Origin of the sequence: Pseudomonas nabeulensis (assembly GCF_004682045.1) — a bacterium.
Taxonomy (GTDB): Bacteria; Pseudomonadota; Gammaproteobacteria; order Pseudomonadales; family Pseudomonadaceae; genus Aquipseudomonas; species Aquipseudomonas nabeulensis.
Genome location: NZ_QUZT01000055.1, coordinates 1 through 48,944, shown reverse-complemented (window position 1 = coordinate 48,944; position 48,944 = coordinate 1). Strand labels below are relative to the sequence as shown.

39 protein-coding genes and 1 pseudogene are annotated in these 48,944 nt (G+C 61.9%); 16 read left to right on the top strand and 24 right to left on the bottom strand.

Annotated elements, in window-relative coordinates; genetic code table 11:
• Window positions 1-72: 72 nt before the first annotated feature.
• The 12 genes and pseudogenes from DYL61_RS23750 to DYL61_RS23690 all read right to left on the bottom strand — a co-directional run bounded on the left by DYL61_RS23750 (window position 73) and on the right by DYL61_RS23690 (window position 16,322).
• Entirely contained in the window at window positions 73-2,853 is a 2,781-nt protein-coding gene (locus tag DYL61_RS23750; protein ID WP_135310348.1) for a hybrid sensor histidine kinase/response regulator, read from the bottom strand.
• A gap of 114 nt (window positions 2,854-2,967) precedes the next feature.
• Entirely contained in the window at window positions 2,968-4,260 is a 1,293-nt protein-coding gene (gene purD, locus DYL61_RS23745; protein ID WP_135310347.1) for a phosphoribosylamine--glycine ligase, read from the bottom strand.
• A 164-nt stretch (window positions 4,261-4,424) separates the two neighbouring features.
• Window positions 4,425-6,032 carry a bifunctional phosphoribosylaminoimidazolecarboxamide formyltransferase/IMP cyclohydrolase gene (purH, locus tag DYL61_RS23740; protein ID WP_135310346.1) on the bottom strand — a complete coding sequence of 536 codons (1,608 nt, stop codon included), beginning with the start codon at window positions 6,030-6,032 and terminating at the stop codon, window positions 4,425-4,427.
• Between the two features lie 81 nt (window positions 6,033-6,113).
• Complete coding sequence (gene fis, locus DYL61_RS23735) at window positions 6,114-6,434, bottom strand: DNA-binding transcriptional regulator Fis (protein ID WP_002555375.1); 321 nt, start codon at window positions 6,432-6,434, stop codon at window positions 6,114-6,116.
• A complete protein-coding gene (gene dusB / locus DYL61_RS23730) occupies window positions 6,431-7,444 on the bottom strand; it encodes a tRNA dihydrouridine synthase DusB (RefSeq protein WP_135310345.1) in 1,014 nt (337 codons plus the stop codon). The genes fis and dusB overlap by 4 nt, the downstream gene beginning before the upstream one ends.
• Before the next feature lie 185 nt (window positions 7,445-7,629).
• Entirely contained in the window at window positions 7,630-8,838 is a 1,209-nt protein-coding gene (locus tag DYL61_RS23720; protein WP_135310344.1) for a DUF3426 domain-containing protein, read from the bottom strand.
• A gap of 30 nt (window positions 8,839-8,868) precedes the next feature.
• A complete protein-coding gene (gene prmA / locus DYL61_RS23715) occupies window positions 8,869-9,747 on the bottom strand; it encodes a 50S ribosomal protein L11 methyltransferase (protein ID WP_135310343.1) in 879 nt (292 codons plus the stop codon).
• Between the two features lie 261 nt (window positions 9,748-10,008).
• Window positions 10,009-11,370 (bottom strand): acetyl-CoA carboxylase biotin carboxylase subunit, encoded by a 1,362-nt coding sequence (gene accC, locus DYL61_RS23710; protein WP_135310342.1) that lies wholly within the window; start codon window positions 11,368-11,370, stop codon window positions 10,009-10,011.
• A gap of 17 nt (window positions 11,371-11,387) precedes the next feature.
• Window positions 11,388-11,849 (bottom strand): acetyl-CoA carboxylase biotin carboxyl carrier protein, encoded by a 462-nt coding sequence (gene accB, locus DYL61_RS23705; RefSeq protein WP_135310341.1) that lies wholly within the window; start codon window positions 11,847-11,849, stop codon window positions 11,388-11,390.
• A 24-nt stretch (window positions 11,850-11,873) separates the two neighbouring features.
• On the bottom strand, window positions 11,874-12,329 hold the full coding sequence (aroQ, locus tag DYL61_RS23700) for a type II 3-dehydroquinate dehydratase (RefSeq protein ID WP_056860456.1): 456 nt from the start codon (window positions 12,327-12,329) through the stop codon (window positions 11,874-11,876).
• 307 nt (window positions 12,330-12,636) lie between these two features.
• Window positions 12,637-13,152 (bottom strand): annotated as a pseudogene (locus DYL61_RS32080) (methyl-accepting chemotaxis protein); the annotation flags it as partial.
• A gap of 1,499 nt (window positions 13,153-14,651) precedes the next feature.
• On the bottom strand, window positions 14,652-16,322 hold the full coding sequence (locus DYL61_RS23690) for a GGDEF domain-containing response regulator (protein ID WP_135310339.1): 1,671 nt from the start codon (window positions 16,320-16,322) through the stop codon (window positions 14,652-14,654).
• A 248-nt stretch (window positions 16,323-16,570) separates the two neighbouring features.
• On the opposite strand from DYL61_RS23690, the gene DYL61_RS23685 reads away from it, so the two are divergent.
• The 5 genes from DYL61_RS23685 (at window position 16,571) to DYL61_RS23665 (ending at window position 21,838) form a co-directional block, all read left to right on the top strand.
• The gene (locus DYL61_RS23685; protein ID WP_135310338.1) at window positions 16,571-17,638 is read left to right on the top strand and encodes a DUF2333 family protein; all 1,068 of its coding nucleotides are present in this window, start codon (window positions 16,571-16,573) and stop codon (window positions 17,636-17,638) included.
• Between the two features lie 2 nt (window positions 17,639-17,640).
• Window positions 17,641-18,177, top strand: coding sequence for an NUDIX hydrolase (locus tag DYL61_RS23680; RefSeq protein WP_135310337.1), 537 nt, complete (start codon window positions 17,641-17,643; stop codon window positions 18,175-18,177).
• Between the two features lie 182 nt (window positions 18,178-18,359).
• Complete coding sequence (locus DYL61_RS23675) at window positions 18,360-18,731, top strand: translation initiation factor Sui1 (RefSeq protein WP_032893757.1); 372 nt, start codon at window positions 18,360-18,362, stop codon at window positions 18,729-18,731.
• A 143-nt stretch (window positions 18,732-18,874) separates the two neighbouring features.
• Window positions 18,875-20,788 (top strand): arginine decarboxylase, encoded by a 1,914-nt coding sequence (gene speA, locus DYL61_RS23670; protein ID WP_135310336.1) that lies wholly within the window; start codon window positions 18,875-18,877, stop codon window positions 20,786-20,788.
• 156 nt (window positions 20,789-20,944) lie between these two features.
• Window positions 20,945-21,838 carry an alpha/beta hydrolase gene (locus DYL61_RS23665; protein ID WP_135310335.1) on the top strand — a complete coding sequence of 298 codons (894 nt, stop codon included), beginning with the start codon at window positions 20,945-20,947 and terminating at the stop codon, window positions 21,836-21,838.
• Here the strand turns inward: DYL61_RS23665 and DYL61_RS23660 are convergent.
• Complete coding sequence (locus DYL61_RS23660) at window positions 21,783-23,120, bottom strand: MATE family efflux transporter (RefSeq protein WP_135310334.1); 1,338 nt, start codon at window positions 23,118-23,120, stop codon at window positions 21,783-21,785. The genes DYL61_RS23665 and DYL61_RS23660 overlap by 56 nt on opposite strands.
• 317 nt (window positions 23,121-23,437) lie before the next feature.
• Here DYL61_RS23660 and DYL61_RS23655 point away from each other — a divergent pair, with 317 nt between their 5' ends.
• Complete coding sequence (locus DYL61_RS23655) at window positions 23,438-28,327, top strand: alpha-2-macroglobulin (protein WP_135310333.1); 4,890 nt, start codon at window positions 23,438-23,440, stop codon at window positions 28,325-28,327.
• A 59-nt stretch (window positions 28,328-28,386) separates the two neighbouring features.
• On the opposite strand, the gene DYL61_RS23650 is transcribed toward DYL61_RS23655, so the two are convergent.
• Window positions 28,387-28,680, bottom strand: coding sequence for a hypothetical protein (locus DYL61_RS23650; RefSeq protein WP_135310332.1), 294 nt, complete (start codon window positions 28,678-28,680; stop codon window positions 28,387-28,389).
• A gap of 230 nt (window positions 28,681-28,910) precedes the next feature.
• Between DYL61_RS23650 and pbpC the strand changes: the two genes are divergently transcribed.
• The 6 genes from pbpC to DYL61_RS23620 all read left to right on the top strand — a co-directional run bounded on the left by pbpC (window position 28,911) and on the right by DYL61_RS23620 (window position 35,764).
• The gene (gene pbpC / locus DYL61_RS23645; RefSeq protein WP_135310331.1) at window positions 28,911-31,223 is read left to right on the top strand and encodes a peptidoglycan glycosyltransferase PbpC; all 2,313 of its coding nucleotides are present in this window, start codon (window positions 28,911-28,913) and stop codon (window positions 31,221-31,223) included.
• 119 nt (window positions 31,224-31,342) lie between these two features.
• Window positions 31,343-31,651, top strand: a complete 309-nt coding sequence (locus DYL61_RS23640; protein WP_135310330.1) for a MazG-like family protein — start codon at window positions 31,343-31,345, stop codon at window positions 31,649-31,651.
• The gene (locus DYL61_RS23635; protein WP_135310329.1) at window positions 31,644-32,393 is read left to right on the top strand and encodes a methyltransferase; all 750 of its coding nucleotides are present in this window, start codon (window positions 31,644-31,646) and stop codon (window positions 32,391-32,393) included. The genes DYL61_RS23640 and DYL61_RS23635 overlap by 8 nt, the downstream gene beginning before the upstream one ends.
• Window positions 32,394-32,417: 24 nt before the next feature.
• Complete coding sequence (locus DYL61_RS23630) at window positions 32,418-33,020, top strand: DUF4136 domain-containing protein (RefSeq protein WP_135310328.1); 603 nt, start codon at window positions 32,418-32,420, stop codon at window positions 33,018-33,020.
• A gap of 45 nt (window positions 33,021-33,065) precedes the next feature.
• Window positions 33,066-33,623: a DUF4136 domain-containing protein gene (locus tag DYL61_RS23625; RefSeq protein WP_135310327.1), complete on the top strand. Its 558-nt coding sequence runs from the start codon at window positions 33,066-33,068 to the stop codon at window positions 33,621-33,623.
• Between the two features lie 200 nt (window positions 33,624-33,823).
• The gene (locus DYL61_RS23620) at window positions 33,824-35,764 is read left to right on the top strand and encodes a pilus assembly protein TadG-related protein (RefSeq protein ID WP_135310326.1); all 1,941 of its coding nucleotides are present in this window, start codon (window positions 33,824-33,826) and stop codon (window positions 35,762-35,764) included.
• On the opposite strand, the gene DYL61_RS23615 is transcribed toward DYL61_RS23620, so the two are convergent.
• Together DYL61_RS23615 and DYL61_RS23610 are read right to left on the bottom strand one after the other, a co-directional pair.
• Window positions 35,761-38,493 (bottom strand): PAS domain-containing sensor histidine kinase, encoded by a 2,733-nt coding sequence (locus DYL61_RS23615; RefSeq protein ID WP_135310325.1) that lies wholly within the window; start codon window positions 38,491-38,493, stop codon window positions 35,761-35,763. The genes DYL61_RS23620 and DYL61_RS23615 overlap by 4 nt on opposite strands.
• A complete protein-coding gene (locus DYL61_RS23610; protein WP_135310324.1) occupies window positions 38,490-38,933 on the bottom strand; it encodes a TadE/TadG family type IV pilus assembly protein in 444 nt (147 codons plus the stop codon). The genes DYL61_RS23615 and DYL61_RS23610 overlap by 4 nt, the downstream gene beginning before the upstream one ends.
• Before the next feature lie 72 nt (window positions 38,934-39,005).
• On the opposite strand from DYL61_RS23610, the gene DYL61_RS23605 reads away from it, so the two are divergent.
• Both DYL61_RS23605 and DYL61_RS23600 read left to right on the top strand, forming a co-directional pair.
• On the top strand, window positions 39,006-39,455 hold the full coding sequence (locus DYL61_RS23605; RefSeq protein ID WP_135310323.1) for a prepilin peptidase: 450 nt from the start codon (window positions 39,006-39,008) through the stop codon (window positions 39,453-39,455).
• A 126-nt stretch (window positions 39,456-39,581) separates the two neighbouring features.
• Window positions 39,582-40,370, top strand: a complete 789-nt coding sequence (locus tag DYL61_RS23600; RefSeq protein ID WP_105695259.1) for a response regulator transcription factor — start codon at window positions 39,582-39,584, stop codon at window positions 40,368-40,370.
• Between the two features lie 15 nt (window positions 40,371-40,385).
• On the opposite strand, the gene DYL61_RS23595 is transcribed toward DYL61_RS23600, so the two are convergent.
• The 8 genes from DYL61_RS23595 to cpaB are packed head-to-tail and all read right to left on the bottom strand — an operon-like array spanning window position 40,386 to window position 47,798.
• On the bottom strand, window positions 40,386-40,652 hold the full coding sequence (locus DYL61_RS23595; RefSeq protein ID WP_135310322.1) for a DUF3613 domain-containing protein: 267 nt from the start codon (window positions 40,650-40,652) through the stop codon (window positions 40,386-40,388).
• Window positions 40,653-40,662: 10 nt separating this feature from the next.
• Window positions 40,663-41,370: a tetratricopeptide repeat protein gene (locus DYL61_RS23590; RefSeq protein ID WP_135310321.1), complete on the bottom strand. Its 708-nt coding sequence runs from the start codon at window positions 41,368-41,370 to the stop codon at window positions 40,663-40,665.
• A gap of 10 nt (window positions 41,371-41,380) precedes the next feature.
• Window positions 41,381-42,268 (bottom strand): type II secretion system F family protein, encoded by an 888-nt coding sequence (locus tag DYL61_RS23585; protein WP_135310320.1) that lies wholly within the window; start codon window positions 42,266-42,268, stop codon window positions 41,381-41,383.
• Between the two features lies 1 nt (window position 42,269).
• On the bottom strand, window positions 42,270-43,151 hold the full coding sequence (locus DYL61_RS23580; protein WP_135310319.1) for a type II secretion system F family protein: 882 nt from the start codon (window positions 43,149-43,151) through the stop codon (window positions 42,270-42,272).
• Between the two features lie 10 nt (window positions 43,152-43,161).
• A complete protein-coding gene (locus DYL61_RS23575; protein WP_135310318.1) occupies window positions 43,162-44,436 on the bottom strand; it encodes a TadA family conjugal transfer-associated ATPase in 1,275 nt (424 codons plus the stop codon).
• Window positions 44,433-45,626, bottom strand: a complete 1,194-nt coding sequence (locus tag DYL61_RS23570) for a CpaE/TadZ family protein (RefSeq protein ID WP_135310317.1) — start codon at window positions 45,624-45,626, stop codon at window positions 44,433-44,435. The genes DYL61_RS23575 and DYL61_RS23570 overlap by 4 nt, the downstream gene beginning before the upstream one ends.
• Window positions 45,623-46,840: a type II and III secretion system protein family protein gene (locus DYL61_RS23565; RefSeq protein ID WP_135310316.1), complete on the bottom strand. Its 1,218-nt coding sequence runs from the start codon at window positions 46,838-46,840 to the stop codon at window positions 45,623-45,625. The genes DYL61_RS23570 and DYL61_RS23565 overlap by 4 nt, the downstream gene beginning before the upstream one ends.
• A gap of 19 nt (window positions 46,841-46,859) precedes the next feature.
• On the bottom strand, window positions 46,860-47,798 hold the full coding sequence (cpaB, locus tag DYL61_RS23560; protein ID WP_135310315.1) for a Flp pilus assembly protein CpaB: 939 nt from the start codon (window positions 47,796-47,798) through the stop codon (window positions 46,860-46,862).
• Window positions 47,799-48,126: 328 nt separating this feature from the next.
• Here cpaB and DYL61_RS23555 point away from each other — a divergent pair, with 328 nt between their 5' ends.
• Both DYL61_RS23555 and DYL61_RS23550 read left to right on the top strand, forming a co-directional pair.
• Window positions 48,127-48,324: a Flp family type IVb pilin gene (locus tag DYL61_RS23555; protein ID WP_135310314.1), complete on the top strand. Its 198-nt coding sequence runs from the start codon at window positions 48,127-48,129 to the stop codon at window positions 48,322-48,324.
• Window positions 48,325-48,378: 54 nt separating this feature from the next.
• The gene (locus DYL61_RS23550) at window positions 48,379-48,783 is read left to right on the top strand and encodes a response regulator (protein WP_135310313.1); all 405 of its coding nucleotides are present in this window, start codon (window positions 48,379-48,381) and stop codon (window positions 48,781-48,783) included.
• Window positions 48,784-48,944 lie beyond the last annotated feature (161 nt).

The window sequence follows — 48,944 nt, the reverse complement described above, 5'->3', positions numbered from 1 at the left end:
CCGCTCATCTGCTGTTTCCTTAACTGACAGGCATTAGGGCAAGCCCCCTCCCACACTTATTTGCATTTCAAGTCAGGAGACGGTGCTGTGTTCCTGCTGTTGCTGGCGCTGCGCCACCCAGTATTCCACCAGCTCCCGCAACTGCGACAACTCCACCGGCTTGGCCATATGCCCATCCATCCCGGCCTGGCGCGCACGCTCTTTATGCTCCGACAGGATATGCGCCGTCAGTGCCACGATGGGTGTACGAATCCGCTGGTGGCTGACTTCCCACGCCCGCAGTTGCTGGGTCGCCGAGAAACCATCGAGGATCGGCATTTCACAGTCCATCAGCACCAGGTCGTAACGCTGGGCTTTCATCGCCTCCAGCGCTTCCTCGCCGTTGCTGGCGGTGTCCGGGTTGAGGTTGAGCTTGCCGAGCATGCCGCGAATCACTTTGGTGGAGATGCTGTTGTCTTCGGCCACCAGGATGCGGAAATCTGTCGGCACCGTCACTGCGGCGGGGGCGGGGGCATTCAGGGCCGGGCGCGACGGTAATCCACCCTTGTTGCGCTGGGCCAACTCGTCGGCCAGGGTGGTCTTGAGCGTATACCCGGCCACCGGTTTGGCGAGGATGCGCTTGATCCCGCAGTTGCGCGCGATGATCTTGCTCGGCGCATTGCTGATGCCGGTGAGCATGATCAACAGGATGTCGTGGTTCAGGCTCGGGTCTTCCTTGATCTTCGCCGCCAGTTGCATGCCGGTCATGCCGGGCATGTTCTGGTCCAGCAACACCACGTCGAAGTAGTCACGCAAGTGCGCCTTGGTGCGCAGCAGCGCCAGCGCCTCTTTACCCGACGGCACGGCGCTGACGTTGAGGCCCCAGGCCGAGCATTGCTGCACCAGCACTTTGCGGCAGGTGTCGTTGTCGTCCACCACCAGCACGCGGGCGTCCTTGAGCGGGCCGTCGAGGTCGGAGGTAGGATGCTCCAGGCGTTCCGGGTCCAGCGGCAGGGTCAGCCACAACGTGCTGCCCTGGTGGCTGCCGCTCTTGATGCCGAACTCGCCGTTCATCAACAGGATCAGCTGGCGGGCGATGACCAGGCCCAGGTGGCCGCTCAAGCGGGTGGCCGAGAGGAAATTCTTGCTGTGCAGTTCGCTGTGCAGCAGCGCGTCACGCTCGGCCGCTTCCATCGGCAGGCCGCTGTCTTGCACGGCGATGCGCAGGCGCGGCTTGGTGCTGCGGTCGTCCAGGGCCACCACGATCAGCACTTCGCCTTCATCGGTTTTGTGCAGGGCGTTTTCCAGCAGGCTCAGCAGTGCCTGGCGCAGGCGGGTCGGGTCGCCACTGATGACGCGTGGCACCTGGGGCTGGATAAAGCTGATCAGCTCGACGTTTTGCTGTTCGGCCTTGGCGCGGAAGATACTCAGGCAGTCTTCGAGCAGCGCATTGAGGTCGAACTGCACGTCGTCCAGTTCGATCTGCCCAGATTCGAGCTTGGAGATGTCGAGGATTTCGTTGATCAACGTAAGCAGTTCGTTGCCGGCGCTGTGGATGGTCTGCACGTAGTCGCGTTGTTTCACCGACAGCGGCGTGCCCAGCAACAGTTCGGTCATGCCCAGCACACCGTTCATGGGGGTGCGGATTTCGTGGCTGATCTTCGCCAAAAACTCGGCCTTGGCCGCGATCTCGGCATTGCTGGCGGCCAGGTCGCGGCTCAGGTTGAAACGTGCCTCGACAATCGCGCGCTGGCGCTCACCCAAGGCCAGGCTCATCAACAGGCCGCTGAGGCAGATAAAGCCCAACAGGGTCATGATCAGGCCTTGCGGCGCCAGCAGCGTGAGGCCGAGCAGGGCGGGCAGGATGATCAGCGTGCCGATGTTGAACACCACCATCCCCGCCACGAACAAACGCGCCGGGCGGTAGCCTTTTTGCCAGTGATAGCCCGAGACGAACAGCATGCTCAAGCCCGCCAGCGCCACCAACACATAGGTGATGATGTTCAGCGGCAAGGTGTTGACGAACAACAACAGCAGGCCGCACAGCACGGTCACCAGGATGTCGGCCATCAGCAGCTTGTTCAGCGGGTGCGGGCCCAGGGGCATAAAGAAGCGGTAGGCAAACATCAGCCCGCATGGTGCGGTCAGCAGCAGCGCCAGGTAGGCGCCTGGGGTCTGGATGCCATGCCAATTCGGCAGCCATGGGCCCACCAGGTTGAGCAACAGCGCCAGGCTCAGCATCAGCAGCAACTCGCAGGCTGCCAGCCACAGGCTGCTGCGCGAGCGGTGGTAAGCGAAGCGCGAGAGGTTGTGCATGATCAGCATCAACAGGCAGCCGAACAGCAGGCCGTAGATCAGCGTCTGGGTCTGGTTGGCGGCGGCCAGTACGGCAGGCTCCAGGGTGATGTACGGGCGTAGTTCGTGTTCCGAGACCAGGCGCAGATAGATATCTAACGGTTTCTGGCTCTGGGGCAGCGGCAGCATGAAGTCGCTGCTGGGCAACGGGCGCTCAGCCTGGGGCTGGCGCGTGCCGGTGTTCTGTTGTTCCACCAGGGTGTCGCCATCCAGCACGTAGAGGCTCAGGTGGGACAGGTCCGGGGCGAATACCCGCAGCACTTGCTCGTGCTTGCCGGGTTGCAGCTTGAAACGTACCCACAGCGCACCGTCCGGCTGCGCGGCAGTGATCCGGTCGAGTTCGATGGGGCTGAATTGATTGGTGTAGCGCGAAGAGCGGATGTCGCTCAGTTGCAGGTCGGCCTGTTCATCAAGCAAGACTGCCCAGCCGCTGCCTTGCGCGGCGGCCTGGGCCGGGAACAAGCAGAGCAGCGTCAGCAGACTGACAGTGAAACCTATGGCGATCCTGAGCCAGCGCACGGCGAAATCCCTTCGTAGGTTGATGCACGGGGTAACTATGCGCGGCGAAGCGTGTATACGGCAAGGGCCTGGGGCCCTTGCCTAGCCGAACGGATAGCTACGGACGCCGGCTGCTTACTGGTTCTCGCCCCGTTCACGGGCGATGGCGCGGTAGCCGATGTCCTTGCGGTAGAAACAGCCGTTCCAGTCGATTTTCGCCGCCAGCTTGTACGCTTGTTGTTGCGCAGCGTCGACACTGGCACCCATGGCGGTGGCACACAGCACACGGCCACCGGCGGTCACGACCTTGCCATCCTTGAGCGCGGTGCCCGCATGGAACACCTTGCCTTCCAGCGTAGCAGCCGCGTCCAGGCCTTCAATCACGTCGCCCTTGGCGTAGTCGGCCGGGTAACCACCGGCTGCCAGCACCACGCCGACGCTTGGGCGTGGGTCCCACTGCGCTTCAACCTTGTCCAGGGCCTGGGCCAAGGCGGCTTCCACCAGCAGTACCAGGCTCGACTGCAGGCGCAGCATCACTGGTTGGGTTTCCGGGTCGCCGAAACGGCAGTTGAACTCGATGACTTTCGGGTTGCCCGCTTTATCGATCATCAGGCCGGCATACAGGAAACCGGTGTACACATTGCCTTCGTCGGCCATGCCACGCACGGTCGGCCAGATCACCAGGTCCATCACGCGCTTGTGCACATCGGCGGTCACGACGGGGGCAGGGGAGTAGGCACCCATGCCGCCGGTGTTCGGGCCACTGTCGCCATCGCCGACGCGTTTGTGGTCCTGGCTGGTGGCCATCGGCAGCACGTTCTTGCCGTCAACCATCACGATAAAGCTGGCTTCTTCGCCGTCGAGGAACTCCTCGATCACAACACGCGAACCAGCGTCACCAAAGGCGTTGCCGGCGAGCATGTCGCGCACGGCGTCTTCGGCTTCTTGCAGGGTCATCGCCACGATCACGCCTTTACCGGCGGCCAGGCCATCGGCCTTGATCACGATGGGTGCACCTTTTTCGCGCAGGTACGCCAGGGCCGGCTCGATCTCGGTGAAGTTCTGGTAGTCGGCGGTCGGGATCTTGTGACGTGCCAGGAAGTCCTTGGTAAACGCCTTGGAGCCTTCCAGCTGGGCAGCGCCGGCGGTTGGGCCGAAGCAATCCAGGCCACGGCTACGGAACAGGTCTACGACGCCAGCCACCAATGGCACTTCCGGGCCGACGATGGTCAGGGAGACGTTCTTTTCCGCAAAATCCGCAAGTTGCTCAAGGGCCAGCACGTCGATGGCGAGGTTCTCGCACTTGGCTTCAATGGCGGTGCCGGCGTTGCCGGGGGCGACGAAAACCTTTTGGACGCGTGGGTCCTGGGCAACTTTCCAGGCCAGGGCGTGTTCACGGCCACCGCTGCCAATGATCAAAACATTCATTTCAAAAACCTCAAATTCTGTAGGGCGCCGCAGGAAGGCTTTATGTGGGAGGGGGCTTGCCCCCGATGGCGGTGTTTCAGTCAATTAATGTGCTACTGAACCACCGCTATCGGGGGCAAGCCCCCTCCCACACAAGCTCGCTCTCACATCTCTATCGAGTTGGATCAGTGGCGGAAGTGGCGCATGCCGGTGAAGACCATCGCGATGCCAGCTTCGTCAGCGGCGGCGATGACTTCAGCGTCGCGCATCGAGCCACCTGGCTGGATCACGGCGGTAACGCCCGCTTTGGCGGCATTGTCCAAACCATCACGGAACGGGAAGAATGCATCGGAAGCCATCACCGAACCCACGACCTGCAAGCCTGCGTGCTCTGCCTTGATCGCGGCGATACGCGCCGAGTTCACGCGGCTCATCTGGCCGGCGCCGACACCGATGGTCTGGCGGTTCTTGGCGTAGACGATGGCGTTGGACTTCACGTACTTGGCGACTTTCCAGGCGAAGATCAAATCGTTGATCTCTTGCTCGGTCGGCGCGCGCTTGGTCACAACCTTGAGGTCTTCGCTGCCAATCATGCCGATGTCGCGGCTCTGTACCAGCAAGCCGCCGTTGACGCGCTTGTAGTCCCAGGCCGCAGCGCGGTCGGCCGACCACTCGCCGCAGGCCAGCAGGCGTACGTTGGCTTTGGCAGCCACGATGGCGCGGGCTTCTTCGCTCACGCTTGGGGCGATGATCACTTCAACGAACTGACGCTCGACGATCGCCTTGGCGGTCTCGGCATCCAGTTCACGGTTGAAGGCGATGATGCCGCCGAACGCCGACTCGGTGTCGGTGGCGTAGGCCAGTTCGTACGCCTGGCGAATACCGCCTTCTGCGTCCGGGCTGACGGCCACGCCGCACGGGTTGGCGTGCTTGACGATCACGCAGGCCGGCTTGACGAAGCTCTTCACGCATTCCAGCGCGGCGTCGGTATCGGCCACGTTGTTATAGGACAGTTCTTTGCCTTGCAGCTGGGTCGCGGTGGCGATGCCGACTTCGGCAGGCTTGGCCTCAACGTAGAACGCCGCGCTCTGGTGCGGGTTCTCGCCGTAGCGCATTTCCTGGGCCTTGATGAACTGGCTGTTGAAGGTGCGCGGGAACTGGCTGCGGCCTTCGGTCGACAGGGTTTCAGCAGCCTGGTTAACCGTGCCCATGTAGTTGGCGATCATGCCGTCGTAGGCGGCAGTGTGTTCGAACGCCTTGAGCATCAGGTCGAAACGCTGGGCGTAGGTCAGGCCACCGGCTTTCAGGCTTTCCAGCACGTTGGCGTAGTCGCTGGCGTTCACCACGATGGCCACGTCTTTGTGGTTCTTGGCAGCGGAGCGAACCATGGTCGGGCCGCCGATATCGATGTTTTCGATGGCGGTCGGCAGGTCGCAGCCTGGCTTGTTGATGGTGGCTTCGAACGGGTAGAGGTTGACGGCCACCAGGTCGATTGGCTTGATGCCATGCTCGGCCATGATCGCGTCGTCGGTGCCGCGACGGCCAAGGATGCCGCCGTGGATTTTCGGGTGCAGGGTCTTGACACGACCGTCCATCATTTCTGCGAAACCGGTGTAGTCCGCCACTTCCACTGCGGCCACGCCGTTGTCCTGCAGCAGTTTGAAGGTCCCGCCCGTGGAGAGGATTTCCACGCCCAGGGCTTCCAGCTCCTGGGCAAATTCGAGGATGCCGGTCTTGTCGGAGACGCTGATCAAGGCGCGGCGGATCGGCAGGCGGGTAGTCTGGTCGGTCATTTCAATTTCCATCAAAAGCAAAGGAGTCAGCAAAAAAGGCGACCGGTTTTACGCGGGCGCCTTTCTGGTTGGATTGAATGCTTACAGCAAATCGTATTGCTTGAGCTTTTTGCGCAAGGTGCCACGGTTGAGGCCCAGCAGCTCACTGGCTTTGGTCTGGTTGCCCTTCACGTAGTTCATCACGCTTTCGAGCAACGGTGCTTCGACTTCGGAGAGCACCAGGTTGTACACATCCGTGACGGAGGCGCCCTCCAGGTGGGCGAAATAATTGTGCAGCGCCTTCTCGACACTCCCGCGAAGGGTCTGGCCTTCTTCGCTCGGCGTGTTGAGGTGCTGTTTCAAATTGACGTTGTCGCTCACGGGTGTTGTTCCACTCACTAAAGTCTCGGTCATCATCGTCATGCGGCCACCCCCTCTCCGTCCCCTGTCCCCAGGCTCTTGTAACGCTCGCTGAAGAACTCACGAACGTTGGCGCACTGTGCTTCCGTATCATCCAAACGATTGAAGTGGGCGCGAAACTCCCTGGCGCCCGGCAGGGTTGCGAGATACCAGCCGACATGCTTGCGAGCAATGCGTACTCCCATCACGTCTCCGTAGAAGGCGTGCAGGGCGGCCAGATGCTCTAGCAGAATACGTTCCACCTCGATCAGCTCCGGAGCCGGCAACACGTCGCCGGTGCGCAGGAAGTGGTCGATCTCACGGAAAATCCACGGCCGCCCCTGGGCAGCCCGGCCAATCAACAAGCCATCGGCACCGGTTGCGTGCAGCACGCGCCGGGCTTTCTCGGCTGAATCGATATCGCCATTGGCAAAGACGGGCATCGACACCGCCTGCTTGATCGCGGCAATGGTGTCGTACTCGGCTTCACCGGTGTAAAGGTCGGCGCGGGTGCGGCCATGCACTGCCAGCGCTGTAATTCCTGCCTGTTCGGCGATCTTCGCCACCGTCAGGCCGTTCTTGTTGTCCCGGTCCCAACCGGTACGGATCTTCAGGGTGACCGGCACATCGACTGCGGCGACAACGGCCTGCAGGATCTCGGCAACCAACTGCTCATCTTTCAACAGGGCGGAACCGGCGGCCTTGTTGCAGACCTTCTTGGCCGGGCAGCCCATGTTGATGTCGATGATCTGCGCCCCCAACTCCACGTTGGCCCGGGCCGCATCCGCCAGCATCTGTGCATCACCCCCGGCGATCTGCACCGAGCGGGGCTCGGGATCACCTTCGTGGATCATGCGCATCCGCGACTTGCGGGTGTTCCACAAACTCATGTCGCTGGTGACCATTTCCGAGACTACAAGACCTGCGCCCAAACGCTTGCACAGCTGACGAAAGGGCTGGTCGGTGACGCCCGCCATTGGGGCGAGAATCAAACCGTTGTGCAATGTATATGGGCCGATGCGTACCGCCGACATAGGACTTCCCTGTTGTGGGGCCGGATCATTAGAGTTCGAAAAAGGGTTGGCATGATACCCGCTCTCGATGACTGGATAAAGGCTGAATTGGATAAAATCTGAACAGTTATTTCTTTATCGCTGCCGGTTTGGTTGCGCAGGGCTTAGTCAAGAATCCGCCGTCAAACCTTGGTGCGTGAACCGATTCACTCGGGGGAGTGGAAGCTCAGGCTGTAATTCACGGCTTTGTTGCCTGGGTCGAGGATGTCCAGGGAGATATGGATCGGGGTTTGCGAGGGCATTTCGCTCACGCCCGCCAACTCGCCGCTGAGGTATTCAGCGGGCTTGAAGCGACGACTGGCGATCAGGCCGCCGTTTATGTCGGCAAAGCGCAGTTCCAACAACGGGAACGGCTGGGAGAAGGTCGCACGGTTATAGATGATCGCATCGACCACCAGCGCCCCGGCAAAGTCCGGATGGCTGCGGACTACCAGGTTGCTGCTCTTTATGTGGGCGATATCCACCCGTGATGGCACGGTGCAGCCCACGAGTGGGCACAGTTGCTGGAACCAGGGGCGGTATGCGTCCTGGCGTGCCAGGTCGTCGAACTGGTAGGCGATGTACTGTGCGGCCAGGCCGGCGGCGGCGATCAGCACCAGCAATAGCCAGAACAGGCGGCGGCCCAGGCTCGATGGGCGTTTTTGCGCATAGAGGTGCAGCGGGTCGTCTTCCAGGTCCTGGAGTACATCGTCATGAACGCTGGTTTCTGCGCGCGGACGCTTGCGACGGGGCACCAGGCGTTCTTCGGATTCGGGTTCTTCCGCGGCGTTGGTCAGCGGTGTGAACGGTGGATCGATGTCGTGTTCTTCCGGCGTTGAACGCAGCGGCGGTTCATCGTCGGTGTCGTCGATGTGACGCGACATGGAGGGCTCGGTGCGCTGTCTGGTCGCAGGCCCTTTGACCGGTTCGGCGTGTTCTTCGATGGCCTGGGCGCGTTCCTCGGGCGGTTCGCTGAACAGGCTGGCGGCCCATTTCTCTTCGTCGGCCTTGACCGTCTCGCGGCTGGCGCTGAGAGCGTCGTCTTTTTCACGACGTTCCGCACCGGCGGGCAACGTATGCTGAATTTCGCGGCGTTCCAGCTTGGCCAGTTCTTCGTCCAGGTCCAGGTTGTCCAGGTCCAGCTCTTCGGCGGTCCACTGTTTCTGGCTGATTGCCCGCGGCGGCGGCTCAGCGGCAACCGGCAGCTCAGGCTCCGCTGCACCGGCCGCGCGCTGCTCCAGCAGCTGACGCACCGCGTTGAACACTTGCAGGCACGAGCCGCAGCGCACCACGCCGCGGGCCACGTTCAATTGACCGTGGCTGACGCGGAAACGGGTTTGGCAATGCGGGCACTGGGTGACGAAACTGTCGGTCATGCGGCCATCCGATTCAGGCAAGCGCTCATTCTAGCGCCGACGACCGCTGATGCGTACCCAGCCATCACGGTTGGCGATCGGATCCAGCTCGAAATCCTTGGCGTACGCGGCGGCGACGTCTTCGCCTTGCTCGGCGAGGATGCCCGACAGCGCCAGGCGGCCGCCCGGCTTGACCAGGCTCGACAACTGCGGCGCCAGGGAAACCAACGGCCCGGCGAGGATATTGGCCACCAGCACATCGGCCTGCACCTGGGGCAATTGCTCCGGCAGGTAAAGTGGGAATTTGCCTTCAGGAATGTGGTTGCGCCCGGCGTTATCGCGGGAGGCTTCCAGGGCCTGCACGTCGATGTCGGTGCCCACGGCCTCTTTTGCGCCGAGCAGCAGGGCGGCAATCGCCAGAATCCCCGAGCCACAGCCAAAGTCCAACACGTTGCTGTCAGTCAGGTCCTGGCCGTCCAGCCATTCCAGGCACAGCGCGGTCGTCGGGTGGGTGCCGGTGCCGAAGGCCAGGCCCGGGTCCAGCAGCAGGTTGACCGCATCCGGCTCGGGCGCGGCGTGCCAGCTCGGCACGATCCAAAGGCGCTGGCCGAAACGCATCGGCTGGAAGTTGTCCATCCAGCTGCGTTCCCAGTCCTGGTCTTCGATCACTTCGCTGTGATGTTCGGGCAGCGGGCCGCCGGTGAGCAGTTCCATATGGGCCAGGACGCTGGCGGCATCGGTGCCGTCTTCGAACAGGGCCAGCAAGTGGGTGTGCGACCACAGCGGGGTGGTGTTGAGCTCAGGTTCGAAGATTGGCTGGTCTTCGGCGTCCATGAAGGTCACCGACACGGCGCCCACTTCGAGGAACGCATCTTCGTAGGTTTCGGCTTGTTCTGGGCTGATGGCGAGACGGACTTGCAGCCAAGGCATGGCGGGCACCTTTGAAAAAATTGAATGTGCGACGGGTGGGTCGCGAAAGGGCGCAAGTTTACGCGAGCGGCGGGAGGGGTGTACACATAACAAATGTGGGAGGGGGCTTGCTCCCGATGGCGGTGGATCAGTTGCCTGTATTGAGACTGACACACTGCAATCGGGGGCAAGCCCCCTCCCACATTTGCCCTGTGTACATCCGGAGAATTCAGGCCAATAAACAACAAAACCGCCCGAAGGCGGTTTTGTTGGGGGGAGCACTTACTGGTTGGCCAGTTTGTGTTCCAGGTAGTGAATGTTCACACCACCTTCGCAGAAGCCTTCATCGCGGACCAGTTCCCGGTGCAGCGGGATGTTGGTCTTGATGCCGTCGACCACGATCTCGTCCAGGGCGTTACGCATACGGGCCATGGCCTCGTCGCGGGTGGCGCCCCAGGTGATCAGCTTGCCGATCAGCGAGTCGTAGTTGGACGGAACCTTGTAGCCGCTGTACAGGTGCGAATCGACGCGAACGCCGTTGCCGCCCGGTGCATGGAAATGCTTGACCAGGCCTGGACTTGGGATAAAGGTTTTCGGGTCTTCGGCGTTGATGCGGCACTCCAGGGAGTGGCCGTGCATCTTCACGTCGTCCTGGGTGAAGGACAGTGGGTTGCCAGCGGCGATGCTCAGCATCTCCTTGACGATATCGATACCGGTGACCATCTCCGAAACCGGGTGCTCTACCTGCACACGAGTGTTCATCTCGATGAAGTAGAAACGGCCGTTTTCGTACAGGAACTCGAAAGTACCCGCGCCACGGTAGTTGATATCGATGCAGGCCTTGACGCAGCGAGCCAGGACTTCCTGGCGGGCTTTTTCGTCCAGGCCCGGTGCCGGTGCTTCTTCCAGTACCTTCTGGTGACGACGTTGCAGCGAGCAGTCGCGGTCACCCAGGTGGATCGCATGGCCTTGGCCGTCGGACAGAACCTGCACTTCCACGTGACGTGGGTTGGTCAGGTACTTTTCCAGGTAGACCATCGGGTTGTTGAACCAGGCGCCCGCTTCGGAGCGAGTCTGCTTGGCGGCTTCGATCAGGTCTTCTTCTTTATGCACCACGCGCATGCCGCGACCACCACCGCCACCGGCGGCCTTGATGATCACCGGGTAACCGACTTCGCGACCAATGCGCAGAGCGGTTGCCTCGTCTTCCGGCAGCGGGCCGTCGGAACCCGGAACGGTTGGCACGCCGGCCGCGATCATCGCGTCCTTGGCCGAAACCTTGTCGCCCATCAGACGAATGGTTTCGGCTTTCGGGCCGATGAAAGTGAAACCGGATTTTTCCACCTGGTCGACGAAATCGGCGTTTTCCGCGAGGAAGCCGTAGCCAGGGTGGATAGCGGTAGCGCCGGTCACTTCTGCCGCGGCGATGATGCTTGGGACTTTCAGGTACGAGTTCGTGGCCAGTGGCGGGCCGATGCAGATGCTTTCGTCCGCCAGTTTCACGTGCATCAGTTCCGAGTCGGCCGTCGAGTAAACAGCGACGGTCTTGATGCCTTGTTCCTTACAGGCACGCAGGATTCGCAGGGCGATCTCACCGCGGTTGGCGATCAGGACTTTTTCCAGTTTCTTCGCAGGTTTCAACATCGAAGGCACTCCGCGGTTCAAACGATGGTGAACAGCGGCTGGTCGTACTCAACCGGCTGACCGTTTTCTACCAGGATGGATTCGATGACGCCGGCTTTTTCAGCAGTGATGTGGTTCATCATTTTCATCGCTTCAACGATGCAGATGGTGTCGCCCACTTTCACGGTCTGGCCCACTTCAACGAAGGCTGGCGAGGTCGGTGCCGGGGTGCGGTAGAAAGTACCGACCATTGGCGACTTGACCACGAAGCCGTTCAGCACAGGCGCAGCAGGTGCGGCTGGCGCAGCGGCGGCGGCAGGTGCGGCAGCCGGAGCAGCGGCGGCTGGCGCTTGCATAGGCTGTGGCGCGTAGTAAGGCTGGGCCGGGGTCTTGCTGTGGCGGCTGATCCGTACGGACTCTTCGCCTTCCTTGATTTCCAGCTCGTCGATACCGGATTCTTCCAGCAGTTCGATCAGTTTCTTAACTTTACGGATATCCATGAATCATCAACTCCCAAGGGTCGGTCAGGGGCGCTTGGCCGGTTGTTCAAGTTGTTCCAGGGCGGCCTCCAGGGCCAGTCGGTAACCGCTGGCGCCAAGGCCGCAGATCACACCTACCGCAACGTCGGAGAAGTAGGAGTGATGGCGGAAAGCTTCGCGTTTGTGCACGTTGGACAAATGCACTTCGATGAATGGGATGCTCACCGCCAGCAGCGCGTCACGTAATGCAACGCTTGTGTGCGTAAAAGCGGCGGGATTGATCAGGATAAAGTCCACGCCTTCGCCGCGCGCGGCATGGATGCGATCAATCAATTCGTACTCGGCATTGCTTTGCAGGTAGAGCAGATGGTGGCCGGCTTCACGGGCCCTGCGTTCCAGATCGAGGTTGATCTGTTCCAGGGTCACTGCCCCGTAGACGCCCGGTTCGCGGGTGCCGAGCAGGTTCAGGTTGGGTCCGTGTAGAACCAGAAAGGTCGCCATCGGCTGTTCCTTGTTATTGAAGTGGGTACGGCAGAACCCGGCGACTATGCCGCAAAGCCTTTGTGACTGTCCAGTTCTATGCAGTAGGCAGCACGATTAGCGAGGATAGCGCAAAATTTGTGACTAGGGCCTTGGATCCGGTCATTGGCAACACTGTCTTGAAGCCAATGAGGATCAAATGTGGGAGGGGGCTTGCCCCCGATGGCGGTGTGTCAGTGACAGATGTAGAGACTGACACCCTGCAATCGGGGGCAAGCCCCCTCCCACAGTTTGATCTCCCTATGATGTGAGACCTTGGTCAGAAGGATCAGACCCGAAACGCCTGCACCGCCGTATTGAGCTGCCCACCCAGTACCAACAGATGCTCACCCTGGCTGCGACCCTGGCCAATTCTCAGCAAATTATCCTCACCCAACTGGTGAATCCGCTCGCTGTTGTCGCGAATCTCGCTGACGGCACCACTTTGCTGCGCCGTTACATCGGCAATCCGCACCGCCGTGTCGGAAATGGTCTGGATCGCCCCGACGATTTCATCCAGCGCACCATCGGCGGCTTGGGCTTGTTGGGCCGTGGCCTCGGCATGCTCGACTTGGGCGCGCATGCCTTGCACGGACTGATGGGCGGCGCTTTGCAGGCCGGCGATCAGGGTCTGGATTTCGGCGGTGGCGCCGGCAGTGCGCTGGGCCAGGGAACGTACTTCGTCGGCGACCACGGCAAATCCGCGCCCGGCTTCACCGGCGCGCGCTGCTTCAATGGCGGCGTTGAGGGCCAGCAGGTTGGTCTGGTCGGCAATCGAGCGAATCACCGTGAGCACGCCGCCAATGGTGGCGGACTCTTCGGCGAGTTTTTCGATCATCTGCGCGTTTTGCTGCACTTCGCCCACCAGCGCATGCAACCCGGTCAGGCTCAGGCCGATCACGCGTTGGCCTTGTTCCACGGCATCACCCGCACTGCGACTGGCGCCGGCCGCCTGGCTGGCGTCACCCGCCACTTGCTGGATGGTCGCTTCCAGTTCGCCCAGGGAATCGCGGATCTGTGCGGTGTCGCCGGCCTGGCGTTCGGCGCCGTCGTGCAGGCCACTGCTCAACTCGGCCAGCGCACGGCTACTGCCGGCGACTTCCTCGGCATTGCCACGGATGGTGCCCACCAGGTCCACCAGGTAGGCGCGCAGTCGATTCAGCGAGGCTTCGATATCGTGCAGCTCGCGGTTGGTCTTGCCCAAGGCAATCGGCTGGCTGAAATCCCCTTCGGCCCAGGTCGACAGGGCCGGTGCCAGGTTGGTCAGCACCCGCGCCAGGCGGCGTTGCAGGGTGTCGATGAGTAGGGCGATCAGCAGGATCAGGCCGATCATCACCCCTTGCATTACCCGCACTTCGCCTTGGATCTTGCCATGCTGCGCGCGCACCACCGGCTCCAGGCCGGCGATGGCTTGCTGCACCGCGTTGATTTTCAGGTGGGTGGCGTTGGCCAGGTCGGCGCGTTGCTGGATTTGTTCGCGGGTGCGCTTGAGTTCGGCGGGGTAGCGGGTCAGCAGGCTGTTGAGTTCGCGCTTGAGATCGACGCCGGTGTCCTGGGCTTCGGTTTTTTCGGTGTTTTCCAGGCCCATCAGGGCTGAGAAGTCATCGGCGCTGGACTCGGTGCTGGCCTTTACGCCCAGCAGTGGCAGTTGCTCCAGTACGTCGGCCTGGCTGCGGATAGTGCCGAGTTCACGCTCTACATCATCGGCCAGTTCGGCGCGCCCGCTGCTCACCAATTTGTCGCGGGCCAGGGACAGTTTGCCCAGATGCTGCGACGCGGCCAGCAGCGGAGGCAGATAGCGTGCAGCCTCTGCCGAATTGACGCCCAACGCGTATTGGCTGAGTTGCTCCAGGTTCGCCCCCAATTCACGCTCGGCCTGCAAGAGCAAGGCTTGCGGGTCGCCGGCCAGTTTGCCGGCGGCCAACAGGTCGGTCTTGCTGAACGTCTCCAGGTCCACCAGGCTCGGGCGCAGGTTGTGCGCCAGGTCGGCGGGTAGTTCGTCCAGGTGTTGCAGCAGGCTTTCCAGGCTCTGGCTGGCGCTGCTCAAGCGCAAGGCGTCGCCGCTAGCCAGGTAGTCGTCGATATTGCGCGCGGCCTGGTTCTGGAAGCTCTGTGACAGGCCCAGGTAGCGCTCCATCAGCAAATACGGGCGTTCCAGCGCCCGTTGCGACCACCAGAGTGTCGCCCCGAGTGCCAGGCACACGGCCACCAGAAGAAGGGTGTTGAGATTGGTCAGCAGCTTCAGGCGCATGCGTGGTTTCAACCGACAGCAAAAGATAAGTGCCTGAACTTATTGCGTTTTCGTTACAGGGTTATGACGGAATCAGTGGAATCCGATGAAAAGATGGCACTTTGCTTTGATCCGCGCGCAGCTTGCACCCGGTTGCGTCCGGCATCCTTGGCACGGTACAGCGCTTCGTCGGCCTGGGCCGCCATCATCAGGCTGTCGGAACCGTCGCACAGTTCCACCAGGCCTGCGCTGAAGGTGCACCACAAGTCCTGGGGCTGGGCGGGGTAGTGGATTTCGGCAAAGCGTCGACGAATTTCGTCGAGTACCTGGCAGGCCGCTTCCAGGTCGGTGTCGGGCATCACGATGGCGAATTCTTCGCCGCCGTAGCGTCCGATAAAGTCGGTCTTGCGCAAACGCTGCTTGAGGAACAGCGCCAGGCTTTTGATCACCCGGTCGCCCATGGGGTGGCCGTGGCTGTCATTGACCCGCTTGAAGTGGTCGATATCCAGCATGGCAAAACTCAATGGCTTGTTCTCGCGGCGGGCGCGGAAGCTGCAGTCTTCGAGCAGTTGCAGGATGTGCGTGTGGTTGTACAAGCCGGTCAGGCTGTCGCGCACCATCCGCGCCTTGAGGTGGCGCGCACGGGCGGCGCGGTTGCGTACGGTGGTGATCAGGTGGCGCGGCTTGATCGGCTTGGTGAGAAAGTCGTCGCCGCCTTCGCTCATGGCGTCCAGTTGTTTGTCCAGGTCGTCTTCGGCCGACAGGTAGATGATCGGCACGCTTACGTAACGGTCGTTATGGCGAATTACCTTGGCCAGTTCGGTGCCGGTGCAGGCGGGCATGTACATGTCGAGGATGATCAGGTCGGGCTGGAAATCCGCCAGCTCGGCCATGGCCTGGATCGGTTCGATCAGGGTGCGGGTGACGATGCCGGCGCTGTTGAGCAGGCGCTCGGTGTGCAGGGCCTGGGCTCGTGAGTCGTCGATGATCAGCACTTTATAAGGTTCGTACTGGGCGACGCACGTCAGCACTTCGATTTTTTCCAGCAGGCTGGAGGCTTCCAGGGTTCCGGTCAGAAACTCCTGTCCGCCAGCACGCACGGCGGCCAGGCGGGTGGGGGTGTCGGTTTCATGCAGGCTGAAAAACAGCAGCGGCAGCTTTTGTTCCAGGCCTTCCTGGGCTTGCGCGGCGAGCTTGAGGCCCAGGCCGGCGCCGCAGAAATCCACGTCCATCACAATGGCCGAAGGCAGGCGCTCGGCCATGGACGCGTGAAATGCCGCCACGCTGTCCAGGGACTGGGCGCTCATGCCGAAGAATTCCAGTTGCTTGGCCAGGCGCTCGGCACGCTCGTGATCGGCGAGCATCACATAGATCGGCTTGCGCATCGGCGGCAGGAAGGTTTGTTCCAACTGGTCGCCCTGGCGCAGGCCGGTGCGCGACAGGCGTTGCATCAAGCGATTGAGTTCGGTGATCAGGTGACTGCTCAGGCGTCCGCGATTTTCGTCCACCGCTTGCAGTGACTCGCCGATATGCCGCGCCAATTGACTGTGTTCGGGCTGTTCGAAGCGCTCGGCAAACCGCAGCAGGCGCAGGTTGGCTTCGCTGAGTTCGGCGAGGTCGGCACCGGACCATTCGCTGCGTTGCAGGCGCTGCCAGATCTCAAGAATTTGACGTGCCTGATGAATTACCCGCTGGGCAAAATGGTGCTTGAGGCGCTCACGGCTGGGGTCTTCTGGCTCGGTCATATCCTGACTACTAGTTAGGGTGCATGCTGAGGTCGAACTGATGGCTCTATGCTAGCACCTCTTTTCGATAGGATGAGTGTCGTACGTCAATAAACTGCGTGTCTTGGTATTCAGTAGCTGACTGGTGGGTCGCGCCGTATAAAAAGCCCCGCATCGACCGGCACGATGGGGTAGGGTTGTGGTCGGAGTGTTTGAACGCACCCGGACTATTGATGTGCATGAACTCAAGTGATTGAAAGGATATCGCCATGCTGGACTGGAAAAACCGTGAAGGCAGTGCCAAAGGGCCCGCCCCAGAGCCCAAGTCGGCCAACCGCGGCTACTTTCGCAACCTGCTGCTGAGCAAAGCCTTGCTCAGCGTGTTGGGTCTGTACCTGTTGGTCACCGGTGCCCTGGGTTGGTACTGGAGCGAAGAACCGGCGTTGTTCCCGGTCCAGCAAAATGCGCAGATTGCTGCCGAGAAAGACGGCAAGCAAATGGTGGTGGGCTTCACCACCGTCGAAACCCTCAAGACTGTCGTGGGCACCTTGCTCAACAAGCCAGGTGGCTACATTTCCAACGACCGCTTCCCGCCGGGCCTGTGGATGGACAACATGCCGAGCTGGGAATACGGCGTGCTGGTGCAGGTACGCGACCTGACCCGCGCCCTGCGCAAAGACTTCGCCCGCTCGCAGTCGCAGTCGGCCGAAGATGCCGACTTGGCCAAGGCGGAACCGCGCTTCAACTTCGACAACAAGAGCTGGGTGCTGCCGTCCAGCGAGTCGGAATACCAGGAAGGCATCAACTCCCTGAGCCGCTATGAAGCGCGCTTGTCCGACCCGAACCAGAAGGGCGCGCTGTTCTATGCCCGCGCCGACAACCTGAACAACTGGTTGGGCGACGTCGCCACCCGTTTGGGCTCGCTGTCGCAACGCTTGTCGGCCAGCGTGGGCCGGGTGAAGCTGAACACCGCGCTGAAAACCGAAGCCCTGGCGCCGGGTGAAGTGCCGCAGGTCGACGAAGAAGTGGTGGAAACCCCATGGATGCAGATCGATAACGTGTTCTACGAAGCCCGTGGCCAGGCGTGGGCCTTGTCCCACCTGCTGCGCGCTATCGAAGTCGACTTTGCCGACGTGCTGGCCAAGAAAAACGCCACGGTCAGCGTGCGCCAGATCATTCGTGAGCTGGAGGCCTCGCAGGAACCGGTGTGGAGTCCTATGATTCTTAACGGCAGTGGCTTCGGCGTACTGGCGAACCATTCGCTGGTGATGGCCAACTATATCTCCCGGGCCAACGCTGCAGTGATCGACTTGCGTCAGCTCCTCAACCAGGGTTGATGATGGACGCTACTCAAAAAGAGGCCGCACACCGTGCGGCCTCTGATGCTGAACTGATCTGCTGGGTCGACGAACAGGACAACCTGCTCGGCGCCCTGGTCAGGTCTGACCTGCGCCAGCGCGGCTTGATTGGTCGTTGCACCTTCATCTTCCTGTTCAATTCCCAAGGCGAACTGTGTGTGCATCGGCGCACCCTGAGCAAAGCCATGTATCCCGGCTTCTGGGACACAGCGGCAGGCGGGATGGTGGCAGCGGGTGAGCCCTATGCGTTATCGGCGGCCCGCGAGCTTGAGGAAGAGCTCGGTGTCAGTGGGGTGGAATTGACCGAACATGACCACTTCTACTTCGAAGATGGCGACAGCCGCCTGTGGTGCAAATCCTACTCCGCTGTCTGGGACGGCCCCCTGCGTTTGCAGCCTGAAGAAGTCATGGAGGCGCGCTTTTTGCCTGTCGGAATTGTCTTGCAAGAAGCCGAGCAAAAGCCTTACTGCCCGGACGCCCAGGAGGGCTTGCGCCGCTATCTGGCCTCACGTCGCTAAAGTTGCAGAAATTGGCGCTATTTGGCTCTTAGCAAGTCGGCTTTTTGCCGTTACACTGCGCGACTTTTCACCCGAGGCGCCTTGGCGCTTCGGTAGCGCTGCCCCTGCCTGAGTGGGGCTTCGCGGTCGGCTCGCCTCTGTGCAGGTGCCGATCAGTCTTCATCCTCCCAAGAGGATTGCCGGTGGCCAAAAAAGCCGCATCCTTCGCCGCCCTTGGTGGCCTGGTATTTTCCACCGACGCAGGTCGTCACTGCCCGGACTGTCGCCAGCCCGTGGATTCGTGTACCTGCAAACAGACCCTGATCCCCGAAGGCGACGGTATTGCCCGCGTACGACGCGAAAGCAAAGGCCGTGGCGGCAAGACGGTGACCACCATCACCGGCGTGCCCTTGGCCGAGGATGCCCTGAAGGAACTCGCCACCTCGCTGAAAAAGCGCTGTGGCACCGGTGGCGCGTTGAAAGACGGCGTCATCGAGATCCAGGGCGATCACGTCGAGTTGCTGTTGGCCGAGCTGATCAAACTCGGGTACAAGGCCAAGAAGTCCGGCGGCTGAAAGCCTCTTCCCGACCTGTGTCTAAACTCTGTCCTGCGCGTGGGGTCCTACCTTGCACGCAGGCAAATCGTCATTTTCATTCTTTAGACTGCGCCAGCCTCTGATAGGGGCGGTGCCTTCGACTTCATTTATAGGGGACTTCGATGTCCGTACTACGCACACGCAAAGACGATGGCAGCCAATGGACAGTTGCGGACAGCCGCAGTGTTTACGGGATTCGCCATTGGGGGGCCGGGTATTTCGCGATCAATGAAGCCGGTCGCGTTGAAGTCCGTCCGAACGGCCCGAACAGCACGCCGGTTGACCTGTACGAGCAAGTCGACGAGTTGCGTAAAAGTGGCCTGTCGCTGCCATTGCTGGTGCGCTTCCCCGATATCCTGCAAGACCGTGTACGCCAGCTGACCGGCGCGTTCGATGCGAACATCGAGCGCCTGGAATACCAGAGCCAATACACCGCGCTGTACCCGATCAAGGTGAACCAGCAGGAAGCGGTGATCGAGAACATCATCGCCACCCAGAACGTCTCTATCGGCCTCGAAGCCGGTTCCAAGCCTGAGCTGCTGGCCGTGCTGGCCCTGGCGCCCAAGGGCGGCACCATCGTGTGCAATGGTTACAAAGACCGTGAGTTCATCCGCCTGGCGCTGATGGGCCAGAAGCTCGGCCACAACGTGTTTATCGTGATCGAGAAAGAATCCGAAGTGGAGTTGGTGATCGAAGAGGCCGCCAGCCTCAAGGTCAAGCCACAGGTGGGCCTGCGCGTGCGTTTGTCGTCGTTGGCGTCGAGCAAGTGGGCGGACACCGGCGGTGAGAAGTCCAAGTTCGGTTTGTCGGCGGCGCAACTGCTGTCGGTGGTCGAGCGTTTCCGCGCGGCGGGCCTGGACCAGGGCATCCGCCTGCTGCACTTCCACATGGGCTCGCAGATCGCCAACCTGGCCGACTACCAGCACGGCTTCAAGGAAGCCATTCGTTACTACGGCGAGCTGCGCAACCTCGGCCTGCCGGTGGACCACATCGACGTGGGCGGTGGCCTGGGTGTGGACTACGACGGTACGCACTCGCGTAACGCCAGCTCGATCAACTACGACATGGACGACTACGCCGGCGTGGTGGTGGGCATGCTCAAGGAATTCTGCGATGCGCAGAGCCTGCCGCACCCGCACATCTTCTCCGAAAGCGGCCGTTCGCTGACAGCGCACCACGCCATGCTGGTGGTGCAGGTCACTGACGTCGAGAAACACAACGACGACGTGCCGTTGATCGAGAACAAGGAAGCCCTGCCGGAAACCGTGCAATGGCTGGTGGACCTGCTCGGCCCGACCGATATCGAGATGGTCACCGAAACCTACTGGCGCGCCACCCACTACATGAGCGACGTGGCCGCCCAGTACGCCGACGGCAAGCTGACCCTGGCGGAAAAAGCCCTGGCCGAGCAATGCTACTTCGCCGTATGCCGTCGCCTGCACAACTCGCTGAAAGCCCGCCAGCGCTCGCACCGCCAGGTGCTGGACGAACTCAACGACAAGCTGGCCGACAAGTACATCTGCAACTTCTCGGTGTTCCAGAGCCTGCCGGACACCTGGGCCATCGGCCAGGTATTGCCGATTTTGCCGCTGCACCGCCTCGACGAAGAGCCGCTGCGTCGTGCAGTACTGCAAGACCTGACCTGCGACTCCGACGGCAAGATCAAGCAGTACGTCGACGAGCAGTCCATCGAGACCAGCCTGCCGGTGCACGCCTTGAACGAAGGTGAAGACTACTTGCTGGGTATCTTCCTGGTGGGCGCTTACCAGGAAATCCTCGGCGACATGCACAACCTGTTCGGTGACACCGACTCGGTGAACATCTACCAGCGTGACGACGGCTCGGTGTACAGCGCCGGAATCGAGACCCACGACACCATTGAAGACATGCTGCGCTATGTGCACTTGTCGCCGGAGGAGTTGATGACGCACTACCGCGACAAGTGCGCGAGCGCGAAGATCAGCGCGAGTGAGCGTACGCAGTTCCTGGATGCATTGCGGTTGGGGCTGACGCGGTCTTCGTACCTGTCCTCATAACGTCAGTTGGCACCGATTCAAAATGTGGGAGGGGGCTTGCCCCCGATAGCGGTACATCAGTAGCACATGAGCTGCCTGACACACCGCCATCGGGGGCAAGCCCCCTCCCACATTTAGATCTTCATCTGGTAGTACTTTTTGTGTGAGGGGTAGACGATGTCGAGCAGGTTCTTACAAGCCTTCACCCTGGCACTCACCGCCTTCCTCGCGGCCTGCTCCCCCATCAATGTGCTCAACGCACTCACGCCCTCCAGTACCTTCACCAAAACATCAGCCATCGCTTATGGCGATGATCCCCGCCAGAAACTCGATATCTATCGTCCAGCTCCCGCTATCTCCAACGCCCCCGTGGTGGTGTTTTTCTACGGCGGCAGCTGGAACTCCGGTTCCAAGGATGACTACGGTTTCGTTGGTGAAGCCCTGGCATCACGCGGTATCGTCGTGGTGATCGCCGATTACCGGCTCTACCCCCAAGTGCGTTACCCCGCGTTTCTCCAGGACGGCGCCCAAGCGGTGGCCTGGACCTATCAGCACATTGCCGACTACGGCGCCGACCCCAAGCAGCTCTATGTGATGGGCCACAGCTCCGGCGCCTACAACGCCTCGATGCTGGCGCTGGACGCGCGCTGGCTGAGTGCTGTGGGTTTGTCGCCCTCAATCTTCAAAGGCTGGATCGGCCTGGCCGGCCCGTATGACTTCCTGCCGATTGAAAACCCGGAGGTGAAACCGGTTTTTTTCTTCCCCGACTCGCCACCGGATTCCCAGCCGATCAACCATGTGAGTGCCGATGCACCGCCAACTTTGTTGATCGCCTCGACGGCTGACAAGTTGGTCAACCCCACACGCAATACGGGTGGGCTGGCGAATAAATTGCGGGCCGTCGGCGTGCCTGTGGAAGAGTTCTACTTCGGCAAGACCAACCACCAGACGTTGGTCGCTGCGATCTCAAAACCTTTACGCTGGCTGGCACCGGTATTGGACCGCGTGACTGCATTTATCCAAGCCACTGATCCTGCCGATTCAAGCGCCAGGCAATCGCCCACAGAGTAAGGCTGCGCAAGGCCATGAACAGCAGGAAGGTGATCCACAACCCGTGGTTGCCCAAGCCCTGCAACGCCCAGGCAACCGGCAGTGTCAGCAACACTGTCAGCAGCATGCCATTGCGCATTTCCCGTGCGCGGGTGGCGCCGATGAACAGGCCGTCCAGCAAGTAACTCCACACCGCAATCAACGGCAGCACCGCCAGATACGGCAGGTAGAGGTCGGCCGTTTCGCGCACGCTGGGGATATCGGTTTGCATGGCGATAAACAGATGCCCGCCGACGGTGAACAGCAGGGCGAAACCGATGCTGGCGATCAGCGACCAACCGCCGGCCACCACCAGTGAACGGCGCAGGGCCTGGCGGTCGTGGGCGCCGATGGCGTGACCGCACAGGGCTTCGACCGCGTGGGCCAGGCCGTCCAGTGCGTGGGCCGTCAGCAACAGACCGTTGAGCAACAGCGCGTTGGCGGCCACGGTGGCGTCGCCCAAGCGCGCGCCTTGTACCGTGATCATGAAAAACACCGATTGCAGCGCCAGGCTGCGGATGAAAATGTCGCGGTTCACCGCCAACAGCGGGCGCCAGCTCTGCCAGCGTTTCAGCGCGGCCCAGGCGATATGGCCGGGGTAGGCGCGCAGGCCCTTTTGCGTGAGCGCCAGGCCTAGCAGGGCGCCGGTCCATTCGGCGACAACGGACGCTCTCGCCGAACCGACCACACCCCAATCCAGACCCAGCACAAACCACAGGTTCAGCGCGATATTCACCAGGTTGGTGGTCAGCAAGATGGCCAACGGTGCACGGGCGTTTTGCGTGCCGAGGAACCAGCCGACAAGCGCATAACTGGCCAGGGCGGCAGGCAGGCCGAATAGGCGTGTGTGGAAAAAATCCTGAGTCAGTTGATTGAGTTCGGCGGAGGGCTGCATCCACTCCAAGGCCAGATGGCTGAACGGAATGCCGACCGTGCCCAGCAACATGGCCAGCCCCAACGCCAGCAGCAACCCTTGCAGCAGGATTTGCCGCAGCGCCGCCCCGTCATTGCGTCCGGCGGCTTGCGCGGCGAACCCCGTGGTGCCCATGCGCAGAAAGCCCATGGCCCAGGCGAGAAAGGTATACAGGCTGGCACCGACCGCCACGGCGCCCAACTGATGGGCGTGGGGCAGGTGGCCGATGACCATGCTGTCGACCAGGGCAACCAGTGGCACCGAGATATTCGACAGGATCATCGGCGCGGCCAGGGCCCAGACGCGGCGATGGGTGGGGCGATGGCGCCAGTCGGTAAGCAGGGCAGTCATGGAGGCTCCTTGGAGGGCCGATATTGTACCCGTCCCTCAACAACACTACAGGACCATTGTGGGAGGGGGCTTGCCCCCGATAGCGGTGTGTCAGTAACAGATAAGTTTCCTGACACACTGCCATCGGGGGCAAGCCCCCTCCCACATTTGCCTGTGTTTTCACAGGTTGATCTTCATTGGTTGTGGGATTTTGCTTGGCTTGCAGCCCTATCCAGAACCAACCCACCCTCCGTCGGTCAATGTGACCGGCACCCCATCAGCCCCCCGCAGGCTGATATATAGTTCACCCCTCGGACCCTCTCACCATGAGTGCACCCATGCTTAACAAAGGACTGTTCCTGGCCTGCGCGCTGGCCCTGCTGAGCGCTTGCGATTCTTCCGATAAACCCGTTGCCCCTGCGGCGGCAACGGTGGCAGCCACACCCGCCAAGGCAGCGGTGGATGTGGCCGCGTTGAAACAGCGCTACGCCGGGCGTGAAGTAAGTGTGGTGGATGTGTCCGAAGTGCAGCTCGACGGGGCCAGCACGCTCTCCGTGAGTTTTTCCATTCCCCTGGACCCCGACCAGAAATTCGCCGACAAACTTCACTTGGTGGACAGCAAGTCCGGCAAGGTCGATGGTGCCTGGGAACTCTCCGACAACCTGATGGAGTTGCGCCTGCGCCACCTGGAGCCGCAGCGCAAATTGGTGCTCACGGTCGATGCCGGCGTGAAGGCGGTCAACGATAACAAGCTTGCCGCCGAGTACAGCGCCCGCCTGGAAACCCGCGACCTGCAAGCCACTGTCGGCTTCGCCAGCCGTGGCACCCTGCTGCCGACGCGCCTGGCCGAAGGCCTGCCGGTGATCGCGCTGAACGTCGACAAGATCGACGTCGAATTCTTCCGCATCAAGCCCGAATCCCTGCCGACTTTCCTTGCGCAGTGGGGCCGCAACACCAGCCTGCAAAGTTATGAATCCCGCGAACTGCTGCCTCTGGCGGATCTGGTCTACGGTGGCCGTTTCGACCTGAACCCGGCGCGCAATACCCGCGAAACCCTGTTGCTGCCCATCGCCGGCCTCAAGCCATTGCAGCAGCCCGGCGTGTACCTGGCGGTGATGCGGGCTTCGGGCACCTACAACTATTCGCAACCGGCCACGCTGTTTACCTTGAGTGATATCGGCCTGTCAGTGCACCGCTATGCCAATCGCCTGGATGTGTTTACCCAGGCGCTGGAAGGCGGCAAGGCCCTGGATGGCGTCGACCTTGAAGTGCTCGACGCCGAAGGCCGTGTGGTGGGCCAGGGCAAGACCGAGAAGGGCGGTCACGCCGAGTTGCCGTTGCCGAAAAAGGCCCAGGTGTTGCTGGCCAAGCAAGGTGAACAGACCAGCCTGTTGCGCCTCGACAGCGCCGCGCTGGACCTGGCGGAATTCGATATCGGCGGCCAGCCGTCGCACCCGTTGCAGTTCTTTGTGTTTGGTCCGCGTGACCTGTATCGCCCGGGCGAAACCGTCTTGCTCAACGCCTTGCTGCGGGATAAGGACGGCAACGCGGTCAAGCCGCAGCCGGTGAGTGTCGAGGTGCGTCGCCCGGATGAACAGGTGAGCCGCAAATTCGTGTGGGATGCCGATGCTTCCGGCCTCTATCAATATCAACTGCAACTGGCCGGCGAAGCGCCGACTGGCCGTTGGCAATTGGTGTTCGATCTGGGCGACGGCAAGCCGCAATTGTATGAGTTTCTCGTCGAAGACTTCCTGCCCGAGCGCCTGGCGCTGGAACTCAAGGGCAGCGACGCGGCATTGAGCCCGGCGGATAACCCGGTGATTCAAGTCACCGGTCGTTACCTCTACGGTGCGCCTGCATCGGGGAACCGCGTCAGCGGCCAAGTCTATGTGCGGCCATTGCGCGACGCGGTCAAATCCCTGCCGGGTTATCAATTCGGCTCCGTCACCGAAGAAGAACTCAGCCAGGATTTCGAGCTGGACGAAAGCGTGCTCGACGCCAAGGGCCAGGAAGCGCTGACCCTGGAAAGCAAATGGGCCGAGGCCAAGTCGCCGCTGCAACTGATCGTTCAGGCCAGCCTGCAAGAGTCGGGCGGTCGGCCGATCACCCGTCGCCTGGTGCAACCGATCTGGCCCGCCGAGCAACTGCCGGGCCTGCGCGGTTTGTTTGACGGCAAGGAAACCAATGGCGACGGCCCGGCGGAATTCGAAGTACTGCTGGCCAATCAGGACGGCCAGAAACTCGCCGCGCAAAACCTCAAGGTGCGCCTGATACGCGAGCGCCGTGACTACTACTGGAACTACTCCGAGAACGATGGCTGGAGTTATCACTTCAACGAAAAATTCCTCAACCTCGATGAGCAGACCCTGAACATCAAGGCGGGCGACACCGCCAAGGTCAGCTTCCAGGTGGAGTGGGGCCCGTATCGGGTCGAGGTTGAAGACCCGCAGACCGGCTTGGTCAGCAGCCTGCGGTTCTGGGCCGGTTACCAGGCCCAGGACAATACCGAAGGCGGCGCGGTGCGGCCTGATCAGGTGAAGCTGGCGCTGGACAAACCGGCGTATGGCGACGGCGATACCGCCAACGTCACCGTTACTCCGCCCGCTGCCGGTAAAGGCTACCTGCTGGTGGAGTCCGCCGAAGGCCCGCTGTGGTGGCAGGAAATCGACGTGCCGGCCGAAGGCAAAAGCTTTGCGGTGAAACTCGATCCGAAATGGTCACGGCATGACTTGTATGTGAGCGCCCTGGTGATTCGCCCCGGCGAGCGCAAGGCCAATATCACCCCCAAGCGCGCGGTGGGCCTGCTGCATCTGCCGCTGGATCGCACCCAGCGCAAACTCGGCCTGACCCTCACCGCACCGGAGAAAATGCGCCCCAAACAACCACTGACGGTCAAAGTCGCCGCCAGGAATGCCGATGGCAGCGTGCCCAAACAGGTGCATGTGCTGGTGGCGGCGGTGGACGTGGGCATCCTCAATATCACCGAATACCCAACGCCGGATCCGTACTCCAGCTTGTTCGGTCGCAAGGCGTACGGTGTGGACCAGTTCGACATCTATGGCCAGCTGATCGAAGCCGGCCAGGGCCGACTCGCCAGCCTGGCGTTTGGTGGTGACGCAGCGTTGGCCAAGGGCGGCAAGCGTCCGGACACCAGCGTGACCATCGTCGCCCTGCAAAGTGCGCCGGTGACCTTGAATGAGCAGGGCGAGGGCGAAGTCAGCGTCAATATCCCCGACTTCAATGGCGAGCTGCGCTTGATGGCCCAGGCCTGGAGCGATGACCGCTACGGCATGGCCGAAGCCAAGACGGTGATCGCCGCACCGCTGATTGCCGAACTGTCGGCGCCGCGTTTTTTGGCCGGTGGCGACCAGACCACCCTGGCGCTGGACCTGTCGAACCTGTCGGGCAAGGTGCAGAAACTCGACGTGCAACTGAGCGCCGAAGGCCAGCTTGAGTTGGTCAACAGCGGCGCGCAAAGCGTTGAGTTGAAACAAGGCCAGCGCACCACGTTGCGTATCCCGGTGAAAGCCTGGGGCGGTTTGGGCCAGGGCAAAGTCAAGGTCACGGTCAATGGCCTGGACCTGCCGGGTGAAAACCTGCCGCCGTTCAGCCGCGAATGGACCCTGGGCGTACGCCCGGCGTATCCGGCGTTGCTCAAGCAGTATCGCGCGGTGCTCAAGGATCAACCATGGAGCTTGCCGCCGGGCGCGCTGGAGCCGTTCGACACGTCTGGGCGTGAGGCGCTGCTGAGCCTGTCGAGCCGGCCGCCACTGAACCTTGGCGCGCAGATCAGTGCACTCAAGGCCTACCCCTATGGCTGCCTGGAGCAGACCGCCAGCGGCCTGTACCCGTCGCTGTATGCCGACGATGCGTTGCTCAAGCGGCTGTCGATCAAGGGCGAGTCGGATACCGAGCGCAAACGCAAGATCGAGATCGGCATCGAGCGCCTGCTGGGCATGCAGCGCTACAACGGCAGCTTTGGCTTGTGGGGCGCCGATGGCGAGGAAGAGTATTGGCTGACGGCGTACGTCACCGACTTCCTGCTGCGTGCCCGTGATCAAGGGTTTGCGGTGCCGCCCGAAGCGCTGAAAAAGGCCAGCGAACGCCTGCTGCGGTATGTGCAGGAACGCAACCTGATCGACGTCGACTACAGCGACAACGCCGACCACACCCGCTTCGCCGTGCAGGCCTACGCCGGCATGGTGTTGGCGCGCAGCCAGCAGGCGCCATTGGGTGCGTTGCGCAGTATTTTCGAGCGTCGTAGCGATGCCCGTTCCGGTTTGCCATTGGTGCAACTGGCCATCGCCCTACAGAAAATGGGCGACCAGCCGCGCGCCGATCAGGCCTTGCAGGCGGGCTTGGCAGCGCAGCGCAATGCCAATGAATGGCTCGCCGACTACGGCAGCCCGCTGCGCGATCAAGCAATGATCCTGGCGCTGTTGGAAGAAAACGACCTGGCCAAAGGCAAGCGTGAGGAGCGTTTGTTTACCCTGTCGGATCAGTTGGCGGCCAGCCCGTACCTGTCGACCCAGGAGCGCAATTCGCTGTTCCTCGCCGGGCGCCTGGGCTTCGCCAAACCGGACGCGAACTGGCAGGTATCGCTGACGGGCAGCGGTGGGATTCAGGAATTGAACAATCAGCAATCGACGCTGGAATTGGAGGGCAAACTGCTTTCCAGTGATTTGACCTTGAGCAATCAGGGCGAAGCGCCGGTGTATCAGCAATTGACGATTTCAGGTTATCCACAGCTGCCGCCGACGGCGGGTGGGGATAACTTGAGCATTCGCCGCGAATACCTGGGCATGAACGGCCAGCCGCTGAACCTGCGCAACCTCAACAGCGGTGACCTGGTATTGGTGCATTTGGCGGTAAGCGCCAAGCAGCGTGTGCCGGATGCGTTGGTCGTGGACCTGCTGCCCGCCGGCCTGGAGCTGGAAAACCAGAACCTGGCGCAAAGCGCCGCCAGCCTGGAAAACGCCAGCAGCCAGGTGAAGGAGTGGCGCGAGTCGATGCAGAACGCTTCGCTTAAACACCAGGAGTTCCGTGATGACCGTTACGTGGCGGCGCTGAACCTGGACGGGTATGGCACCACGCACTTGTTGTACTTGGCGCGGGCGGTGACACCGGGCACCTATCGCGTGCCGCCGCCGCAGGTGGAGTCGATGTATCGACCGAATTGGCAGGCGGTGGGGGAGACCCCGGCGGACTTGACCATCAAAGGCCGCTGATAGTTAAGTTTGAAATGGGAGCCAGATGTGGGAGGGAGCAAGCCTCCTCCCACAAGGGATCAGTGCACCACCCAACTCAGCAGCCACAGCCCCAGCATCAACCAGATAATCCCCATGATGATCGACGCCCGCATAAACGCGCGTACCGCCGAATAGAGGAACAGCAGGCCGATGATCAGGGTGACGATGCTGATGATCGAGGTGTCCATGCCCAATGTGCGCGACAGACCTTCGATAAAGTTGCCCCCGGCGTTGGTCAGGGCACCGAACAACCCGCTGAGCCCATCGACGATAAAGCGGATGACCGAGCCAAGCGCCTGGCCCAACCATTCGAAAAAGCTTTCAACCTGCATAAGTGTGTCCTGATGAGAAGGTGGGCGTATGTGTGGCTTTGGTTGTTATTGCAACAGGCTAGTTCCCTACAAGCATAGAGGTTTGCCCGTTTGAGTTTGCGATTAATCATTAATGACAGCCGTGCACAATCCAATGTGGGAGGGGGCTTGCCCCCGATGGCGGTGGGTCAGTGAGTGGCGATTTGACTGATCCACCGCCATCGGGGGCAAGCCCCCTCTCACATTTATTATTGCGTTGGGCGTTGGGTGTTGTGCTGTTGGTCACAGCGCTGCTCTGGCTGGCCGATCGCATCTGGCCGCTGCCTTTGCCCCAGGACGACCTTGCCCGCGTCGTCCTGGCCGAAGACGGCACGCCGCTATGGCGCTTCGCCGACGCCAACGGCGTCTGGCGCTACCCGGTGCAAACCCGTGAAGTCTCGCCGTATTACCTCGACGCGCTGCTGACCTACGAAGACCGCTGGTTCTATCAACACCCCGGCGTCAACCCGCTGGCCCTGGTGCGGGCCACCTGGCAGAACCTCACCGGCGCACGGGTGGTGTCGGGCGGCAGCACCTTGTCGATGCAGGTGGCGCGCCTGCTGGATCCGCATTCGCGCACGTTTCACGGCAAGTTGCGCCAGTTATGGCGTACCGCGCAGTTGGAGTGGCACCTGTCCAAGGACGAGATCCTCACCCTTTACCTGAACCGCGCGCCCTTCGGCGGCACCTTGCAGGGTGTGGCCGCCGCCAGTTGGGCGTACCTGGGCAAATCCCCGGCCCAACTGACCCACGCCGAAGCCGCCTTGCTCGCCGTGTTGCCCCAGGCCCCCAGCCGCCTGCGGCCCGACCGGCACCCCCAACGTGCCCAGGACGCCCGCGACAAAGTGCTGCGCCGCCTCGCCGAGTTCCAGGTGTGGCCGCAAGCCGCTGTCGATGAAGCCCTGGAAGAGCCTTTGCTGCTTGCCCCGCGCCTTGAACCGAGCCTGGCGCCCTTGCTCGCGCGCCGCCTGAACCGCCCCGACAGCCCGCCGCTGATCCGCACCACCCTGGATGCCACCCTGCAACGCCGGCTTGAAGACCTGCTGCTGGGCTGGCGTGCACGCCTGCCGGAACACACCTCCGCCGCTATCCTGGTGGTGGAGGAGGAGACCATGGCCGTGCGCGCCTACCTCGGCTCGGTGGACATCAACGACGCCAAGCGCTTTGGTCATGTGGACATGATCAGCGCGCTGCGTTCGCCAGGTTCCACCTTAAAACCGTTCCTCTATGGCATGGCGTTGGACGAAGGCTTGATCCATTCCGAATCCCTGTTGCAGGACGTGCCCCGGCGTTACGGCGATTACCGGCCGGGCAATTTCTCCATGGGCTTTACCGGCGCGGTGCCGGCGAGTACCGCACTGTCCAGTTCGCTGAACCTGCCGGCGGTGCAGTTGCTGGAAGCCTACGGGCCCAAGCGCTTTGCCGCGCAGATGCGCATCGGGGGCGTGCCCTTGGCATTGCCCGCGCTGGCCGAGCCCAACCTGGCGCTGATCCTCGGCGGCGCCGGCAGTCGTCTGGAAGACTTGGTCAGCGGCTACAGCGCCTTCGCCCGTGACGGCAAGAGCGCGACGATCCGTCTGCAACCGGACGACGTGCTGCGGGAGCGACCAATGTTGTCACCGGGGGCGGCCTGGATTGTGCGGCGTATCCTCAGTGGCCAGGCGCGCCCCGACCGCGATCCGCGTGCCGAACTGGTACAGCGCCCGGTGCTGGCCTGGAAAACCGGCACCAGCTATGGCTTTCGTGATGCCTGGGCGATTGGCGTGGGGCCACGTTATTTGATCGGCGTGTGGATTGGCCGTCCGGACGGCACACCCGTACCCGGTCAGTTCGGCCTGGCGTCGGCAGCACCGCTGATGTTGCAGGTGCACGACGTGCTGACCAACCGCGACAGCCAGCGCGGCATCAGCGCGCCGGTCAAGCCCGTACCGGCCAATGTCGGCGTGGCCGCAATCTGTTGGCCGCTGGGCCAGCCCATGAGCCGCACCGACCCCAATTGCCGCCGCCAGCGCTTTGCCTGGACGATGGACAACACCACGCCGCCGACCTTGCAGGCGTTGGATCAGCCGTTGAGCGTGGGGTTGATGGAGAGCGTCTGGGTGAATGCCAAGGGGTTGCGGGTGGATGCCCGTTGTTCTGGGGCGGTCGCCAAAAATATCGCGCTGTGGCCTGCGCCGCTGGAACCGTGGTTGCCCAGGATTGAGCGGCGAGAGGCGCGTATTCCGGCGGCTGATCCCGATTGTCCGCCGCCGGCATTGGCGGCGTCCTCGCCGCTGTCGATTGTCGGGGTGCGCGAAGGGGATCAGCTGCGGTTGCCGGCGGGCAGTCAACAAGCCCTGCGTCTGAAGCTCTCTGCGCTTGGCGGCAGCGGACGGCGTTGGTGGTTTCTGAATGGGGCGCCGTTGGGGGACAGTGCCAACCAGGAGTTTATCAATGCCGGTTTTGAGCGGTTGGGGCGGTATCAGTTGAGTGTGTTGGATGAGGCTGGGCAGACAGCAAGGCTTGAGTTCAGCGTCGTTGACTGAATAGCCATCGGGGGCAAGCCCCCTCCCACCCTTGATTTGTGAATACATTCAAAATGTGGGAGGGGGCTTGCCCCCGATGACAATCCCCCTGAAGCTACTCACCTTCAGGAGCCCCCTACATGAACCTCGAACACCTCACCGAACGCCTGCACCGCATCCGCGATAACAACGACTGGAAGCAGTTTCACAGCCCGAAAAACCTGGCCATGGCCGCCAGCGTGGAAATGGCCGAGTTGGTGGAAATCTTCCAATGGCTCACCGAAGACCAATCCCGCCAGTTGCCGGCTGACAAACTCGCCCACGCCGGGCAGGAAGTCGGCGATATCGTGCTGTACCTGTTGTTGCTGTGCAGTGAGCTGGGCCTGGACATGAACGAGGTGGTGCGCGCCAAACTGGACGACAGCGAACGGCGGTTTGCCCATGAGTGACCGTCATTTCGACCAACTGGCCACGCGCTTTGCCGAGAAGATCTACGGCGGTGCCAAAGGCGCGATTCGCCTGGCGGTGCTCCAGGCCGACCTGACCGAAGCATTGCCGCAGCGTCCCTTGCGGGTGCTGGATATCGGCGCGGGGCTGGGGCATATGTCGCTGTGGCTGGCCGAGCAAGGCCATCAAGTGACTCTGGCCGAACCCGCCGAGCCGATGCTCGAAGGCGCACGCCAACGCTTCGCTGACGCCGGGCAGACCGCGACGTTTATCCACGCGCCGTGGCAAGACCTGCTCGGCCAACTCACCGAACCTTACGATCTGGTGCTGTGCCACGCCGTGCTGGAATGGCTGGCCGAGCCCCATGGGATCCTGCCGGTGTTGCACCAGCTCACGGCGCCCGGCGGCTGGTTGTCGCTGGCGTTCTACAACCGCGATGCGTTGATCTACCGCAATTTGCTCAAAGGCCACTTCCGCAAAATGCGCAAGAACGACATGGCCGGCGAGAAACAGAGCCTTACGCCGCAACAGCCCCTGGACCCGCGGGAACTGGCGGCGCAACTCGAAGGCCTTTGGCAGGTCGAAAGCCAAAGTGGCGTGCGGGTGTTCCACGACTACATGCCGGTGGAATTCCAGGCCCGCGCCGATTTACAGGACTTGTTGGAGATGGAACTCGCTCACCGTCGTCACCCAAGCTTTGCCGGACTTGGGCGTTATTTGCACTGGATCTGCCGTCCGGTTTAAGCGGCCCAGTCTGCGGAGGTCGAAATGCGTCGTCTCTGTTTGATCCTGTTGTCCCTCGGGTTGGGGGCGTGTTCCAGCCCCAATCCCTACGTGGCCGCCTCGGCCCCGATCCCGCCGGCTCCGGCCCAGGCGGCGAATACCTTTGATGCCAGCGCCTATCCTGCGCCGGTGCGCGACTACGGCGCGTACCGCAATTGGGCCTGGCGCAACGGCCAACTGCCGGCGGGTTCGGCGTGGGCCGATTCGGCACAGATTGCCGAAGCCGTCAGCGGCGCCCTTGACCAGCGCGGCCTGCGCCCCCTGCACGACAACCGTCCGCCGGACCTGCTGGTGAGCGCCGATGTGCGCCTGGAGAAGCGCCTCAGGCAGGTCCAGGATGATTACGGCTACGGTTACGGCGGCTACAACCGCTATGGCAATGGTTACGGCATGTACAACTCCGTACCGGTGGTGCGCACCTATGAAGTGACGGTGGCCGTGGTGCGCGTCAACCTGTTCGACGCCCGCAGCGGCCAGCCGGTGTGGAGCACCAGCGCCGAAACCGCCAGCAACGGCAGCCTCAGCGAGCGCGCCGATGCCTTGCGCCAGGCCGTGCAAAAAGCCATGGCCGCCTATCCACCCAGTTAACCGCTATTCTCATTTCCAGCGCCGTTCGCTATTTGGAGAACCATCATGTTTCGTCGTATCGCGACTCTTGCGTTTGTAGTGCTGCTGGGCGGTTGCCAGACCAGCCAGGTCAACCACGATTTTGACGCCAGCCGAGACTTCGGCGCCTACCGCAACTGGGCCTGGAAAGAGCCAGCGCTGCAATACCGCCCGGATGATCCACGCATCAAGAGCGACCTCACCGAACAACGCATCCGCCAGGCGGTGGGCGAGCAACTCGATCAACGCGGCCTGCGTCCTGCCGCCGCCGGCACCAAGGCCGACCTCAACGTACAGGCCTATCTGATCGTCGAAGACCGCCAGCAACAAGTCACCACCAACTACGGCGGCGCCTGGGGCGGCCCATGGAATGGCTACTGGGGCGGGCCGATGTACAACGAAACCCGCAACATCACCTACAAGGTGGCGACCATCCAGATCGACCTGCTCGACGGCAAGGACGGCAAACTGGTGTGGCGCGGCAGTGACGAGCAGATGATGAGCAGCACGCCGAACCCGCAGGATCGCAGTAATGCGATTCGCACGACGATCACGCACATTCTCTCAACCTATCCACCGCACTAAAAACCACTGCATAACCCTTGTGGGAGGGGGCTTGCCCCCGATGGCTGAGTGTCAGTCAGAACATTTATTTCTGACACACCGCCATCGGGGGCAAGCCCCCTCCCACATTTGTCTCGCGGCGCGCACAAATTCGTCGTCTCCGCCAAGCCTTGTCTACACTCCAAAGCACCTACGGAGAGTAAGCGCTAAAGGAGTGCTCGATGTCTCCCCGACTTCGTTCCAGGCAGCGCGGTGCAATTGGCTTGATGGCCACCGCAACCTTGGCATTGGCCTTGGTCTTTATGTTTCTGGCGGTGGACAGCGGTCGCCTGTACCTCGAGAAGCGCAAATTACAATCCATCGCAGACTCTTCGGCACTGGAAGCCGCCAGCCGGGGCGGGGTGTGCACGCCCAGCACTACCGCCAATGACTATGCCGTTCAAAACGCCACGCGCAACGGCTTCACCGTGGTCGCCGGCGACAGCACCCGTGGCCTGGCCGTGGCGTGCGGTTCACTGGCGACCAACGCCAGCAATATCCGCGTGTTTACCGCCGACCCCACTAAAAGCGACGCCATTCGCGTGATCGCCACACGCGGCGTGCCGACCGGCATCGCCAGCGGCATCTGGAACCTGTTCACCGGTGCGGCCATCTCGATGCAGACCAACCTGACGGCTACCGCCGTTGCCGCCTTTGCGCCGCCGGTGGCGCAGTTGACGATTCGCAGTAATCTGGCGACGGTCGACTCAACCAAATCACCCCTGCTCAATGCCACCCTTGGCGGGCTTCTTGGCGGCAGCCTTTCGATTACCGCCGCCGGTTATAACGGGCTGCTCGGAACCAACGTGAACCTGCTCAGCTACCTGGACCAACTGGCGCTGCAATTACACGTTCAGGCCGGCGATTACGACGCCTTATTGAAGACGGCCGTGTCGGCCAGCCAATTGATTGATGCCACAGTGAAGGTGCTGCAAAACAACGGTGCGGCGGTCAGCGTGGTCACTGATGCGCTGTCGATACAGGCCATTGCACCCAACACTCAGCTCTTAACGGTGGGGGATTTGTTGAAGGTCGCTACCGGCACGCCCGCAGCGGCTCTGAATACCAATGTGCAGTTGTTCGGCTTGTTGCAAGGCGTGGCGCAGCTGTCCAATAGCAAGGGGGCGGTGAGTGCGGCGATGCAGATCAATCTTCTGGGCTTGGGCAATGTGTCGATCCAGACCAAGGTGATCGAGGCCCCCCAGCTGTCGGCCATTGGCAACCCCTACAAAGCGAAGGTCGGTTTGACCCAAACGCCCAAGGTCGATCAGATTTTCGTGCGCACGGCCCAGGTCAGGACGCTGATCTCCATCGACTTGCCGGTGCTGAACACCGTATCGGCGCTGGCTTCTGCGGTCACCAGTATCACGACTCCGGTGACGGGCATCGTCAGTAATCTGCTCAACCTGAACCTGGGGGGCGTGATCAACTCGGTTTTATGCGCAGTAGTGTGTGATACCACTGATATCGAGCTGGCAAGCAGGCTGGATATTTTGATCGAGGCAGGAGGCGCGCAAAGCTATGTGAGCGATTTTTCCTGCGCCAGCACGGCAACGAAGTCCCTAACCGTGCAAGCCACCACCGCCCTGGCCACGCTGACGGTCGGCGATATTGACAAGACCACCGCATTTTCCTCGTCGGCGCCCGTGGCCGTGCAACCCATACGGCTGATCGACATTGGCTCCCGGCATTGTGTGCTGTTGGTCCTCTGCGGAACGCGTGTCGCCGGCAAGGGCGGCGGGTTGTTATTGAAGGCCCAATCCACCATTGGCTCGCAATCCGGTGCGCTGTACTACATGCCGGTGGCGGAGATGAACCAGCCGCCGACCTACCAAACCCTGGGCTCGACCAACCTCGTTGCCAGCCTGAGTGGCACGCTCACTGGCCTGCAAGTTACCTATGCGCCGCCCAGTGGGTCTGTTTCAAGCGGTGCGCTGGCCGGCGTGGCAGGGCTGTTGACGACAATTACCAACACGCTGGTGGGCGCGATCCAGAGCCTGCTTTCGCCAATCCTCGACCCTATTCTCAACACGCTGCTCAAGGCTCTGGGCATTACCCTCGGCGGCGCCGAAGTCGGCGCCAACCTCACCTGCCACATGGGCCGCGCCTACCTGGTGATCTAAATAATCGGCAGTTCCACACAAAACCGTGCGCCGTGTTCGCCGTTGACCACGCTCAGGCGCCCGCCCATGTTTTCCACAATCCCGTAGCTCACCGACAGCCCGAGCCCGGTGCCCACGCCAATGGGCTTGGTGGTGAAGAACGGTTCGAAGATCCGCTCCAGCAGGCGCGGGTCGATGCCGCCGCCGTTGTCCTCCACCAGAATGCGTACGTGGCGGCTGTCGTGTTCGCAGTGCAGGGCGATCCACGGTTGGAAGTCGGGGTGTTTGTCGCGCTTGCTCAGCAGGGCATCGCGGGCGTTGACCATCAGGTTGATCAGCACTTGTTCCAGTTGGTCGACATAGCCATTGACCTGCACGGCAAAGGCCGGCGGGGTGACGCTGACCTCCACGCCCTTGCCACGCAGGCCCTCGCTGAGCAGTGACAGCGAGCCTTCTATCGCCTGGGCCGGATCGAAGGGCTGTTGTTCGATTTCCGAACGGCGCCCGAACACGCGCATATGGTCCACCACCCGCGCCGCGCGCTGGACCTGGGCGTCGATGCGTTGGAGTTTTTCGGTGAGGTAGTCGATCTGTGCGTCACCGTTGCTCAGGCGCTTGAGCACATTGACGACGGCCATGCGCATCACGTTCAGTGGCTGGTTGATCTCGTGGGCCAGGCCGGTGGCCATCTCGCCCAGGGTGGCCATCTTGGCGCTCTGGGTCAGTTGTTGCTGGGAGCGGCGCACCTCGGTGTTGTCGCGGCCCACGGCCTGCACTTCCAGCAAAATGCCTTGCTCGTCGAACACGCCACGGTCCGACCACACCCACCAGGCGTGTTCGCGGCCGGGCAGTTGCAGGCTGATTTCGGCGGTGCTCACCGGGAATTCCGGGGTCAGCCGCTGGATACGCTGCACAAACGCCTGGCGCTGTTCGTCCGACAGCCATTGGCCCAGGTTCAAGCCAGGCAATTGCGCCGGCAGGCATTCCAGGTAATTGGCCAGCGGCGTGTTGCCGAAGGTCAGGGTCAGGTCCGGGCGGTAGCGACAGATCATCGCCGGGGAGTCCTCCACCAGGATGCGGTAGCGCTCTTCGCTCTGTTTGACGTGTTCGGCGGCCAGAGTCGCTTCGGTCACATCCAGCCATAGGCCGACGGCTTCTATTGGCAGGCCAAGGTCATCGCGCAGCAACTTGGCTTCGTCCAGCAGCCAGTGGTAGCTGCCCTGTTTGTCGCGCACGCGATAGCGGCTGCGTACGCTGCCTTCGCGCAGCAGTTGGCGGGTGCGTTCAAAGTAAAGGTCGCGGTCGTCGGGATGGATCAACGCCGCGAGGTTGTCGTGAGTGCACTCGGCCAGGGTCCAGCCCATCAGCGGCGTCAGGCTGTCACTGAAGAACGCCGGGTGCAGCGCGCCGTTGACGTAGCGCTGAACATAAATCACCGCCGGCGAGCTGGCGATCAGGTTGTCCAGCCGCGCATGGGCGGCGGCGGCTTGCAGTTGTTGGTTCTTGATATCGCTGATGTCGAGCATGAAGCCGATCCAGCGGCGGTTATCGCCAGTCCCCAGGGCCAGGCCTTGAACCCGATACCAAAGCGGATTTTGCTCGGCGTCAGTGCGTTGCAGGCGCACGCTGGTAAGCAAGGGTTTGCCCAGGGCTTGCAGGTCGTGCAGGCGGCTGTTGAGTTCCTGGCGGTCGGCGGGGTGGATCAACTCCAGCCAAAGGTTCAGCGGCTGGCGTGCTGCGCCATCCTCCTGGCCCAGGCTGTGCAGCAGCTGCGGGGCCAGCTGGATTTCCTGGGTCGCGGGCAGCAACTCCCACCAGCCGGTGCCGAGCAGGCCTTGCAACGCCTCCACCCGTTCCAGTTGCTGTTGGTTGCGTTGTTCGCGCAGGCGACCGAGCAAAGGGGCGGCGAGGGCGGCCGTGAGGTGGAGCCAATCGCGCTCGCTGGTCTGTGACTGGCCCTTGAAGAAACCACAGAGCAACCAGGCCACGATCCCTTGAGCATCACGGTAAGGCACCAGAAACCCGTCGGCATCGCCAAATACGCTGTGCAGGCGCGGGTTGTCATGGCGTCCTTGGGAACCCGACACGCTGACGGGCGCATTGCCATTGGCACTGTCCAGGCGAGTGCCGAGGCGCTGCCCGGTTTGCCACAGGGCCGGGGCATCGTGGGCGCTGTATTGGCTGTAGATGCGCCAGCCCTGGTCCTCTTCGTCCAGCAAGGCCAGGGCCACACAGGGGATATGCCAACGCTGGGACAGGCTGCGCAGTTGCTCGTTGAAGACCTCGGGCAGGCGGGCCAGGCTGCACACTTGCAGCTCTTCACTCATCTGGCTGGCCAGTTGGTGATTTTGCTCGCGATGCTCGGCCAACTGGCGGCCGGCGAGCAAGTCGCCAACGTCCAGCAGGCGCAAGGTCCAGCCCTCACGGTCGCGCTCGATCCAGCCGCGGGTATGCAGGACTTGGCCGGCGGGGCCCTGGAAATCCAGGTCCAGGCTGTGGCGCTGCCAGTCGACCGGGTTGCCTTCGGCACTCAGGGCGCTGCTGGCGCACAGCAGGTCGCGCAGGGACGGCGAGGGCGTATCGCCGAAGCGCACCGCCAGCTGGGCGCGCAAGGCACTGCTGATGTCCAGCACACGGCCTTGCTGATCCAACTGCATCCATAGGCCGAACGCGGGCGTGGCGGGCGCCTCCAGTGGCACGGAACCAGCGCGGCCGAGCAGGCGCCCGAACACGTTATCCCCCGCCGTCAAAACTGAATACTCGAACGGGCGGCAAGGGTGGTCGGCAGGTTCGGTACGGTGCCGATGCCTGGAATCACCAAGGCCGGGAATACCGCGTAGAGGTTACTGGAGGGGTAAGTGATCGTGACGGTCAGCGTGGTGCCGACATAAGTGGCAACAATATACGAGGACTGAAATTGGAAGCTGGCAGGGATCCACGTCAATTGCGCGGCTGCGGCATCTTTTGCCCGTTGAGTGACCTGGTTGGAGTAGGCCGTTCCCGCTGTCACCGGGTCCACCGACATGGCCTGGCGCACGGCTTCCGCAGCCGCCTGATTGAACGACTGCAGCATCAGCAAGGGTAGGCTGTAACTGATCAACCCGTAGAACACGGCAAAAAAAATGCCGAACACCAGGGCGAATTCAATCGCCGCCGCACCTTTTTGCTTTCTAGGGAGGCTTGTTTTCATGACTGCGTCTACCCTGACGGCTACTACTTGATATCAGCATAGAATCATTCGGCGAAAAGGGATGTTTTTTACGTGATCCAAAGTGCAGTCATCGTGATCTGGCTGGGGCTTTGTGCGGTACAGGATATTCGCCAGCGGCAAATCGCCAATAGCTTGACCCTGGGTGCCGCGCTGTTGGCGTTGCTCTACCTGTCGTGGATGGGCGTTACCTGGTTGGGGGCGAGCGCTGCGCAGGGTGGATGGGCGTTTGCGTTGGCGTTGCTGTTGACCCTGCCGGGCTACGCGCTGGGGCGCTTTGGCGCGGGGGATGTGAAATTGCTCGCCGCCTTGGCACTGGCAACCGATGTGGACTATTTATTGTGGTCGCTGATCGGTGCTGCGGTGGCGCAAGGCGCCTGGCTGCTTATCAGTCAATGGCTTAGCGCACGTCCTGCCGCAGTGGGCGAAAAAACGTCAAGAAAGCAGCCTTTTGCTCCGTTTGTATTGACAGGATTTGCGTTGTACTGGCTTTGGATCCATTAGTCGCACGGCCCCTCTACTGCTATGTACATAGTCGGAAAGTAGGGCTAGGTTTATTGAGTATGTGTGTAGGATTTTTCGTCAGAAGGGATAGGTCAACCATTTGGCTTGCCAGGCATGGAGTAGCGCGTGAACAAGCTCACCTCAGCAGTAAAAGTACTTGTCGTCGACGACCAGCCGTTGATCGTTGAAGAACTTTGCGAATTTCTCGAAGGTAGCGGCTATCGCTGCGTCCCGTGCGGATCCAGCCGTCAGGCGCTGCAACGCTTTACCGACGACGCCGAGATTGGCCTGGTGCTGTGCGACCTGCATATGCCGGACATGGACGGCATCGAGCTGGTCCAGGCCATGCAAAAGGTGGCCGGCAAACAGCGAGCGTTTGAAGCCATCATGCTCACCGGGCGTGCCGACAAGCAGGACGTGATCAAGGCCCTGCGCGCGGGGATCTCGGATTACTACCAAAAACCCATCAACCTCGATGAACTGCTCGAAGGCCTGCAGCGCCAGGAAGCGGCGTTGGAAGAACGCCAGAAAGAATTGCAACTGGGCCACCTGAACCAGAAGCTGCAATACCTCTCCGAGTCCATCAACGATCTCTACCAAGACCTCGACAAAGTGCGCCGTAGCCCGGGCGCCGGTGTCGCGGACGATAGCGACCTGGCCGGCGAAGACGCAGGCCCCTTGGAAATACCAAGCATCTTCAATCAACTGTCGCCCCGTCAGCTCGACGTCGCACGGTTGGTGGGCAAGGGCCAGACCAACTACCAGATTGCCTGTGAGCTGGGGATCACCGAGAACACGGTCAAGCTGTACGTGTCCCAGGTGCTGCGCCTGACCCACATGCACAACCGCACCCAATTGGCATTGGCCTTGTCGCCGAGCAATTCGGCCATGCGTCAGCGGGTAACTGCCCACTGACGTTATTTACTGAAGTTATTTACTGCCGCCGCCTGACCCGCCGCCCGATTCCGATTTGTAATATTCCGGAATCGGGTACTTGTTGCTGTCCAGCCAGCGTTTAAGTGCCTGTTCCCGTTCGGCGGCGCTGGTTTTTTGCGGGTTTGTCGAGGCCGCACGGCCGTTGAGCTGTAACGCCATCCAGTTTTCCGTTTCGGCCTGTTGCGGGGATGAAGGTCCCGGCTCAATGGCCGACGCTGCCAGCGGCAGCAGTGCCAGGCAGATAACGCAATAGGCTTTCATCGACGTCTCCTTACTTGATCAGCACCGGCAGCGTATCGCTGACCGTTGCTACTTTGCGCGCCTTGACGCTTGGACCCTTGAGTTGCCGGGCGCGGGCCTGGGCCTCGTTGACTTGCTCGGGGCTGAGATTCAACTGGCTGACCACCTTGGCCGCTTGCCCCCAGTCATCCTGGTAGATCAGCAAGGTCACCAGGTTGACGCCCGCCAGTGGGTCGCCCTGCTTGAGTTCGATGGCGGTCATGAACTCAAAGCGCGCGTCTTCCAGGCGCAGTTGGTTGAGGTAAACCACCCCCAGGTCATTGCGGATCTTGTCGTCGGTGGGTGCCAGCTGCGCCGCCCGCTGCATGTGCGTGAGCGCCAGGGCGTTATCACCCCTGGCCGCTGCCAATTGGCCCAGGCCGTGTTCACCGGCGGCCGCCATGCAGGTGCCGATCAAACTGCGGTACAACGGCTCCGCCTCACTGCGCCCCAGCAGGCGATAGGCGCGGGCCTTGCGCTGGCGCACTTGGGGCAGGGTGTCGGGCAGGTTTTGCAGGTTGGCCAGGCTGGCGTGCAGCTTGCCTTCGTTGGCCATGTCATCGGCCAGGTTCAGCGCCAGTTCCTGGTCCGAACTCGGTTTGCTGCAACTGCCAGAGCCCAGTGACGCCCAGGGCGACTGACCCGTGGAGGCACAGCCGCCGAGCATCAGCAGGGCCAGGGCGGCAATCAATGGTTTCATCAGGCGCTCCTCAAAAGTTTTTCAGGGCCCGGGCAATGCCGATAAACGCCGGCCCCCCGAGCACAATCAGCAAAGCGGGAAACAGAAACACCATCATCACCACGGACATCTTGGCTGACATTTTCGAGATGTACTCCTGCAAGCCCGTGAGGCGGCGGTCATCGAGCAATTGCTTGAGGGCCAGCAGTGACTTCATGGCGCCACCGCCTTGCTGGATCAATTGCTGGAGGATGATGCAGGTGTCGGTGAATTCATCCACTTCCAGCAAGCGCGCGGTCTTGCCCAACTCTTCCCCCAACTCCAGGCCGGAGTCGACCCGCGCCAGGATCGCGCGCAGCTCAAAGGTCAGGTGCGGCAGCAGGCGCTGGGCGTCGTTGCCCAGCACGCGCAGTGACTGCTCCACCGCCATGCCCGATTCGAACAGAATGCGTAGCAATGGAATGAATGTAGCAATCTCCTTGGCAATGCGCTCCTGGCGCTTTTTGGCCGCCGCCGCCAACACCCGTTTAGGCAGCAGATAACCAATGCCCAACGCTGCGACGGGGGCGACCCAGGCCGGTTGGAAGTCATGGAAAAAGATCTCCTGGACGACGATGGTCAGGCCCATGACCACAAAGGGCGTGCCGATCTGAAAGGCGGCGAACAATGAACGCTGACCGGCCTTGCGCCAGCCGATGCGGTTAAGCAGGATCTGGGTCTCGTTGTCCAGGCTGACCGAGCGCTGGGCCAGACTGCTGGCGCCCAGTTGGCGCATCAGCGTGCCGAGCTTGGCGTCACCGCCCATCTGCCCTTGCAGGCGGTCCGAAACCCGGCGCTCGCGGCGGCGGTTGTCGAGCAGTTGGCCAGCCACCAATACCGCAACGGCGAGCAACATCATCACACTGGCCAGGAGCAACATCTCAGATACTCCTCAGCATGCGCCACATGGTGAACAGGCCCGCGAGGTCCATGCCCAGTGCGACGAACAGCATGATGCGCCCGGTGTCGTCGTTCCACATGTTCATCAAGTAACCCGGGTTGACCATGATGAAGTAGCCCACCATCAGGATCGGCAACCCGCCCAGTACGTAGGCGGTCATGCGCGTTTCGCCGGTCATGGCCTTGAGTTGGCGGGCGCCCTGTTCGCGCTCGCGAATCATCTTGATCAGGTTTTCCAGCAGCTCGCTGGCGTTACCGCCGTAGCGGTGGTTGACCTTCAAGCCCAGGGCGAACAACCGAAACTCGTCGCGCTCATAGAACTCGGCGAAGTCGCTGGCCGACTCCGGCAGGCTGACGCCCATGCGCACGTTGCGCTGCACCCGGCCCATGGCGTCCTTGAGTGGGTTCTCGACGCTTTCGATTCCACCCAGCACCGCGTCAGCCAGCGTGCGACCGGACTTGAGGCTGCGCACGCTATGGTCAAGCAACTGCGGCAGTTGCTCGACCATACGATGCACCCGGCGTTGGTAACGCCAACTGATGTACATGCGCAGTAGCAGCGGCGGCGCCACCAGCATCAACACCAGGCCCAACCCATCGGCGATCAGCCAGCCGAGCAACACGCCAATGATCCAACCGCTCAGCCACAGGCCCAGGCGCTCGGTAGGTTTGCCCAGCCCGGCGCGCAGGAACATGCGTTCAAGACCGGTCCAGGCGGTGTTGGCTTCCTGTTCTGCGGGTTGGCCATCACCCAGGCGCTCCAGCACGCGATCGACCTGGGCCTTGCGCAAGCCGCTCTGGAACAGCCAGAACGACAGACCGATCAGCAGCAGGCACACGAGCATCAACACCGGTCCGGTCATCAGACGCTCCCTATAACGGCAAGGCCGATTCGCGGCGCAGTTTGTCGCCGGCCGGGTTGACGGCTTCGCGCAGGAAGCCGAAGCCGGTACGCCGGTCCAGGCGGAACAGGGTGTTGGTCACGTACACGTCATCGCGCACGCCGACCACTTCCACCACTTCGCTTACGCAACGTCGGCCATCGGGCATGCGCGTCAACTGGATCACCACGTCCAGGGCGGCGCAGATCATCTGGCGCAGGGTTTTTTCAGCGATCACGCGGCCGGTCAGGCCCACCAGGGTCTCCAGGCGCAGCAGGGCGTCCTGGGCGTTGTTGGCGTGTACGGTACTCATGGAACCGTCGTGGCCGGTGTTCATGGCGGTCATCACGTCGAGCACTTCGACGCCACGGATCTCCCCGAGGATGATGCGGTCCGGGCGCATCCGCAGGGCGTTGCGGATCAGGTCGCTGGAGCGCACTTCACCATGGCCCTCGGCATTCGGCGGGCGGGTTTCCAGGCGTACCACGTGGGGGTGGCCCAATTGCAATTCGGCGACGTCTTCGATGGTCACCAGGCGCTCGTGGGGGTTGATCAGTTGGCTGAGAATATTCAGCAGCGTGGTCTTGCCGGTGCCGGTACCGCCGCTGATCAGGATGTTGCAGCGCTTGCCCACGGCCTCCTGGAAGAACTCGAAGATGTTCTGGTCGATGGTCTGCATGGCTACCAGGTCAGTGCTTTTGAGCATGTCCTTGCGGAATTTCCGAATCGACAGGCAGGGGCCATCCAGGGCGATCGGCGGGATGATCGCGTTGACCCGACTGCCATCGGGCAAGCGCGCATCCACCATGGGCGACGACTCATCCAGGCGCCGACCCAACGGCGCGAGGATGCGTTGCATCACACGCTCCACGTGGTGGTCGTCGATAAAGCGCAAGTCACTCTGGTGCAGCAGGCCGTCACGCTCGATAAACACCCGGTGCGGGCCGTTGACCAGGATCTCGGTCACGGCGGTGTCGCGCAGCAACACTTCCAGTGGGCCAAACCCCGTGAGTTCATCGACGATCTCTTCGGCGAGGCGCTCCATTTCATAGCGCGAGATCGCCAGGCGCATGCGCGTGATGTACTCGGAAACCTTGTCGACGACAAATTGCGCGAGGATCTGCCGCGTGCCTTCCAGCAGGTTTTTACCCGACTCCTCAATGGCATCGATGATGTAGCGATGCAGCACCAGTTTCAGGCCGGCGTGGTCGGCCTCGGCGTTGTTGGCGCTGCGGGCCGGGCCGCCGAAGAGTTTTTCGCTGCTCATCGTCCCGACCCCAGTAGGCGTTCAAACCAGCGCATGGAGGGTTTCTCCATGCCCTCGGAGCGTTTTGCCAAGCGTTCACCCAGGGTGCGCACGGCTTGGGTCAGCGGTTCGCGCGGGGCCAGCGCGAACAGGGTCTGGCCCTGGTTTTTCACGTTCAGGCGCAATTCGGCGCTCAAGGGCAATACGGCGACGCATTCGAGGCCGAAGGTTTTTTCCAGGGCTTCGGTGTCGGGGGCGCAGGACTTGATATAGCGGTCTACCACCAGTTTGGCGTGCTCGAGCTTCATGCCCTTGTCACGCCAGCGGTTGAGTATCGCCAGGTTGCGCCGGCAGTCCAGCACGCTCTGGTCGGTGCACCACAGCAGTTTGTCGCAATGGCTGACAAAGGTGCGCAGCGCTTCGCTGTCCGGCTGCCCGGTAATGTTCACGACGATGTGCTGGAAGTGCTGGCGCAGCGCACTGAGCAGCATGAACAGTTCGGCGGCGCTAGTGAGTTTGAGCGGTTCGTCGCCGGTGGCGTAGGCCAGGATGCGCAGGCCATCGAGGGCGGTGGTGAAGGCGCTGTTGATCAAGGTGCTGTCGAGGCGGCGCAAATGGCGCAAGGCATCGCCGAAGTTGAACGTACTTTCCAGTCCCAGCAGGGCCAGGCTGTCACTGCGTGGCAGGCCCAGGTCCAGCAGCAGGGTTTGCTGGCCGCTCTTTTGCACCACCAGCGCCAGGTGCGTCGCGAGCATCGCGCCGTCGGCGTTGCTCTGGGTGCCAAACAGGACGGTCAGGCCGCCCAGATGGGCATTGCTGGTCACCGGCGGCAGGCGCTTGCTCAAGCGTCGTACCAGGCCCGCCACTTCACTGGAGCGCGAACCATAGGCGACGAAATCCCGGGCGCCGGCGCGCATGGCGTTCAGCACGAGCTGGTTGTCCATGCCATCGCCCAGGGCAACCACCGCGAGCATCGGCTTGGCTTCCAGTGCGCCTTCGATCAACGCGCTTTGGGCCACCACGTTTTCACGGTCCAGGCCGACGAACACGATGTTGGCGAAGGTGACGTCCGCCAGCGCCAGCAGTTCATCCAGATTGCCGGTGCCGGCGCTGACTACTTGGCCCAGGGGCGCGAGGGCGCCCTGGAGCCATTCCAGGTCGGTGGTGTTGCGCGTGATTGCCAGAAACGTCTGGCTCAGGCTATCGCTCATTGGGAAAGTCCACTGCGACGGTCGAAATTACCGTTTTCGAGGAAGAACATGCGGTACCAGTTCGGGTCGAAGTTGCGCAGTTTTTCGCCGGGCAATGAAGGCAACTGGGCGTTGGCGGCCAGCGGCTGCACCAGGTGCGGCGTGACGATCATCAGCAACTCCTTCTCTTCCCGGTTGACATTGGAGTCGCGGAAAAATGCCCCCAGGATCGGGATATCGCCCAAGCCGGGGAATTTGCTGATGGTGGAGCGGTTGGTTGTGCTGATCAGGCCGCTGATCACAAAACTTTCGCCATCGGCCAGGGACACGCTGGTGTCGGTGCGGCGTACGGTCAGGGCCGGCACCTGGATGCCGGAAATCACCACCGCGTTGCTGTAGTCCAGGTCGCTGACTTCCGGCGCTACTTTGAGGGCGATGCGGTTACGGTCGATCACGGTCGGCGTGAGGGTCAGGCGAATACCGAACTCTTTGTATTCAATCGAGATGGTGTCGCTGCCGGAACTGGGGACCGGTACCGGCACTTCGCCGCCCGCCAGGAATGTCGCGCTTTGGCCGCTCATGGCCACCAGGCTCGGGCGCGCCAGGGTATACGCAAAGCCGCTGCTTTCCAGGGCGTTGATCATCGCTTTGACCCGGCCACCACCAAACCCGATGTTGAAGCTGTCGGTGCTCACCGGCAGTTTGAAGACGCCTTCCGAAGGCGACAGCAGGTTGCGGCTGCCGAGGAAGAAGTTGTCACCAATGCCCAGGAACTTGGTGCTGGCCTCTTTGAGTTTGGTACGGCTGACTTCCACAAAACGGATATCGGTCTGCACTTGGCTGGGCAGCGTGGGATCTTCCGACGGTGACAGGGACAGGCTGGTCAGCGCCGAGGTGGCCTTGCCCTTGACGAATACCATGCTCTGGCGCGGCGTGCTGGCGCAGGCGGTCCACACCATCAGGCTGGTGGCGCCGCTGGAGACACCGGTCAGCAGGAAATTGCGATCACCGTTGACCCGAACATCGGCGATTTTCGGGTCGCCAATCGCCAGGCGAGTGATCGCCACGGGCGATTGCAGCTCCTGTTGCAGGCCTTCACCGACCTCGACCACGGCCGGCAGTTGCCCCAGGGCACTGCAGTTGCCCGGTGCAGCCAAGGCCATGCCGACCGGCAGGCTCGACAGCATCAGGCTCCAGGCCAATTGCGCGAACAGAGGGGCGTAGCGATGGCTCATTCAAGGCATCCTTGCTCAATCAGGGAGTTTGTTCAGTAACCTGGGCGCCGCGTATCACTTCAACCCCCCGGCGCACGGGGCGCTCACCGCCGCCACTGGCCTGGGCCACCCTTTTCGGTGGGCCGAGCAGGGCCAGTTGGGCGAACTGGTAAAGGTCGCGGTTGGCGCTTTCGAGTTTCTGCGGTGAATCGCTGTCACCCGCCCAATAGCGGCTGAGCAGTTGCTCATCGGCACTGCGCACGGCCAGGCGCAACACGCCGGCCTGCGCCGCAAGCATCAGGCGGCTCAATAAAGGTTCGGGCACCGCCAATACGACGGTGCGTGCGGCGGCTTTGCGTTGCGCGGCCTGGGCCCGTTCTTCTGGCGTGACCGGCGGCGGCACGGCGGGTTTGCCATCGTTGGCCAGGCCCAGTTGGTCGCCGACGCTGAGCAGGCGCATGGCCGGCAGCACAACTTGTGCGGACTGTTCTTCGTTGCTCTCGTCCCGCCGCAGGAACAGCAGCACATCCACGTAGTCGCCAGGGTTCAGTTGGCCGTTGGCGCCGGACACTTCGTCGATCGCCACAGCCAGCGCACGCTCGTCCGGGCGAATCATGCGGGCCAGCGGGCCGCCGGCGTTGAAACTGTCTTCGGTGAGCCAGCTGCCGGCGCTCAGGGTGCGCTGCGGCATGCGGCCGATGGCTTGGTCGAGTTGGGTGAGGCTGCCGACGGGGGCGGTGTGCAGTTTTTCTATCGTCAGGTCGGCAGCGGTCAGCGGCACGAAAGCAGGGGCGTCATGCACCAGCACTACCACGGGTTGACGGGTCTGGTCTTCGACAATGGCAGCGGGGTTTACCGCAGAAACGACAGGTGCGGCGACAGGTTCGGGCGCACGGCTCAGCACCAACCCCCAATACCCGGCAATTAAAGCCCCAATAAGCAGCACGCCGGCCAGGATCATGCTGATGCGACTGTTCATGACGGCTCTCCCTTTCCCGTTGCACTACCTGCGCGTTAATCCAAACGAGCTATTTCGCAACTTGGCTGTGATGAACATCTAACGATTTGGCTATTTGAAAGTAGCTCAGCTAGGACGAAATGCCATTAACTGAATAAAAATTTATGTGAACTAAAAAGAGTGCCTTTTAGATCGCGGGTTTATGGCGTCAACTTTATGACTAATACTTTGTGATTAATCCGTTGTTACAGTTGTGAGGCCTAGGTTTGTTGACAATGCTCTAGTGGCACGCCGCGACTATCGCGCTAGAGCCGTACCGGCTTCCTGTGGCGTTTTAGGGAGAAGTCTTATGTTCCTTGACCTGATGTTGAAGTTGTATGTTCAGACACAATTGTTTTTCAAACGCCAAGACGGTGCTTCGGGTATTGAGTACGCCATTATCGTTGCGTTGGTGGCACTGGTTATTATCGGTGCGGGCACAGGCCTGGGCGGAAAAATTGCATCGGTTTTCAATACAATTGCCAGCAAAATGCAGACGGCGTCCTGACGTCTACCCAACTTAGAGTTGTCATCACGACGGCTCACTCATCCAGGTACGGCCATGAGCTTATCCTCTTCGACTCGCCAACAATTGTTATTGGTGGATGATGAGGAGGACGCGCTGATTGAACTTGCCGAATCCCTCGAAAACGAGGGATTCGTGTGCTTTACCGCCAACTCTGTAACAGACGCGCTACAAGAATTGACACTCAACCCCGATATCGCCCTGATCATCACCGACCTGCGTATGCCCGAGGAAAGCGGTATCTCCTTGATCAAGCGCCTGCGCGAACACACCGAGCGCCAGCACTTGCCGGTGATCGTGATGTCCGGGCATGCGGAAATGGACGACGTGAGCGACATGCTGCGCCTGCAGGTACTCGACCTGTTTCGCAAACCCATCTACCTGGCGCGCTTGATCGACACCCTCAACAGCCTCTTCCCCCCCAAACGCCCCAAACTGTAGTGAGCGGGCTTGCCCCGCGCTGGGTGGCGCAGCCGCCCTAAACCCAGGCACCGCGGTATTTCTGTTGGACCGAGGTGTATGGATTTGGGGCGGCTACGCCACCCAGCGCGGGGCAAGCCCTAATGCCTGTCAGTTAAGGAAACAGCAGATGAGCGGCTTTC

What these genes read in the sequence shown, in the direction of transcription:
- purD (WP_135310347.1), bottom strand. Translation starts at nt 4,260, where the DNA reads ATGAATGTTTTGATCATTGGCAGCGGTGGCCGTGAACACGCCCTGGCC.
- purH (WP_135310346.1), bottom strand. Translation starts at nt 6,032, where the DNA reads ATGACCGACCAGACTACCCGCCTGCCGATCCGCCGCGCCTTGATCAGC.
- fis (WP_002555375.1), bottom strand. Translation starts at nt 6,434, where the DNA reads ATGACGATGATGACCGAGACTTTAGTGAGTGGAACAACACCCGTGAGC.
- dusB (WP_135310345.1), bottom strand. Translation starts at nt 7,444, where the DNA reads ATGTCGGCGGTACGCATCGGCCCATATACATTGCACAACGGTTTGATT.
- DYL61_RS23720 (WP_135310344.1), bottom strand. Translation starts at nt 8,838, where the DNA reads ATGACCGACAGTTTCGTCACCCAGTGCCCGCATTGCCAAACCCGTTTC.
- prmA (WP_135310343.1), bottom strand. Translation starts at nt 9,747, where the DNA reads ATGCCTTGGCTGCAAGTCCGTCTCGCCATCAGCCCAGAACAAGCCGAA.
- accC (WP_135310342.1), bottom strand. Translation starts at nt 11,370, where the DNA reads ATGTTGAAACCTGCGAAGAAACTGGAAAAAGTCCTGATCGCCAACCGC.
- accB (WP_135310341.1), bottom strand. Translation starts at nt 11,849, where the DNA reads ATGGATATCCGTAAAGTTAAGAAACTGATCGAACTGCTGGAAGAATCC.
- aroQ (WP_056860456.1), bottom strand. Translation starts at nt 12,329, where the DNA reads ATGGCGACCTTTCTGGTTCTACACGGACCCAACCTGAACCTGCTCGGC.
- DYL61_RS23690 (WP_135310339.1), bottom strand. Translation starts at nt 16,322, where the DNA reads ATGACCGAGCCAGAAGACCCCAGCCGTGAGCGCCTCAAGCACCATTTT.
- DYL61_RS23685 (WP_135310338.1), top strand. Translation starts at nt 16,571, where the DNA reads ATGCTGGACTGGAAAAACCGTGAAGGCAGTGCCAAAGGGCCCGCCCCA.
- DYL61_RS23680 (WP_135310337.1), top strand. Translation starts at nt 17,641, where the DNA reads ATGGACGCTACTCAAAAAGAGGCCGCACACCGTGCGGCCTCTGATGCT.
- speA (WP_135310336.1), top strand. Translation starts at nt 18,875, where the DNA reads ATGTCCGTACTACGCACACGCAAAGACGATGGCAGCCAATGGACAGTT.
- DYL61_RS23665 (WP_135310335.1), top strand. Translation starts at nt 20,945, where the DNA reads ATGTCGAGCAGGTTCTTACAAGCCTTCACCCTGGCACTCACCGCCTTC.
- DYL61_RS23660 (WP_135310334.1), bottom strand. Translation starts at nt 23,120, where the DNA reads ATGACTGCCCTGCTTACCGACTGGCGCCATCGCCCCACCCATCGCCGC.
- DYL61_RS23655 (WP_135310333.1), top strand. Translation starts at nt 23,438, where the DNA reads ATGCTTAACAAAGGACTGTTCCTGGCCTGCGCGCTGGCCCTGCTGAGC.
- DYL61_RS23650 (WP_135310332.1), bottom strand. Translation starts at nt 28,680, where the DNA reads ATGCAGGTTGAAAGCTTTTTCGAATGGTTGGGCCAGGCGCTTGGCTCG.
- DYL61_RS23640 (WP_135310330.1), top strand. Translation starts at nt 31,343, where the DNA reads ATGAACCTCGAACACCTCACCGAACGCCTGCACCGCATCCGCGATAAC.
- DYL61_RS23635 (WP_135310329.1), top strand. Translation starts at nt 31,644, where the DNA reads ATGAGTGACCGTCATTTCGACCAACTGGCCACGCGCTTTGCCGAGAAG.
- DYL61_RS23630 (WP_135310328.1), top strand. Translation starts at nt 32,418, where the DNA reads ATGCGTCGTCTCTGTTTGATCCTGTTGTCCCTCGGGTTGGGGGCGTGT.
- DYL61_RS23625 (WP_135310327.1), top strand. Translation starts at nt 33,066, where the DNA reads ATGTTTCGTCGTATCGCGACTCTTGCGTTTGTAGTGCTGCTGGGCGGT.
- DYL61_RS23620 (WP_135310326.1), top strand. Translation starts at nt 33,824, where the DNA reads ATGTCTCCCCGACTTCGTTCCAGGCAGCGCGGTGCAATTGGCTTGATG.
- DYL61_RS23610 (WP_135310324.1), bottom strand. Translation starts at nt 38,933, where the DNA reads ATGAAAACAAGCCTCCCTAGAAAGCAAAAAGGTGCGGCGGCGATTGAA.
- DYL61_RS23595 (WP_135310322.1), bottom strand. Translation starts at nt 40,652, where the DNA reads ATGAAAGCCTATTGCGTTATCTGCCTGGCACTGCTGCCGCTGGCAGCG.
- DYL61_RS23590 (WP_135310321.1), bottom strand. Translation starts at nt 41,370, where the DNA reads ATGAAACCATTGATTGCCGCCCTGGCCCTGCTGATGCTCGGCGGCTGT.
- DYL61_RS23585 (WP_135310320.1), bottom strand. Translation starts at nt 42,268, where the DNA reads ATGTTGCTCCTGGCCAGTGTGATGATGTTGCTCGCCGTTGCGGTATTG.
- DYL61_RS23580 (WP_135310319.1), bottom strand. Translation starts at nt 43,151, where the DNA reads ATGACCGGACCGGTGTTGATGCTCGTGTGCCTGCTGCTGATCGGTCTG.
- DYL61_RS23575 (WP_135310318.1), bottom strand. Translation starts at nt 44,436, where the DNA reads ATGAGCAGCGAAAAACTCTTCGGCGGCCCGGCCCGCAGCGCCAACAAC.
- DYL61_RS23570 (WP_135310317.1), bottom strand. Translation starts at nt 45,626, where the DNA reads ATGAGCGATAGCCTGAGCCAGACGTTTCTGGCAATCACGCGCAACACC.
- DYL61_RS23565 (WP_135310316.1), bottom strand. Translation starts at nt 46,840, where the DNA reads ATGAGCCATCGCTACGCCCCTCTGTTCGCGCAATTGGCCTGGAGCCTG.
- cpaB (WP_135310315.1), bottom strand. Translation starts at nt 47,798, where the DNA reads ATGAACAGTCGCATCAGCATGATCCTGGCCGGCGTGCTGCTTATTGGG.
- DYL61_RS23555 (WP_135310314.1), top strand. Translation starts at nt 48,127, where the DNA reads ATGTTCCTTGACCTGATGTTGAAGTTGTATGTTCAGACACAATTGTTT.
- DYL61_RS23550 (WP_135310313.1), top strand. Translation starts at nt 48,379, where the DNA reads ATGAGCTTATCCTCTTCGACTCGCCAACAATTGTTATTGGTGGATGAT.